Origin of the sequence: Rathayibacter sp. VKM Ac-2804, assembly GCF_009866655.1 — a bacterium.
In the GTDB taxonomy this organism is placed as follows: domain Bacteria; phylum Actinomycetota; class Actinomycetes; order Actinomycetales; family Microbacteriaceae; genus Rathayibacter.
In genome coordinates, this window is sequence record NZ_CP047420.1 from 2870437 (window position 1) to 2925182 (window position 54746).

Here is a 54746-nt window from a genome sequence, read left to right on the forward strand (position 1 = left end):
CCGCCGATCCGGGTGGGCAAGGCCGAGCTGCACGCGCTGCTCGAGCGCTGGCTCCCCCGCCTCGAGCCCGACGCGGAGTCCTGGCTCGTCGTGCAGCGCAACCTCGGCGCCGACTCGCTGCTCACGTGGCTGACCGAGACGTTCGAGGGCCGGCTCGACGTCGACCGGATCTCCTCGGCCAAGGGCTTCCGGGTCATCCGGACCACGCGCACGGCCTGACCGCCTGAGACTTCCCGTTCGCCGGACCGGGCCAGTGCCGCGCTGGTCGATCGGTCCCGCGCTAGTCGATCCGGATCGTGCCGGTGTAGACGAGATCGGCCGGGCCGGACAGGCCGACGTGCTCGCCCTCCTCGGTCGGGAACATCGTCACGCCCAGCGTCCCGCCGGGGACCTCGACGCGCCAGGACTGCGGTGCGCGCGCACCGGCCCAGTAGCGGACCGCGAGGGCCGCAGCGGCGGCGCCTGTGCCGCAGCTCAGCGTCTCACCGCTGCCGCGCTCGTGCACGCGCATCCGGATCCGGCCGATGCCGTCGTGCACCAGGGGCTCACCGGGCACGACGAACTCGACGTTCGCCCCGTCGGCCGGCTCAGGCTCGATCTGCGGGATGTAGCTGAGGTCGGCCTCGTCGAGCTCCTCGTCGTTGCTCAGCGCCACCACGATGTGCGGGTTGCCGAGGTCGAGGCCGAGACCGGGGCGCGGCACCTTCAGCTCCTTGGCGCGGACGAGCGGCTCGCCGCCCGCGAGCTCCCAGCGACCGAGATCGACCTGGAAGCCGGCGCCGCTGCGGGTCACGTCGCGGACCCCGGCGCGAGTGCCGATCGGGAGGGTGTCGCCCTGCTCGAGCGTCGCGAGACCGCCGGCGAGCAGGAACGCGGCGTAGACGCGGATGCCGTTGCCGCACATCTCGGCGATCGAGCCGTCGGCGTTGCGGTAGTCCATGAACCACTCGGCCTCCGGCTCCTGCTCGAGGGCGGCCGCGCCGTCGGCCAGGGAGCGCGAGCGGACCGCGCGGATGATGCCGTCGGCGCCGACGCCGAAGTGGCGGTCGCAGATCATCGCGATCTGCGCGGGCGACAGGTCGACCTCACCGTCCGGGTCGCTGAAGAGCACGAAGTCGTTGCCGGTGCCCTGGCCCTTGGTGAAGTGCAGCTCGATCGTCATGGCGGACAGCCTAGCGAGGCGCCGGAGCGCCGACCTGGGCGAGCGCGAGCGCCCGCTCGACGAGGTCCGGAGCGTCGAACGGCAGCCAGTGCGCCGCCTGATAGCGGCGGAACCAGCTGTTCTGCCGGCGCGCGTAGCGGCGGGTCAGCGCCTGGGTGGAGGCGATCGCCTGCTCCTGGGTCAGCTCGCCGGCGCGCTGCGCGAGGGCCTGGGCGTAGCCGATGGCGCGGCTCGCTGTGACGCCGCGCTCGATGCCCAGCGGCACGAGGCGCTCGACCTCGTCGAGCATGCCGCCCGCCCACATCCGCTCCACGCGGTGGTCGAGGCGCTCGACGAGGACCTCGCGCGGCGCGGACAGGGCGAGGACCGTGCTCGGCCGCCACGGCACAGGGGTGTCCGACATCAGTGCACTGTTCGGCGAGCCGGTGAGCTCGGTGATCTCGAGGGCGCGCACGATCCGGCGGACGTTGTGCGGGCCGATCCGCGCGGCGACCTCGGCGTCGACGGAGCGGAGGCGCTCGAAGAGCACGGCGCAGCCCTCGCGCTCGGCCGTCTCCTCCAGGGAGCGCCGGATCGCGGGGTCGGTGCCGGCGAAGGAGAACTCGAAGATCACGCTCGACACGTAGAGGCCGGAGCCGCCGACGAGGATCGGGGTCGCACCGCGCGCCAGGACGTCGTCGACGACGGCGCGCGCCTCGGCCTGGTAGCGGGCGACGGACGCGTCCTCGGTGACGTCGAGCACGTCGAGCAGGTGGTGCGGCACGTCCTGCCGCTCCTCCGGCGGGAGCTTCGCGGTCCCGATGTCCATGCCGCGATAGAGCTGCATGGCGTCGGCGTTGACGACCTCGGCGGCGCCGCCCGACGCGCGGATCGCGGCGGCGAGAGCGAGCGAGAGGTCCGACTTGCCGGTGCCCGTGGCGCCGACGACGGTGAGGAGGGCGGGCGCCGCCCGCTCAGCGCTCGCCATCGAGGGTGTCGTAGATCGGAGTGGTCAGCGTCTCCGGCGCAGCCGGCGTGATCGGGCGGAGCCGGAGCGAGGGCAGGCCGAGCGAGACCTTCGGCGCGCCGGTGGCACCCGGCGCGGAGGGGACGCCGCAGGACTCCGTCTGCGCTCGGTCCCAGGCGTCGCCGGCCCGGGTGCGGCGGACCTGCAGCGGTGCGCCGTCCACCGAGTCCGCGATCAGGTAGAAGGGCGCGGCGCGGGTGACCTCGACGCTGACGACGTCGCCGGGGCGCGGCTGCTCGGAGCCGGCCGGGACGTCGAAGTGGACGAGCCGGCTGTCCTCAGCACGCCCGCTGAGGCGGTGCGTCTCGCTGTCGCGGCGGCCCTCGCCCGTCGCGACGAGCACCTCGACCCGGCGCCCGACGACCGCGCGGTTCTCGCTCTCGCTGATCGAGTCCTGCAGGGCGGCCAGGCGCTCGAAGCGCTCCTGCACGACGGCCTTCGGGATCTGATCGGGCAGCGTCGCCGCGGGCGTCCCCGGGCGGATCGAGTACTGGAAGGTGAATGCGGAGGCGAAACGCGCCGCTTCGACCACGCGCACGGTGTCCTGGAAGTCGGCCTCGGTCTCACCGGGGAAGCCGACGATGATGTCGGTGCTGATCGCGGCGTGCGGGATGCGGTCGCGCACGCGGTCCAGGATGCCGAGGAAGCGCTCGGAGCGGTAGGAGCGGCGCATCGCCTTGAGGACGCGGTCGGAACCGGACTGCAGCGGCATGTGCAGCTGCGGCATGACGGCCGGCGTCTCGGCCATGGCGTCGATGACGTCGTCGGTGAACGCCGCCGGGTGCGGACTGGTGAAGCGGATCCGCTCCAGGCCCTCGATCGTGCCGGCGGCGCGGAGGAGCTTCGAGAAGGCCTGCCGGTCGCCGAACTCGACGCCGTAGGAGTTCACGTTCTGCCCGAGGAGGGTGACCTCGATCGCGCCGTCGTCGACGAGCGCCTGGATCTCGGCGAGCACGTCGCCCGGACGGCGGTCCTTCTCCTTGCCGCGCAGCGAGGGGACGATGCAGAACGTGCAGGTGTTGTTGCAGCCGACCGAGATCGACACCCAGCCGCTGTAGGTCGAGTCGCGCTTGGTCGGCAGCGTGGAGGGGAACACGTCGAGCGATTCGAGGATCTCGAGCTGGGCCTCGTCGTTGTGCCGCGCCCGCTCGAGCAGGCTCGGCAGAGCGCCCATGTTGTGCGTGCCGAAGACGACGTCGACCCACGGTGCCTTCTCGAGGATGACGTTCTTGTCCTTCTGCGCGAGGCAGCCGCCGACCGCGATCTGCATGCCCGCGTGCCGGCGCTTCACCGAGGCGAGATGGCCCAGGTTGCCGTAGAGCTTGTTGTCCGCGTTCTCGCGCACGGCGCAGGTGTTGATGACGACGATGTCGGCCTCGGCGCCGTCGGCCGAGACGTAGCCGGCCGCCTCGAGCGAGCCGCTGAGCCGCTCGGAGTCGTGGACGTTCATCTGGCAGCCGAAGGTGCGGACCTCGTAGGTCCTCGGCCGCGCATCGACGAGGGGGGAGGTGACCGGACCGAGCGTGCTCATGGTGTGCGATTCTACGCGCCGCTCCGGCCGCCTCTCGGCGACCGGGCGGCGGACCCGCTCAGCGGAAGCGGACGCTCGAGCCGGGCTTGCGCACCGTCTCGCGGACGACGCGCTGGACGAGCGCGCCGGCGTAGCCGCGACGTGCCAGGAAGCCCGTCAGGCGGCGCTCCGCCACCTCGTCGGACAGCGAGCGGAGGCTCGGCAGGCGCTTGCGCGCGAGCTCCATCGCCGTGCGGTACTCGTCGTCGCCGTCGAACTCGTCGAGCGCGGTCGCGATCGCGTCGGGGTCGAGCTTGCGAGCGCGCAGCTCCTGCATGATCGACGAGCGCCCGAGCTTCTTGCGCTCGCGCAGCTGGAGGACCAGCGACTCCGCCATCTTGTAGTCGTCGAGGTAGCCGAAGCGGGTGAAGCGCTCGAGGATGTCGAGAGCGTCCTTCTCGGCGACGCCCTCGGTGTAGAGACGGGCCTCGACCTCGGCGACCGAGAGGCTCTTGCGCGAGAGCCCGCGCACGATGCGGTCCGCGATCTGCTCGGGATCGGGCTCCTCGGGGACGTCGTCCGCGAAGGAGTCCTCCTCGGCCGACTCGTCCTCGAGCGGGTCAACCGCCGGCGCATCGGCGCCCCGACCGGTGCGCCCGGGCACCGGTGCCGGCGCGGCGTCCCGGCGCGCGACATGCGCCGACAGCTCGGCGATCGCGTCCACGGCCGTCTCGGCCTGCTCGGCGTCCGCGCCGTCGTCCTTCACCCAGGGGAGGAAGGCCACGGGCCGACCCTGTGCCCCCTCCGCGGCCTTCTCCCCCACGGGCTAGGCGCCCTTGCGGACGGGCGGCTTGGTCTCGCGGACCGGCTGCTTGGTCTCGATCGCGACCGGAGCGGCGTCGACCACCGCGTTCGGGTCGGCGACGACGCCGAGCTTGATCAGGATGCGCTTCTCGATCTCGGCCGCGATGTCGGGGTTGTCGATGAGGAACTGGCGCGCCTTCTCCTTGCCCTGGCCGAGCTGGTCGCCGTCGTAGGTGTACCAGGCGCCCGACTTGCGGACGATCTCGTGCTCGACACCGAAGTCGATCAGGCTGCCCTCGCGGGAGATGCCGATGCCGTAGAGGATGTCGAACTCGGCCTGCTTGAACGGCGGCGCCATCTTGTTCTTGACGACCTTGACGCGGGTGCGGTTCCCGACCGCGTCGGTGCCGTCCTTCAGCGTCTCGATGCGGCGGATGTCGAGGCGGACCGAGGCGTAGAACTTGAGCGCCTTGCCGCCCGCGGTGGTCTCGGGGCTGCCGAAGAAGACGCCGATCTTCTCGCGGAGCTGGTTGATGAAGATCATCGTGGTGTTCGTGGTGTTGAGGCCACCGGTCAGCTTGCGCAGCGCCTGCGACATCAGGCGCGCCTGGAGGCCGACGTGCGAGTCGCCCATCTCGCCCTCGATCTCGGCGCGCGGCACGAGGGCCGCCACGGAGTCGATGACGATGAGGTCGATGGAGCCGGAGCGCACGAGCATGTCGGCGATCTCGAGCGCCTGCTCACCCGTGTCGGGCTGGGAGACGAGCAGCGAGTCGATGTCGACGCCGAGCTTCTTCGCGTACTCGGGGTCGAGCGCGTGCTCCGCGTCGATGAAGGCCGCGATGCCGCCGTTGCGCTGGGCGTTGGCGATCGCGTGCAGGGTCAGCGTGGTCTTTCCCGAGGACTCGGGGCCGTAGATCTCGACGATGCGGCCGCGCGGGAGTCCGCCGATCCCGAGCGCGACGTCGAGCGCGATCGAACCGGTCTGGATCACCTCGACCGGGGCTCGGTCGTCGCTGCCGAGGCGCATGACGGCGCCCTTGCCGAACTGGCGGTCGATCTGGGCGAGTGCTGTCTCGAGGGACTTCTCGCGGTCTGAGGAACTGGGCATGGCCGTCTCGCTCTCGTGTCGTGGTGGTATCGCCTACAGGCTGTCGTGTCGTACCGGAACCGTTCGCGGGCGAGTGCCCCTGAATGCGGTCCCGGCCGGTTGCGACAAGGCGGTGAAGCAGTCCGAATGACTGATGTCGACGGTAGGCCCGACCACCGACATCGGTGGCGAGCCGGACCTCTTCCGTGGAGACGGAGGCGATCCTGCTTCTGGTGAGGAGCTTAGACCCGTTCGAACAGGGATTCGAGGGTGGCACGCCCGGCGTGTCGAACACGACTTCGGCCGTGCGGCGACGGCGCGGGTCAGCGCATGCTCAGCGCCGGCGCTTCGCCGGGTCGATCCCGTGCCAGCGGCCCTCGGGGACGTCGTTGGCACGGCAGAGCGCGATCCAGACCTCGCGGGGCTCCGCGCCGTCGCGGAGCGCCTTCTGCGCCGTCCGGCCGCCGAGCTCGGTCAGCACGAGATCGGACACGAGCACGCGCGCGTAGGCGGCGCCGAACTCGTCGTCGACCAGCTGCTGGAACTCGCTCAGGCGCATGCGTCCACGGTAACAAGCCGCGCCGGGGTGGGAGGCGAGCGAGCGGGAGCGGGCGGCCCCCGGGAACGACGAAGGGCGCCGGAGCCGGAGCTCGGGCGCCCTTCGCGAGGTGCGGGTGCGGTGGGTGGGAAGGGGACGGGCCCGCTACTGCGAGACGAGGTCCGCGTCGAATCCGGCGACCATGTCGGCCGGGATGGTGTCGGGGATCGTGTCGATCCCCTCGATGACCGCGAGACGGTCGCCGACCTCGCGCATGATCACCGAGATCGGGGTGTCGAGCGCATCGGCCACCGAGGCGAGGATCTCGGACGACGCCTCCTTCTGACCGCGCTCGACCTCGCTGAGGTAGCCGAGAGCGACACTCGCCTTGCTCGCCACCTGGCGCAGGGTGCGACCTTTCTGCAGGCGAAAGTCCCTGAGGACATCGCCGATCTCCTGACGAACTAGAACCACTGGACCCTCCTTCTCCACGTCAACCGCTTCTCGCGCACCGATTCGAGAGATGCGAGAGCATCGGATTCGAAGGGGATGTGTACGAGAGAGCCGGATAGCTGTTCACTACCCGGCTCGTGTGAGTCGACTCTAATACCGGATGACTGGACTTTGCGTGTGAGCGACGTCAGATGTAACCGGGCCGAAACCCTGTGCATTCCACGATTCCGCGCCGCTTCCTGGGCTTCCGCTGTCAGGGCGACGACGCGACGAGCTCCTGGGCCAGCGCGAGCGCCGCGGCGACGGACGCGGCGCGGATCCCGGCCCGTCCGCCGTCGAAGCGGTGCTCGCGCACCAGCTCGGCGTCGTCCAGGACGGCGGCGACGAACACGGTGCCGACGGCGGCCCCGCCCTGCGGCTCCGGGCCGGCGACCCCGGTCGTCGCGATCCCGACGGTCCGCGACCCCGCCTCCCCGAGCCGCCGGGCGGCGCCGCGCGCCATCTGCACGGCGACGACCGGGTGGACGGGTCCCTCCCGGTCGAGCAGCTCCGCGTCGACGCCGAGCAGGCGGTGCTTGAGGTCGGTCGCGTAGGACACCACTCCCCCGCGGTAGACGGCGGAGGCGCCGGGCACCTCGACGAGCGCGGAGCTCAGCGCCCCGCCGGTCAGCGACTCCGCGACCGCCAGCGCGAGACCGCGCCGCCGGAGCTCCGAGAGCAGCGCCTCGGCGGTCATCGCCGGCCGCGCGCGGCGCGGCTCTGGCGCGCCGCGTCGGCGAGGTAGTCGATGCCCGTGACGACGGTGAGGATCACCGCGGCCGTCATCGTGACCCCGTTCAGCCAGTGCACCCACTCGCCGAGGAAGGTCCAGAGCGGCAGGAGCGCGAGCGAGATCGCGACGGACTGCACGATCGTCTTCAGCTTGCCGCCGCGGGACGCCGGGATCACGCGGTCGGAGAGGACGGCCATCCGGAAGACCGTGATGCCGATCTCGCGGACCAGGATGACGATCGTGACCCACCAGGGCAGCTCGGCGAGGATCGAGAGCCCGACCAGCGCCGCTCCGGTGAGCACCTTGTCGGCGATCGGGTCGAGCAGCTTGCCGAGGTCGGTGACCAGCCCGCGGCTGCGCGCGATGTGGCCGTCGATCCCGTCGGTCGCGATCGCGACGATGAAGAGCAGCGCCGCGGCGATGCGCACGCCGCCGTCCTCGCCGCCGTCGGCCAGGAGGAGCCAGAAGAACACCGGGGCGAGCAGGATGCGCACCACGGTGATCGCGTTGGGCAGGTTCCAGTTGCTCGGGGCGGCGCCGGCCTGCGCGGTGGGGCTGGTCATCGGAGTCCGCCGTTCCTCGTGGTCGGTCGATTCGGCGGGACGCTCGTGCTCGTCGAGGTCATCGCTCAGTCCCGCCCGGTGAGCGCCCAGGCGTCGTCGTCGGAGCCCTCGTCGTCGTCGTGGTAGTCGGTCGCGACCGGGCCGGAGGGCTCGGCCAGCGGGTCGGCGTAGGCGTCGGGCGCGGTCGGCGACGGCGCGGCGGCGTGCTCGCCGGGCTCGTCGCCGCGCATCCGCGAGAGCACCCCCGGCAGCTGCTCGGCGGTCACCAGCACGTCGCGCGCCTTCGAGCCCTCGGAGGGGCCGACGACCTCGCGCGATTCGAGCAGGTCCATCAGGCGGCCGGCCTTGGCGAACCCGACGCGGAGCTTGCGCTGCAGCATCGAGGTCGAGCCGAACTGGGTGCTGACCACGAGCTCGGCCGCCGCCATCAGCAGCTCGAGGTCGTCGCCGATGTCGGAGTCGATCTCCTTCCGCTGCGCCTGCACCGTGATGTCCTGGCGGTACTCGGGCTGCGCCTGGCGGGTGACGTGCTCGACGACCTTGGCGATCTCCTCCTCGCGCACCCAGGCGCCCTGGACGCGCATCGGCTTGTTCGTGCCCATCGGCAGGAACAGGCCGTCGCCCTGGCCGATGAGCTTGTCGGCGCCCGGCTGGTCGAGGATGACGCGGGAGTCGGTGACGCTCGTCACGGCGAAGGCCAGGCGGCTGGGCACGTTCGCCTTGATCAGGCCGGTGACGACGTCGACGCTCGGGCGCTGGGTGGCGAGCACGAGATGGATGCCGGAGGCGCGGGCCAGCTGGGTGATGCGGACGATCGAGTCCTCGACGTCGCGCGGGGCGACCATCATCAGGTCGGCGAGCTCGTCCACGACGACCAGGAGGTAGGGGTAGGGCCGGAGGACGCGGTTGCTGCCCGCGGGGAGCTTGATCTCGCCGCTGCGCACCGCCGCGTTGAAGTCGTCGATGTGCCGGTAGCCGAACGACGCGAGGTCGTCGTAGCGCATGTCCATCTCCTTCACGACCCACTGGAGCGCCTCGGCGGCCTTCTTGGGGTTCGTGATGATGGGCGTGATCAGGTGCGGGACGCCGCCGTAGATCGTGAGCTCGACGCGCTTGGGGTCGATCAGCACCATCCGGACGTCCTGCGGGCTCGCGCGCATCAGCAGGCTCGTGATCATCGAGTTCACGAAGCTGGACTTGCCGGAGCCGGTCGAGCCGGCGACCAGGAGGTGCGGCATCTTGGCGAGGTTGGCCACCACGTAGCCGCCCTCGACGTCCTTGCCGACGCCGATCGTCATCGGGTGGGTGGACGTCGTCGAGGCGGCGGAGCGCAGGACGTCGCCGAGCGAGACGATCTCGCGGTCGGTGTTCGGGATCTCGACGCCGATCGCGCTCTTGCCCGGGATGGGCGAGAGGATCCGCACCTCGTTGCTGGCGACCGCGTAGGAGAGGTTCTTGCTCAGGGCCGTGACGCGCTCGACCTTGACGCCCGGGCCGAGCTCGATCTCGTAGCGGGTGACCGTCGGGCCGCGGGAGAAGCCGGTGACCGTCGCATCCACGTTGAACTGCTGCAGGACCTCGGTGAGCGCGCGCACCATCTCGTCGTTCGCGGCCGAGCGGGCCTTCGACGGCGTGCCGGTGGAGAGGGCGGACGCGGACGGCAGTCGGTACGGGGTGTCCTCCTCGAAGGAGGAGTCGAAGTCGGCGGTCGGGTCGGCGGCGACCGGGGCGATCGGGCCGGTCTCGATCACCGGCGGCAGCGGGACGGCGGGGGCGACGTCGAGGTCGTCGAGCGCGATCACGCCCGTCGCGTCGTCGTCCACCACGCCCAGCGGGATGCGGGTGGTCGCGCTCTGATCGTGGCGGGCCAGGGCGGCCTCTGCCGACTCGGCCTCGGAGATCACCTCGGTGGCGTAGGAGCGGGTGGGCGGGTCGGCCGGCTCGTCGCGGTCTGCGGTCGTCGGCTCCTCGAGCGCGGTGTCGAAGCCCTTCGCGCGGCCTCGGCCCTTCCGGCCCTTCGGCGCCTCGTCCTCGTCGCCGAGCGCATCGATCGGCAGCTCGGCCTGGACGGTCGGCTCGTCCTCGCGACCGGAGTCGGTGCGGCGCCACCAGGGCAGCTCGCCGCCGTCCTCCTGCTCGTCGTCGGCCTTCTCGCCCTCGGCCTTCGCGGCCGCCTTGCTCGCGGCCTTCTCGGCCTTCAGGCGCGCGCGCTCCTCGTCGTCGAGGACGGGGGCGCCGAAGAGGTAGCCGTAGAGCTCGCGCGAGCGGACCGCGATCCGGTTCGGCGGGGTCTTGGTGATGATGAAGAGCGAGAGCAGGACGACCAGGGAGAGCAGCACCGTGGCGCCGGGCACGGTCGCGAGCGCCACGAGAGGCGCTCCGACGAGCCAGCCGAGGACACCGCCGGCCGCGGCCATCTGCTCGATGCCCGACCCCGGCGCCGGAGCACCCAGGTGCGCGTGGCAGAGCCCGGCGGAGGAGATCAGCAGGACGGCGAGGCCCACGCCGATGCGCCCGTTGTCGTCGACGGAGCGCGGGTGCCGGAACAGCCAGAGCGAGAACAGCAGCAGCACGACCGGCAGGACGTAGGCGACGCGGCCGAACAGGCCGCCGAAGCTCCAGGCGTCGAGCACGAGGGCGACCGGATCGGTGGCGAGGAACCACTCCACCACCGCGCCGGCGACGGCGAGCAGCAGGAGCAGGAAGGGGACGCCGTCGCGGCGCTCCTCCTTCGCGAGGCGCTCGGGACCGAGGGCGCGCGCAGCGCCGCCGGCCAGGTGCGCGAGCGCCATCCAGACGGTGACGAGCGGGTTGGTGCGCGGAGCCGAGCTGAACGCGACCGTGCTCTTCTCGGACGATCCCCGCCCGGAGCCGCGGCCGGAGCGCGGAGTGCTCGAGCGCGCGGGGGCGCTCGCCTTCGCGCGGGAGGTCGTCTTCGGAGTCGTCGCCATAGGGCCACCGTACCCGCCGCCTCCGTCATCGCCGCGGACCCGCGCCGGGCGGGCTGAGGCCGTGACCGGCCCGTGCCCGGCCGCCGCCGGGTCCGCTCAGCGCAGGGTCGCGACCATCGTCTCCGCGTCGCCGCGGTCCTCGACCGCGCTGAAGCCCTCGCTCCGGTAGAGCCGGCGGGCGAAGTTGTCCGTCGAGACGTTCAGCGAGATCCGGGCGTAGCCCGCGGCCCGCGCCTGCCCCAGGGCGGCGCGCAGCAGGCCGCGGCCGATGCCCTGCGCACGCCAGACCGGGCGCACCCCGAGGGTCAGCTCGGGCACGCCGGGGGCGACGAAGCCGCGGCCCGGCGTGGTGGCGCTGAAGAGGCGGAACCAGCAGGCGCCGATCCGCTCGCCGTCGGCGGTCTCGGCGACGGAGCCGAGATCGCCCGGCCGGGGCCAGCCCGCGACGTACCGGCGGGTCGACTCCTCCTCGAGGACGTCGATGCGGGTGCGGGCGGTCGTCCAGTTCCAGTTCGCCGCCTCGACGAGCATGTCGGCGAGGAAGGGGGCGTCCTCGCGGCGGGCGGGGCGGATCGAGTGCTCCATGCGCGGTCTCCGTGGGGGCTCGGGTCTGGCATGAGGTGCGGACGGGGGCGCCCGCGAACGGGCGGTGGAGCGGGAGCGGGCCGGCGCGTCGGGGGTGCGCCGTCCGGCGGATCAGGCCTCGATGACGAGGGGCACGATCATCGGGCGGCGGCGGTAGGTCGTGTTCACCCAGCGGCCGACGACGCGGCGGATGCTCTGCGAGAGCGCGTGCTGATCGCTCACTCCGCTCTGCACCGCCTCCTCGAGGGCCTTCGCGATGCGCGGCTTCACATCGTCGAAGACGCGGTCGTCCTCCGCGAAGCCCTTGGCGTGGATCTCGGGACCGACCACGATCCGGCCGGTGCCGGCCTCCACCACCACGATGATGGAGATGAAGCCCTCCTCGCTGAGGATCCGGCGGTCCTTGAGGTCGGCGTCGGTGATCTCGCCGACGGACGAGCCGTCGACGTAGACGAAGCCGAGGTCGAGCTGACCGGCCACGGTCACCACGCCGTCGAGGAGGTCGAGGACCGTGCCGTCCTCGGCGATGATCGTGTTCTCCTCCGCGATGCCGGTGGCCTGGGCGAGCTTCGCGTTCGCGACCAGGTGGCGGTACTCGCCGTGCACCGGCAGCACGTTCAGCGGCTTGAGGATGTTGTAGCAGTAGATCAGCTCACCGGCGGCGGCGTGACCCGAGACGTGCACCTTCGCGTTGCCCTTGTGCACGACCGTCGCGCCCAGCTTCGTCAGCCCGTTGATCACGCGGTAGACGGCGTTCTCGTTCCCGGGGATGAGGCTCGACGCGAGGATGACGGTGTCGCCCTCGCCGGGCTGGATCTGGTGGTCGAGGTTCGCCATCCGGCTGAGCACCGCCATCGGCTCGCCCTGCGAGCCGGTCGACATGTAGACGATCCGGTCCTCGGGGATGTCGCCGGCCTTCTTGACGTCGATCAGGACGCCCTCCGGCACCCTGAGGTACCCCAGGGTGGCGGCGATGCCCATGTTGCGCACCATCGAGCGGCCGAGCAGCGCCACGCGGCGCCCGTTGGCGTGCGCGGCGTCGAGCACCTGCTGCACCCGGTGCACGTGGCTGGAGAAGCTCGCCACGATCACCCGGCGGGTCGCCTTCGCGATCACGCTCTCGATGACCGGGCCGATGTCGCGCTCGTTCGGCGTGAAGCCGGGCACGTCGGCGTTGGTGGAGTCGACCATGAACAGGTCGATGCCCTCCTCGCCGAGGCGGGCGAACGCGCGGAGGTCGGTGATGCGGCCGTCGAGCGGGAGCTGGTCCATCTTGAAGTCGCCGGTGTGCAGCACCGAGCCCGCGTCGGTGATGATCGCGACCGCGAGCGCGTCCGGGATGGAGTGGTTGACCGCCACGAACTCGAGCTCGAAAGGGCCGAGGTTCTCGACGTCGCCCTCCTTCACCGCGAGCGTGTACGGCTTGATCCGGTGCTCCTTCAGCTTCGCCTCGACCAGCGCGAGCGTCAGGGTCGAGCCGATCAGCGGGATGTCCCGCTTGAGCTTGAGGAGGTAGGGGACGGCGCCGATGTGGTCCTCGTGGCCGTGGGTCAGCACGACGCCGACGATGTCGTCGAGGCGGTCCTTGATCGGGGTGAAGTCGGGGAGGATCAGGTCGACGCCCGGCTGGTTCTCCTCCGGGAAGAGCACGCCGCAGTCGACCACGAGGATCTTGCCGTCGATCTCGAAGACCGTCATGTTGCGGCCGATCTCGCCGAGGCCGCCGAGCGGGATGATCCGCAGCGTGCCCGCCTCGAGCGCGGCAGGAGTGATCACGGGACTGGGCATGCGCCCTCCTCTTCCTCGGTCGGGAGTCGTCCGTGCCGCTCGTGCGGCGTCAGCGTGTGGTGCCGGCGACCTTCGGCAGCGCGCCGCCCGCGGCGGCGTTGCGGTCGGGCCGGAAGTTGCGGAAGTCGACGCCGGGGATGTCGCGGACGAGGCCGAGCTCGTCCTCGATCAGGGCGGCCTCCGACTCCTCGGGGCCGACGAGCGGCAGGCGAACGCGGGGCGAGGAGATGCGGCCGAGCCCGTGCAGGATGTACTTCGCCGCGACGGTGCCGGGGACGTGGGTCATCACGGCGCGCACGAGCGGCTCGAGCTGCTGGTGCGCGAGCGTGGCGGCCTTGAGGTCGCCGGAGTTCACGGCGTCCACGATGGTGCGGTAGGGCGAGGCGGCGATGTTGGCGGTGACGCCGATCAGGCCGGTGGCGCCGATCGCCAGCTCGGGCAGGACGTTGGCGTCGTCGCCGCAGAAGTACATCAGGTCGGTCTGGTTGAGGACGCGGCTGACCTCCGAGAGATCGCCCTTGGCGTCCTTCACGGCGAGGATGTTGGGGTGCTTGGCCGCGCGGAGGATCGTCTCGTAGCGGATGGGCACGCCGGTGCGGCCGGGGATGTCGTAGAGGATGACCGGGAGGTCGGTCGCGTCGGCGATCATCCGGAAGTGCGTGAGGATGCCGGCCTGGGTGGGCTTGTTGTAGTAGGGCGTGACGATCATGTTGCCGTCGGCGCCGGCCTTCTCGCTCTGCCGCGCGAGCTGCATCGCGTGCGCGGTCTCGTTGGAGCCGCCGCCGGTGATGATCTTCGCGCGGCCCGCGGCGACGGACTTGCCGACCTCGACGAGGCGGATCTTCTCCGGGTCGGTGAGGGTGCTGGTCTCGCCGGTGGTGCCGGTGACGACGATGCCGTCGGCGCCCTTCGAGATGCAGTCGTCGATGTGCTTCTCGACGCCGGGCCAGTCGACCTCGCCGTCGGCGGTGAACGGGGTGACCAGGGCGACCAGGACCTGGCCGAAAGGATTCTCCGGAGTTGACACGAGCCCAGGGTATCGGGTCGGCGGTCGCGGGCCGGAGCGGGCGCCGCCCTCCCCCGCTGATCGAGGAGCTCGGACCCGTCCTGGTGAGGACGGTGGGTCTCGATACGCCCCTCCGGGGCTGCTCGACCAGCATGAATCGCCGGCCCTTCGGGGCTACTCGACCAGCATGGATGCGGGGCTAGGGGGCGACGCGGCCGTTCGCGGTGAAGGCGGCGGCGGTGAGGGGCATCAGCTGCTCGAAGTGCTGCTCCATCTGCTCGGCGGCCATCTCGATCTCGCGCTGCGGGAAGGAGGGGAACGTCGAGTCCTCGCGCTTGGTGCGGAGGGAGAGGAAGTTCATCAGCGAGCGGGCGTTCAGCGTCACGTACATCGAGGAGTAGATGTTGAGCGGGAGGACGATGCGGGCGACCTCGCGGGCGACGCCCTCGCGCAGCATCCGCTGGTACGCCTCGAAGGCCTGGGTGCTGGCGCGACGGGTCTCGGCGACGACGAGCTCGGTCTGCTCCGGGGTGCCGGGCTCGAAGGAGTAGGCGCCGGGCTTGCCCACCTGGACGAGGTTGCGCTGGGGTCCGGGCACGTAGAAGACCGGGCGGAGCTCGCGGTAGCGGCCCGACTCCTCGTTGTAGGAGGCGATGCGGTGCCGCATGAACTCGCGGAAGACGAAGATCGGCGCCTGCACGTAGAAGGTCATCGAGTTGTGCTCGAAGGGCGAGCCGTGGCGGTCGCGCATCAGGTAGTTGATCAGTCCGCGGTCGCGCTTGCCTTGCAGCTCGGCGTCCGCCGACTCCTCGTCGAGGGCGGCCGAGAGGGTCTTCTCGCCCTGCGTCGAGACGCGGGCGGCGAAGAGCACGTCGGAGTCGTGGGCACTGGAGCGGACGAGCTCGACCACGACGTCGGAGCGGAAAACGGGGCTGTCGGGTTCGCTCTGCTCGGTCACGGCTTCGACGATAGAGCACGGTCCGTCGACGCAGAGCGCAATGAACGAGCGTGCAGGGCGTCCGGCGCCTAGCGTGATCGCGTGGACCCTCTCCAGATCGCGGCCGCTCTGCTGGGCCTCGTCGTGCTCGGGACCGCCCTCGGGCTGCTGCGCCGGCGCGCGGCCGGGCGTGTCCGCGCGCGGCCCGCCGCCTCCGCCGAGCGGATCGATCCGGCCGCGCTGGTCGACGGCGCGGTCCTCGGCCCGCGAGCGACGATCGTGCAGTTCTCCACCGAGTACTGCGCCCGCTGCCCGGCGGTGCACCGGATGCTCGCGGACGTCTCCGCCGGTCGCGAGGGCGTCGTGCACCTCGACGTCGACCTCACGCGCCGAGCGGACCTCGCCGATCGCTTCCGCATCCTGCAGACCCCGACCCTGCTCGTGCTCGACGCCGACGGGGTGGCCCGCAGCCGCATCGCCGGCGCTCCGGCCCGGGCCGTCGTCCTCGCCGAGCTCGACCGACTGGAGACAGCATGACCACCGCCCCGCCCGCCGGCTCCGTCGATCCGCGCGGACCGCGCTTCGCCGCCTCCGTCACCGCCGTGCTGCTGCTCGCTGCCGTGGGGCTCGGGCTCGCGGCGCCGGCGCCGGCGGACTCCGTCACCCGGCTCGTCCAGCCCGGCTTCCTGCTGCTGGCGGTCCTCGCGGCGCTGTTCGCCTGGTCGGCCTCCCGCGGTGTCGCCTCGGGGCCCTGGGCGGTCGTCTTCCGCCGCCTCATCCGGCCCCGCCTCGCTCCGCCGACGGAGTGGGAGGACGCCCGCCCGCCGCGCTTCGCCCAGCTGGTCGGGCTGCTCGTCACCGCCGCGGGAGTCGTCCTGCACCTCGCCGGAGTGCCGGGCGCGGTCCCCGTCACCGCCGCGATCGCCTTCCTCGCCGCCTTCCTCAACGCGGCGTTCGGCCTCTGCCTGGGCTGCGAGCTCTACCTGCTCCTGGTGCGCGCCGGGGTCCTCGGCCGCACGGCCGGCTCCCGGGCCTGAGGCCCTAGGCTGAATCCCGCTTCGCGGGCGGCCCGCGACGGGCCTCGGGAGGCACCATGAGCGATTCGACCGCACGGCACTCGGACCAGGACGGCACCGGCAGCTCCGGCGACTCCCCCCGGCGCTCCACCCGGACCGCGGCACCGCGATCGGCGGTCCGGCCCGGCGACGTGCCGAGCCCGGCCACCGCCCCGCGCACGCAGGAGGAGCCGCCTCGGGCCCTGCGGGTGCTGATCTCGGGTGCGAGCGGGATGATCGGCTCGGAGCTCGTGCGCCAGCTGCGCGCGGACGGGCACCAGATCTTCCGCCTCGTCCGCCACGCTCCGACCAGCCCGGACGAGTTCCACTGGGCACCCGCCTCGCACATGCTCGACTTCAGCGTGCTCGACCGCGTCGACGCCGTGATCAACCTCTCGGGCGCTTCGATCAGCCGGCTGCCGTGGACGTCCTCCTACAAGCGGGAGATCCTCGACTCGCGGGTGCAGGCCACCCAGACCATCACCGACGCGATGCGGATGGCCTCCACTCCCCCATCGATCCTGCTCAACGCCTCCGCGGTCGGCTACTACGGCGACCGGCCGGGCGAGGAGCTGACCGAGGAGTCCGCGCGCGGCGAGGGGTTCCTCGCCGACGTCGTCGAGCGCTGGGAGCAGGCGGCGCTGCTCGCTCCCGAGACCGCGCGCGTCGTGACGGTGCGCACCGGGCTCGTCCTCGGGAACGGCGGCGCTCTGAAGCCGCTGCTGCCGCTGACGAAGCTGGGGTTGAGCGGCCCGCTGGGCGGGGGCCGGCAGTACTGGCCGTGGATCAGCCACTACGACGAGGCCGCCGCCATCCGGCACCTGCTGACCTCGTCGCTGTCCGGCCCGGTCAACCTCGCGGGGCCCGAGGCCGCGACGGCGAACGAGGTCATGAGCACACTGGCCGAGCTGCTGCACCGGCCCTTCAAGCTGCCGGTGCCGGAGAAGATCATCGAGCTCGCGCTGCGCGACGCCGGACACGAGCTGCTGCTCTCGAGCCAGCGGCTGGTGCCCCAGCGGCTGCTCGACGACGGCTTCGTCTTCCGCCACCGCACGGTGGCCGAGGCGCTGCAGGCGGTGCTGGCGGACTGAGCGGCGCCGCTCAGGCGGGCTGCTCGTGCTCCAGGGCGATCGAGCGGCGGATCGCCCCGCGGGCCCGCTTGCGGTCGCCGCTGGCGTCGTAGGCGAGGCCGAGCCGGTACCAGGCGCGCCAGCTCTCGGGGTTCTCGTCGACGTCGGCCGCGTAGCGCGGGAAGAGCGCGTCGGCCTCCGCGCGATCGAGCCGGCCGGTGGCGCTGGACTCGAGCACCTCGGACGGCAGGGCGTCCTCCGCCTCGAGGCGACGGGCGAGCTTCTCGGCGCGGACGCCGAACGCGACCTCGCGCACGAGGCCCCAGACGCCGACTCCGCCGAGGATGAGCAGACCGACGCCCATGACGACGCCCGGCACGGTCCCCGCGGCGAAGGCGACGAACGAGTACTGCAGGCAGACGAAGAGGTACAGCGCGAGGAGGACGGCCATCAGGCCGACGCCGATGCGGGTCCTCACGGGGTGCTCGTCGCGGCCGCGGCCTGGCCGGACGGCGCGTCGTCGCTGATCGCCGGCTCCTCGCGGACCTGCTCGGCCAGGGGCGCGGCGTCGAAGGCCGCGCGGAGGTCGATCAGCGCATCGAGGCCGACGACGACGCCGGTGGTGCTGCGGACGGCGTCGAGGGCGCGGAGGATGCCCGCCTCGTAGGACGCGGACGACGTGGTGTCGTGCCGGATGGTGACCGTCTCGCCGGTGCCGCCGAAGACGACCTCCTGGCGGGCCTCGACGCCGGGCAGCCGGAGGCTGTGCACAGGGACGCTCGCCACCTGCTGGCCGCGGGCGCGCTGGTCGGTGTGCGGCGCCTGGACGGGGCCCAGCTCGGCGCGGGCGCGCAGCAGCAGCTCGGCGGTGCGCACGGCGGTGCCGGAGGGCGAGTCGACCTTGCGGGCGCCGTGGGTCTCGATGATCTCGACCGCGTCGAAGAAGCGCGCCGCCACCGTGGAGAGCGCGGTGGCGAGGACGGAGCCGAGCGAGAAGTTGGGGATGATCACGACGCCGGCGCCGGGCTGGGCGTCGACGCTGCGGCGGAGCGCCGCGATGCGGTCGCCGGTCCAGCCGGAGGTGCCGACGAGCACCTTCCTGCCGTTGGCGACGGCGAGATCGACGATCTGCTGGCTGACCGCGGGGAGCGTCATGTCGACGACGACGTCCGCCGCGAGCATCTCGCGCGGGTCGCTGCGCGAGCCGAGCCGGGCGACGAGGTCGAACTCCTCCGAGGCCTCGAGGAGCGAGCAGGTGAGGGAGCCGAGTTTGCCGGTTGCACCGACGACGGCGACGGAGGTGGTCACCGTGCCAGCCTAACGACCGCGGCTGAGGGGGTGGATCTCGATGCGCCCGCTGCGCGGGCTGCTCGATCAGCATCGAGAGGCCGACAGCTCCGATTCCATGCTGGTCGAGTAGCCCCGGAGGGGCGTATCGAGACCCACCGTCGCCAGCACGGCGGATCTGCAGTCTTCTGCTCTGACGCTGGTGGATCTCGAGACGCCCGCTGCGCGGGCGTCTCGATCAGCATGCAGGCGGCGTCAGTAGGACTGGGCCTCGGGGAGGCCGGTGCGCAGCTCCACGGGGAGGTGGGCGAGGTCGTTGTGCACGACGAGGACCGGGGGCTTGCGGGAGCGGACGCGGATGATCGTGAGGCCGCAGTTGGCCTGGTTGACGCCCAGCCAGCGCCAGTCGGGCGCGTCGAAGACGTGCCGGACGAACCAGCCGATGACGAAGTTGTGGGTGATCAGCAGGTCGTGGCGGTCCTCGCGGGAGGGGGCGAGGAACTCGGCCACCGCGTCCTGCATCTGCGCGTGCCCGGCGTCGATCTCGGCCGGGGTGACGCTGCCGAAGAACGGCTCGAAGGCGCGCGGCATGTCCGGGGTCGGGCCGGAGGGGATGCAGTCGAACAGCAGCGAGGACGGCTCGATCGACAGACCCGGCAGGACCGCCCGGAACCGCGCGGCGGTCTCCTCCGCCCGGCGCAGCGGCGAGTGCCAGGCGCCGGTGAAGGGGACGCCGCCGAGCCGCTCGGCGATGAGCCGGGCCTGGCGCTCGCCCCGGGCCGACAGCGGGCCGTCGGGCATGCCGTGCTCGGCGTCCTGCTGCTCGCCGTGGCGGACGAGGTAGATGTAGTGGGACACGGAGGTCCTCCCTGGTGCGGCGCGACGGTGCGCGGTCAGCGGGCGTTCGTGGAGCGGATCAGGCCGCGGGAGTGGTCTCGATCTCGGCGATGCCGGCGAAGGTCGACTCGTCGACAGCCCCGACGGCCGAGATCGACGACGGCCCCCTGGCCAAGTCTGCCGCGAGTGCCTGGACGTCCTCCGCGCCGACGAGGGCGAGTCGGCGCAGGCTCTCGTCGAGGTCGACGAACTCGCCGAAGGTCAGCTCGGAGCGCCCGAGGCGGGACATGCGGGTGTCCGAGTCCTCGAGGGCGAGGGCCGCCGCACCGGAGAGCTGGCCGCGGGCCCGGGCCAGCTCGTCGGCGGTGACGCCGTGCTCGGCGAGCCGGATGAACTCGGCCAGCAGCAGCTCGGCGACGGTGCCCGCCTTCGACGGCGTGCAGGCCGCGTAGAGGCCGAAGAGACCCGCATCGGAGTAGGACGGGGCGAAGGAGTAGACGGAGTAGGCGAGGCCGCGCTTCTCGCGCACCTCCTGGAAGAGGCGCGAGGACATTCCGCCGCCGAGGATCGAGTTCAGCACGCCCATCGTCATCCGGCGGTCGTCCGCGGCGGCCAGCCCCGGGAAGCCGATCAGCAGATTGGCCTGCTCGGTCGGGCGGTGCGTGATCGAGAGCGGGGTGCCGCGGCGGAAGGCCGCCGAGCCGCCGACGCGGCGCTCGACCGGCGCGGACGGGGTGCTCAGGTCCCAGCCGTCGGCGGCGAGGACGCGCTCGAGCTGGGCGACGAGCACCTCGTGGTCGACCGCTCCCGCGACCGTGACGACGAGGTCGCGCGGGCGGTAGGCGGCGCGGTAGTGCGCCCAGACGGCGTCTCGGGTGGCCTCGCCGATGATCGCGGGCGTCCCGCCGATCGGGCGCCCCAGCGGGTGGTCGCCGAAGACGGCCTCGAAGAGCCGCTCGCTGGCGACGTCGGCCGGGTCGTCGTCCGCCATCGCGAGCTCCTCGAGGATGACGCCCCGCTCGGTCTCGAACTCGGCCGGGTCGAGCAGGCTCGAGGTGACCATGTCGCCGATGACCTCGACCGCCATCGGCAGGTCGCGGTCCTGCACCTTGGCGTAGTAGCAGGTGTACTCCTTGGCGGTCAGCGCGTTGTGCTCGCCGCCGACCGAGTCGAAGGCCACGGCGATGTCGAGCGCCGACCGGGTGCCCGTGCCCTTGAAGAGCAGGTGCTCGAGGAAGTGCGTGGAGCCGAAGTTGGAGGGCACGGCGGGCCGGCCGTCGACCGCGGGCAGGGCCGGCGCCTCGTCGCGCGAGCCGGCCGCGACCCAGAAGCCGATCGTCGCGCTGCGCGCTCCGGGCATCGACTCGCTCAGGATGCGGACACCGCTGGAGAGGACCGACCGGCGGACCAGCGAGCCGCCGGCGGCTCCGATGGTCGTCTCCGGCTGTTCGAGAGGGAGTGCGACGCCGTGGTTCATCCGGCACAGCCTAGGCCACCCGCCCGGGGTGATCCCTGCGCAGCCCGTCAGCGGCGGGCGCGCTCCAGGGCCGCCAGGTGGCCGTCGTCGAGCTCGAGCGAGACGGCGCGGACGAGGGCGTCGACCTCGGCCGGGGAGCGCGGGGCGACGGCGGCCGCGGTCACTCCGGGCCGGGAGAGCAGCCAGGCCAGCGCGACGGCCGCGGGGGCGGCCGAGAGCTCGGCGCCGATGGCGTCGAGGGCGACCAGCACGCGCCTGCCCCGCCGACCGATGTGGGCGGCGGCGAGAGCGCCGTCGGGGAGCCTGCCGAGCTGCCTGCGGCCGCGCGCGACGCCGTCGAGGAAGCCGTGCGCCAGCGGCGCCGTGCAGAGGAGCGAGAGGCCCTGACCGGCCGCGACCAGACCGACGTCGCCGTCTGCGCGAGAGCTCTCGAGCAGGCTGTAGGGCAGCTCGACGCCGGCGAACCGGGGGTGGCCGTGACCGGCGAGCACGCGCGCCTCGAAGAGCTCCTCAGCCGCGAAGCCCGAGGCGACGGCGGTGCCGACGAGACCGCGGGCGAGCAGCACCTCGACCGCGCTGAGCAGCTCGTCGAGCCGGCCGGCGCCGTCGGAGCGGACGGCCAGGACGTCGAGGCGCTCGGCGCCGAGCCGTCGCAGCGACTCCTCGACCCGGGTCACCAGGGCGCGCGGGGTGGCGGCCTCGGCGGGGGGCGCGCCGAAGCGGCCGAGCAGCCGGAACCGGTCGCGGTCGCGGTGACCGGCCAGCCAGCCGCCGATCCGGTCCTCCGCGGCGGCGGGAGCGGCGGTGTCGGCGACGACGACCCCGTCGCCGCCCCAGGCCGCGAAGCGCTCGAGCAGCTCGGGCCCGCCGAGGTCGTGACGAGCGAGCACGACGGCGTCGAGGACGAGCGGGAACAGGGTCTCGGCGGTGCCGCCGAGAGTGCGCTTGAGCGAGGCGGGAGCCACGACGGGACGGGTGTCCGCCAGTGGCGGACGGAGAGCGGTGCCGCGCGGACTCCGCGCGGCCGACACGGCCTTCACCCTCGCCACTCGCCCACTCCCCCGCGGCGGTCCGGGTCCGCCAGCACCGAGAGTATCCGAGCGCGGTCGGCGCCCCGCGGGGCGCTCGGGAACGCTTAACCCGATCGTTACACGGTGTTCCCCGGCGGGCTCCCGGGGGTCGCTCGCGCCGGTGCGGCGACCGCGTCCGAGTCGGTGGCGGCGGCTAGATTCGGGCCATGGAGCCCCTCACCCCGACCCCCGCGACGCCCTGGTGGACGAGCGCGGTCGTCTACCAGATCTACCCCCGCTCGTTCGCCGATTCGAACGGCGACGGGATCGGCGACCTCGGCGGCATCCGCGCGCACCTCGACCACCTCGCCGACCTCGGCGTGGACGTCGTCTGGCTGTCGCCGGTCTACCCGTCGCCGCAGCACGACAACGGCTACGACATCTCGGACTACCAGGACATCGATCCCCTGTTCGGCTCGCTCGAGGAGTTCGACCTGCTGCTCGCCGAGGCGCACGAGCGCGGGATCAAGCTGGTGATGGACCTCGTGGTGAACCACACCAGCGACGAGCACGCCTGGTTCGTGCAGTCGCGCTCCTCGCAGGAGGACGCGAAGCGCGACTGGTACTGGTGGCGCCGCGGGCGGGAGACGGCCGGGCAGGAGTCCGCGCCGATCGAGCCGGACGCCGAGCTCGAGGCGACCGCGGACGCGGGCCTCGACGTCGCCGAGCCCAACGGCTGGCGCTCCTACTTCTCCGGGCCGGCCTGGACGCTCGACCCGGCGACGGACGAGTACTTCCTGCACCTCTTCGCGGTGCAGCAGCCCGACCTCAACTGGGAGAACCCGGAGGTCCGGCACGCGGTGCACGCGATGATGAACTGGTGGCTCGACCGCGGGGTCGACGGCTTCCGGATGGACGTCATCAACCTCGTCTCGAAGGACGTCGACCAGATCGACGGCGAGGGCGGCGGCTCCGGGATCGTCGGCGGGGTCGGTCCCCGGCTGCACGAGTACCTCCGCGAGATGAACGAGGCGGTGTTCGCCGGGCGCGACGCCGCGCTGATGACGGTCGGCGAGATGCCGGGCGTCACCCTCGAGGAGGCGGTGCTCGTCACCGACCCGGAGCGGCGCGAGCTCGACATGGTCTTCCAGTTCGAGCACGTCGGGATCGACCACGGCGTCGACAAGTTCCACCCGGTTCCGCTCGATCTCGTCGCGCTGAAGGCGAATCTCGCCCGCTGGCAGGACGGGCTCGCGGAACGCGGCTGGAACAGCCTCTACCTCGGGAACCACGACCAGCCCCGGCTCGTCTCGCGCTTCGGCGACGACGGCGCCCGGCGCTACGAGTCGGCCACGCTCTGGGCGACGCTCCTGCACCTGCAGCGCGGCACGCCGTACATCTACCAGGGCGATGAGATCGGCATGACCAACGTGCCGTTCGCCGGCATCGAGGACTTCCGCGACGTCGAGTCGCTGAACTACTACGCCGAGGCGGTCGAGGAGCGCGGCGAGGACGCGGAGCAGGTGCTCGCGGGGCTCCGCGCGCAGAGCCGCGACAACGCGCGGACGCCGGTGCAGTGGGACGGCGGACCGCAGGCCGGCTTCACGACCGGCGAGCCGTGGATCCCGGTGAACCCGAACCACGTCGAGGTGAACGTGGCGGCCGACCGCGCCGCGGAGCGCTCGGTCTTCGAGTACTACCGGGCGCTGATCGCGCTGCGGCACGAGGACGAGACGGTGCGGCTCGGCCGCTTCGCCCTGCTCGAGCCGGAGCACCCGACGCTGTTCGCGTACACCCGCACCGGGGCGAGCGAGCTGCTCGTGGTCGGCAACGTGTCGGGCGAGCCGCTCGAGGTCGCGCTGCTCGAGGAGTGGGCCGGCGCCGAGACGGTGCTCGGCAACGTCGCCGGGGCGTCGGGGTCGACGCTCGGGCCGTGGGAGGCGCGGATCCTGCGTCGCTGACGCTCGGCCCGGCCGCGCCCCAGCTCTCGCGGGGCACGGCCGGGCCGTCCTTCGGCGCCGGTCAGGCGGAGGCGCGGTCGAGCTGGGCGATCTCGCTGCGGGTGATCGGCAGCGTCGCGGCGCCGAAGATCGACGCGAGCTCCTCGGCGCCGCGGGCGCGCACGATGACGGCCGAGACCTCCTGGTGCGCGAGCACCCAGGCGAGCGCGGCGGTGCCGGGGTTGCTGCCGTGCGCCTCCGCGACCTCGTCGAGCGCCGCGAGCACCTTGTTGCCGTGCCGGCCGACGTAGTCGAGCGCGGCCTCGAACATGACCGACTCGGGCTCGTCCGAGCGGTGGCGCAGCCTGCCGGTGAGGTAGCCGCTCGCGAGCGGCAGGCGCGCGAGGGTGCCGAGACCCTGGCGGAGCACCTCGGGGGCGACGTCGGCCTCGTACTGCTTGCGCTCCATCAGGTTGTACTCGGCGATCACCGCGGTGAAGGCGGGTAGGCCGAGCTCGCGGGCCGCCTCCTCCGCCTCCGCCAGGGCGGCGCCGCTGAAGTGCGCCGCGCCGAGGGCGCCGACCGAGCCGTCCGCGATGAACGGGGCGACGGCCGCGAGGCTCTCCGCGATCGGGACCTCCGGGTCCTCGCTGTCGAAGGAGAGCAGATCGATCCGGGTGCCGAGCCGCTCGAGGCTGCCCTCGATCGCGATCCGCACGTCCTCGGCGGCGAGACCGGGCGCGTCGGGGTGCCGGCCGACCTTCGTGGCGACGAGCAGCTCGTCCCGCCGGCCGCTCTGCTCGAGCCAGCGGCCGATCATGTACTCGCTGCGTCCGGTGGCGTAGTGGTCGGCGGTGGAGATCAGGGTGCCGCCGAGCTGCGCGAACGCGTCGAGCACCTCGGTGGTCTCGTCGATGCTCGCGGCCCAGCCGAAGACGGAGCCGTCGAGGGCGACCGGGTGCACGGGCAGACCGGTGGCTCCGAGGAGGCGGGGCGGAAGGGGCGTCTCCGGCGCGAGGGCCGGGGGCGTCGAGTCGGTCACGGGGTCCTCCGGTCGGGGCGGTGCGACGGCACGGTCCCGCCACCGTACCCCACGGACGACAGGCGGCCGGCCCACCGGAGGTGCGGCCGGACCCCGGGAACGACGGACGCCCGCCCCACGCGAGTGGGACGGGCGTCGGTCGCGCGGGAGGGATCAGCTCTCGGCGGGGACCTCGACGGGCGCCTCGGCGTCCTCGGCCACGACGGGCGCGAGGGACAGCTTGCCGCGGTCGTCGATCTTGGTGATCGAGACGAGCAGCTTCTGGCCAACTCCGAGGACGTCCTCGACGTTCTCGACGCGCTTGCCACCGGCGAGCTTGCGGACCTCGCTGATGTGCAGCAGGCCGTCCTTGCCGGGGAGGAGCGAGACGAACGCGCCGAAGGTCGCGATCTTGACGACGGTTCCGAGGAACTGCTCGCCGACCTCGGGGTTGGTCGGGTTCGCGATGGCGTTGACCTGGGCGCGAGCGGCCTCGGCCGACGGTCCGTCGACGGCGCCGATGTAGACGGTGCCGTCCTCCTCGATGGAGATGTCGGCGCCGGTCTCGTCCTGGATCGCGTTGATCGTCTTGCCCTTGGGGCCGATCAGCTCGCCGATCTTGTCGACGGGGATCTGGACCGAGATCACGCGGGGCGCGGTCGGGGCCATCTCGTCGGGCTGGTCGATGGCCGCCGTGAGCACCGCGAGGATCGTGGTGCGGGCGTCCTTGGCCTGCTTGAGCGCGGCGTCGAGGACCGACGACGGGATGCCGTCGAGCTTCGTGTCGAGCTGGATGGCCGTGACGTACTCGGAGGTGCCGGCGACCTTGAAGTCCATGTCGCCGAGCGCGTCCTCGGCGCCCAGGATGTCGGTCAGCGCCGCGTAGCGGGTGTGACCGTCGACCACGTCGGAGACGAGGCCCATCGCGATGCCCGCGACCGGGGCGCGCAGCGGCACACCGGCGTTGAGGAGCGACAGGGTCGACGCGCAGACGGAGCCCATCGAGGTGGAGCCGTTGGAGCTGAGCGCCTCGGACACCTGGCGGATCGCGTAGGGGAACTCCTCGCGGCTCGGCAGCACCGGCACGAGGGCGCGCTCGGCGAGGAAGCCGTGCCCGATCTCGCGACGCTTCGGCGACCCGACGCGGCCGGTCTCACCGGTCGAGTAGGGCGGGAAGTTGTAGTGGTGCAGGTAGCGCTTCTTGGTGACGGGCGACAGCGAGTCGATCTGCTGCTCCATCTTGAGCATGTTCAGCGTGGTGACGCCCAGGATCTGGGTCTCGCCGCGCTGGAAGATCGCCGAGCCGTGGACGCGCGGGATGACCTGCACCTCGGCGTCGAGCGGACGGATGTCGGCCAGGCCGCGGCCGTCGATGCGGACGCCGTCGCGGAGGATGCGGCCGCGGACGACCACCTTCGTGACGGACTTGTACGCGGCGCCGACCTGCGAGTAGGCCTCGGCGGAGAGCTGACCGGACGCGATGCGCTCGGCGATCTGCTCCTTGACCCGGGCCTTGAGCGCGTCGTCGGCGTCCTGACGCTCGACCTTGTCGGCGATCTGGTAGACGCGGACGAGCTCGTCGTAGCTGAGCTCGGCGACGTTGTCGTAGGTCTCCTGCGCGTAGGGCAGGAAGACCGGGTAGTCCTTGACCGGCTTCGCGGTCTCGGCGGCCAGCTTCGACTGCGCCTCGACGAGCGCGCGGAGGAAGGGCTTGGCGGCCTCGAGGCCCTGGGCGACGACGGCCTCGTCGGGCTTGGTGGCGCCCGCCTTGATGAGGTTCCACGAGACGTCGGTGGCCTCGGCCTCGACCATCATGATGGCGACGTCCGAGGAGCCGTCCTCGTTGGTGACGACGCGGCCCGCGACGGTGAGGTCGAAGACAGCGTTCTCGAGCTGCGAGGCCTTGGGGAAGGCGACCCACTGGTCGTTGCCGGAGCCGTCGGACATGAGCGCGAGGCGCACACCGGCGACGGGGCCCGAGAAGGGCAGGCCGGAGATCTGGGTCGAGGCGCTCGCGGCGTTGATCGCGAGGGCGTCGTAGAACTCGTCGGGCGCGATGCTGAGGACCGTGATGACGATCTGGACCTCGTTGCGCAGGCCCTCGACGAACGAGGGGCGCAGCGGCCGGTCGATCAGACGGCAGACCAGGATCGCCTCGGTGGAGGGGCGGCCCTCGCGGCGGAAGAACGAGCCGGGGATCTTGCCGGCGGCGTAGGAGCGCTCCTCGACGTCGACGGTCAGCGGGAAGAAGTCGAAGTTGTCCTTAGGGTTCTTCGACGCCGAGGTGGCCGAGAGGAGCATGGTGTCCTCGTCGAGGTACGCGGCGACCGCGCCCTGAGCCTGCTGCGCGAGGCGGCCGGTCTCGAAGCGGACGGTGCGGGTGCCGTACGAGCCGTTGTCGAGAACGGCTTCGGCGAATGTGATTTCAGGACCTTCCAAGAGGTCTGTCTCCTTAACGTCTGCAACGGCACCCCTCTGGGCGCCGGCGTTCGTCGGAGCGGCATGACGGTCAGGAATCGCACGCGATCCCACGGCAGGGCTTCGCGCCGTGCCGTCGTGTGGAGGGCGTTCGTGCTGGCCACCAGTAGAAGGGCTCCGGGTCTGCCCGACATCGTCCACTGCGCTGCAGCAGTGCGTGATGTCGCGAACCGGGACTCCACCACCGAGGACCAGCTTCCTGCCGGCCTGCTCCGTGGTTCGAACCCGATGACGACCGGCGGTCGCTCCCGGATTCGGAACCGGTTCATGCTATCAGTGCGGGCACCGATCGACCAGGAACCGCGGATCCGCCGCGCGGCTCCGGGCCGGGACCGCGGCCGCGCGACTACCAGATCGTGCCGGCCCCGACGGTGATCGCCGCGAGCATCAGCGCGCCGAGCACGAGGCCGACGACGGCCCGGGTGACGCCCGCGCCCCGCCGCGCGCCGCCCTTGACGAGGCCGACGACACCGAGGACGACGGCGAGCACGTCGAGCGGACCGCCGAGCAGGAGACCGATGAACAGCGGGATCGGAGTGAGGAGCACGCCGAGGATCCCGAGCACGAGCGACGCGGTCGCGGCGGCGTTGCCGACGGCGGGTGCCGCGGGCGCCAGTGGTGCGAGGTGGCCGGTCCAGGCCCGGCCGTCCCAGTAGCGCTGCGTGTTCACCTGACCGGGGTCCGGATACCAGCCGGGCGGCGGACCGGCGGGGGCGGGGCTGCCCCAGAACTCCGCCGGGGACGACGATCCCTGCGGCCGCGCGTCGTCAGCCACGGGTCTCGTGCATCAGCAGTTGAACGCGCAGGCCGCCCTTGCCCTTCACGATCCGGGCGGGGATGCGCGGCTGCTTGCCCGCCTCGGTGAGCCGGGCCAGGGCCGCCTCGACGACGTTCTCGAGACCGCGGGGCACGTAGCCGACCAGATCGCTCGGCCGGTGGTTCGCGAAGAGGCGGACCGGCATCGGCGCGTCGGTGCGCTCCTCCTCGATCGTGCGGCGCGGGATGACCGCCGTGATCTCCTCCTCGCCGAGGGCGTGCACGCGGGCCAGCTCGTCCTGGTGCGGGAGCGAGTCGGCGATGCCGAGGAGGGTGTCACCGCGCTTGGACTTGGGGCGCAGCTCGTAGTCGTAGTCGTCGAGCTTGCCCGAGCCGCGGTCGCCGGCGGGCAGGGGGTCGGAGTCGGAGCGGCCGAACGAGAAGAGCTTCATGACTCCATCATGGAGCGCCGGGGCCGCCCGTGTCGCGGCGCGCGCCCCTGCCCGGTCGCCGCAGCCCGGCCGCCGCGCTCAGGCCGCCGAGCGCAGCATCCGCGCGATCGCCACCAGCACCAGCGCGAGCACGATCGCCACGAAGCCGACGAGCACCGGGACCGCCGGGAGGACGGAGAGCGCCGCTCCGATCAGGAGCACCGGGACCGCGAGCCCGACGTAGGAGGCGAGGAACATCCCGGCGAGGACCTCGCCGCGGGTCTCGTCGGAGGCGAGCGAGCCGGCGACCCCGAGGGCCAGGCGGAAGATCAGGCCGACGCCGGCCCCGGCGATCACGCCGCCGCCGATGAAGGCGGGCAGCACGACGGCGACGGCGCCCCAGGCGACGAGGGCGAGCCCGACGGCGAGGGCCGCGGCGGAGAGGAGCAGCGCGCGGCGGACGGGCAGACGGGCGGCGGTCAGCTGGGCGACGGCGCCGGCCGCGAAGACGCCGAACGAGACGACGCCCGCGACGAGGTGCGAGGTCTCGCCGAAGCGGCCGGCCAGGAAGGTCGGCGCGAGCGAGGTGAACAGGCCGAAGACCGCGAAGCCGGCGAACGCACCCACGGCGGCCGAGAGGAAGGTGCCGCGCGAGGCGGCGGGCACGGCGAGCCGCTGCGGCCGGTAGGCGGGCAGCTCCTCCCGGCGCTCGACGGTCTCGGGGACGAGGGCGACCGCGATCCCGAGCACGACCAGCAGCACGAGGAAGACCTCGTAGGGCACGACCAGCGGGCGGTCGACGGTCACGGCGAGGACGCCGCCGATCAGCGGGCCGAGGGCGAGACCGCCGACGTTGACGAGGGTCGAGACGGCGCGCGAGGCGCCGGGGCCCTCCTCCGGCCGGGCGATCGCGCGGAGCTCGGAGAGGTGCGCGGTCGCGGTCGCCGTCAGCGCGCCGACGCCGATGCCGGTGAGCAGCCGCGCCACGATCAGCCCGGGCACGTCGGGCCAGAGCAGGAAGACGATGCTCGCCAGCACCTCGACGAGGATCGCGGCGAGCAGGATGCGGCGCCGGCCGAGCCAGTCGCTCACGTGACCCGCCAGGAACAGGCTGGCGACCACTCCCACGGCGTAGGCCGCGAAGATCACCGTCACGACGAAGGCGGGGAAGCCGTCGCGCTGCTGGTAGATCGCGTAGAGCGGGGTCGGCACGGTGGAGAAGGCCATCACCGAGAGGAAGGCGACCGCGATCACCCAGAAGCCGAGGTGGTGCCCCAGCTCGGGGCGGCGCGAGGAGGACGAGGTGCGGGCGGCGGTGCGCTCGGCGGGGATTCCGGTGGTCGGCATGCGCCCAGAGTGCTCCTGTCGATCGTCCACGTCCAACGGAGGATCCTGGACGCATTGATCGCCGAAGCCGCACAATGAGGCATGGACGACCGCCAGCTCGCCGCCTTCGTCGCCGTCGCGGAGGAGCTCAGCTTCACCCGCGCGGCGGCCCGTCTCTACGTCGTGCAGTCCACCCTGTCGGCGACGATCCGCGCGCTGGAGCAGGACCTCGGGGCGCCGCTGTTCACCCGGTCGACGCGGCGCGTCGCGCTCACCGCCGTCGGCGAGGCGCTGCTGCCGTCGGCGCGCGCGGCGATCGACAGCGTCGACCGGATGCGCTCGCTCGCCGCGGAGGACGCGGCGGGGCTGCGCGGCCGGGTCCGGGTCGGCACCTTCTCCGCGCTCGACATCCTCGATCTGCCGGGCGCCCTCGGTGCGTTCCGGCGCCGGCATCCGCTCGTCGACCTGCTGCTGCGCACCTCGCCGAGCGGATCGACGGGGCTGGCGGAGGACCTCCGCCGCGGCCGGCTCGACGTGGCGCTGCTCGCCCTGCCGGTGGCCGAGCTGGAGGACCTCGCCGTGACGACCGTCGTCCGGGACGGCTACGTGCTGCTGATCGACAGCGCCGATCCGCTGGCGCGGCTGGCGCGGCCCTCCCCCGCGGACCTCGACGGCGCCGCGTTCATCGACACCCCGGCCGGCTTCGGCAACCGCGTCAGCGTCGACCGGGCCTTCCGCGCGGCCGGAGCGACGCGGCGGGTCGCCACCGAGGTCGCCGACCTGCCCGCGATCCCGCGCTTCGTCCAGGCCGGTCTCGGGCCGGCGGTGGTCCCGCGCTCGGGCATCGCACCGCTGGCCGGGGTGACCGCGATCGAGCTGGACTGGCCCGGACTGGTGTGGGAGGTCTCGGTCTGCAGTCCGCCGCACGCGTCCGCGGCCGTGCAGGCGCTCGTCGCCCTGCTGGCCGAGCGGGCCGAGCCGGTCTGAGCACGGCGCGCTCGAGCCGTCCGCTCGCGCGCGGCGCTCAGTCGCCCGCCTGCGGTCCGCTCTCCCGCAGCGGTCCGCGGACGATCGAGTCGCCGGAGTGCTGCGGGTCGCCGTCGTCGGGCTCCTGGGAGATGTCGACGAGCGAGTACTCGGCGAGGTCGATGTCGGCCGGCACCGTGAAGCGGCCGTCCGCGCCGTCCAGCACCCCGAGTCCGACGAGTCCGGTGGCGTCCGCCGCGATCAGCCAGACCTCGCGGTAGGAGTCGGCCGCGCCCTCCGCGTCGAGGTGCACGACGAGCTGCCGCTCGCCGTCGGCGTCCTCGAGCTCGGCGCTGCCGCTGGCGCCCTGCCAGTCGGGGAAGGCCGCGAGATCGGCGCGCGCGACGACGACCGCTTCGGTGCTCCGCGACGCCTGCAGCCAGACGCCGCCGACGACGCCGACGGCGAGAGCCGCGAGCGCGGCGAGCGCCGCGGGGAGGAGCCGGCGGGAGCGCGGTCGGCGTCGCGACGGCGTGTGGCGGCCGACCGGAAGCGCGGTCACCGGAGCGATCGGGGCCTCCGCAGTCGTCCCCAGCGCCAGCTCCCCGCGGATGCGGTCCCAGACCTCGGCCGGCGGGCTCTCGAGCACCAGCGAGCGGCTCTGCCGGCCGAGACCGGCGGCGTGGCCGAGCTCGACCAGCTGCTGGGCGCACTCGGGGCACGCCTCGAGGTGGGCGGCGGCGTCGGCGGAGGAGTCCTCGCCGAGGGCGAGGAGGGCGAGCTCGTCGGGATCGAGATGCGTCATGGGCTGCTCACCTCCAATCGGGAGCGGAGTCTGTCGAGACTGCGGCGGATGTGGCTCTTGACGGTGCCGAGCGGCAGGCCTGTCCGCTCGGCGATCTCGGTGTGGGTCAGATCGTCGTAGAAGGCGAGGCTCATCACCCGCCGCGGGACGGGGTCGAGGCGGGCGAGCTCGTCGGCGACCAGGACCCGCTCCTCGAGATCGACCGCCGGTTCGCCCTCGTCGACCGGGGCGACCGCGACCAGCGCGGCGGTGAGCCGGCGCTCGCGCGAGCGGTTCTCGTGGGCGTCCGCGATGCGCTTGCGCGAGATCCCGACCAGCCAGGCGCCGAGCACCGCTCGGCCCGGGTCGAAGCTGCCGCGCCCGGTCCATGCGGAGACGAACACGCGCTGGACCACGTCCTCCGCGTCGCCGCGGTCGCCTAGCGAGCGCAGCGCGAGAGTGAAGACGAGCGGGGACCACCGGGAGTAGGCCTCGGCGAGCGCGGACTCCTCCCCCGCCGCGAACCGGAGCCCGAGGCGCTGGACGAGGGCGCGCTCGTCGGCGGCCTCGTCGTCGGGCTCGCGCGTCTGGGCGTCGATCTGGGGGGTCCTCCTGGAGTGGGGGCGGCACCGGGGCGGAGGAGCCGGTGGCTCGACGGCGCGGGGTGCTGCGGCGATGCTCATGCTACGGCGCGCTCTCACTCGGAGCACAGGGGTGGTCGAGCACGGTCATCGTCGGGCGGTCAGGTCGCGGGGGTCGCGGTGACGACCACGTTGCTGAGGTAGTGCCGGGTGTCGTAGTCGAAATCGCCGCCGCAGGTGATCAGGACGAGCCGCGCGGGGCCGTCCTGGACGAAGACGGTGGAGAGGTCGACGGTGGTCTTCTCGGTCGTCTCGACCGTGTCCACGGTGTAGACGCGCTGGACGCCGTCCTCCCCCATCAGGCCGATCCGCTGGCCGGGCTGCGCCTGCTTCAGCTCGGCGAACGGGCCGAGCCCGTAGGTGAGCGAGTCGACGTGGGCGGCGATCACGGTCGTGCCCTCGCCGGCGTCGAGCCCGCGGCCGAAGCGGTACCAGCCGGCGACATCGGTGTCGGGCACCAGCTCCATGGTGCCGTCGTCCGCGACCCCCACCGGCTGCACCGGCATGTCGATCGGCAGGCCGTCGACGACCAGGCGGGTCGGCGCGAGCACGACCGGCGCGGGAGTGGCGCCGAGCCGCGCGTCGGCGACGGGGACGTCGGGCACCGCCGCGGCGGGCGGAGTGGGAGTGCTGGAGGGGATCGCGGCCGGCGTCGACGTCAGGACCGGCGCACTCGCGTCAGGGGCGGGCACGACCCCGACCGCCTGTGCCGAGCAGCCGCCGAGGCCGAGGCCGACCGCGATCGAGCCGACCACGAGGAGAGCACGCGGCAGACGGGGGGTCCTGCTCATCGTGTCCTCCTCTCCTCGTGGTCGGCGGCCGGCCCGGGTGCGGGGCACGCCGGGCCGGCGGTCTTCAGTGCCGGTCAGCGACCGGCGGTCGTGCGCATCGGTCAGCGACCGGCGACGGCCTTGCGGCGGCCGATCAGCGCGGCGCCGATCAGCGCGAGCGAGGCGAGCGCGGCAGCGCCCCACCAGCCGGCGGCGGCGTCGGTGCGGTTGTCGGCCGCGAGGCCGGCCTCACCCGCGGGCACACCCGACGGCGAGGAGTGCAGACCGCCGATGGTCTGCGTCGCGAGGGCGAGGTTGCCCTTCTCCAGGCTGCCCCAGGCGTAGACGATCGTGTTGACGCCCTCCTGGACCTGGACGTCGGCCGGGCCGATGACCGGAGCGGTGGTCCCGGTCGCGGCGACCACGGTCGAGATCGTGGCCGGAGCGAGGTTGAGGATCCCCTCGTTCGGGTTGGTCACGTTCGTCAGCACGGGCGAGCCGCCGGCGAGGATGTCCACGGCGGGCGCCGCGGCGATGTGGCGGACCGTGAGGCGACCCTCTCCGGCCGCGGTGGCCGAGATGTCGTTCGGGAACAGCGTCGCGGTGGGGGTGTTGTCGGGCTTCAGGTGCGCGGCGACGGTGTAGCTCTTGCCTGCCTCGAGGGCGAGGTCGACCGGGCCGATGACCGGGGCGCTCGCGTCCGCGGCGTCGGCGGCGGTGATCGCCACGGTGTAGGTGCCGGTGGGGAGATCGAGCGGGCCGGCCAGGGCACCGGGCGCGAAGTCGTCGAGCGTCAGTGCTCCGTTGACGTACACGTCGACCGGGGTGTCGGGGACCGCGTGCAGCACGTAGAGGTCGGCCGAGTCGGCGTCGGCGGCGCTCGCAGGAGCGGCGGCGAGACCGGCGACGGCGAGGGTGCCGAGGCACGCTCCGGCGAGCAGGCGGTGGGTGAGGCGGGAGGTGGTCACGGTGTTCCTCTTTCACGATGGGACCCGCGGACGGGTCGGTGGGTTCTCGAGAAGGGCCTTCACCACTACTTCCGGCCGAGGGGCCTCCGCGGATGCACCTCTCCGGAGATTTCTCGAGGGAATTCCGGCGGCGGGTCCGCGCGCCTCGCTCCGCCCCTGGTCAGAGCCCGGTTCCGGGTCTAGCCTCCGAGCAGAGGGAGTCCCGCATGGTGCGTCGAGGCACGGTGGCGTCCGCGCTCGATCGGGTGCGGCGGGGTGGAGTGCGGCCGGATCGCTCCGTCGCCGCCGGGCGCCGGCGCGACTCCCCCGGTCGGCTCCTCGGCGCGACCGTCGCCTCCGCCGCGGCGATCGCGGTGCTCGCGCTCGCCCTCGCCGTTCTCGCTCCGCTCGCCGGGCTGCCCTCCGCGGCCGGCGGGACGACCGGGCCGTGCGACGAGCCGCGCGAGCTGCTCGCCGCCTCCTCCGTGCTCGACCGCGAGGGCGAGGCGCTGGCCGGGCACCTGCTGGCCTGCGCCGACGCCGACCACCGGAGTCTGACGATCCACAACGACACCCCCGTCGTCTGGGTGCTGAGCGATCCCGGGGTGCGCGGGGTGGTCGGTCAGAACGATCCGCGCCGCGACGCCGGGGTCACCGGTCTGCTGAGCGCGTACTCCGCTCGGATCGGCCGCGGCCTGGTGCTCCCTCCGGGAGCGTCCGCCGCGATCTCGGCCGGTCCGGGCCGGCTGGCGCCACGACCGGACGAGGCGGCGACCCGGCTCTTCCTCGCGCTGACGGCGATCGTCGGCGCCCAGGATCAGGTGCGCGCCACCGAGCCGGCGCGAGCGCCGCGGAGCGTGGTCCGGACGGCGGCGCTGACCTGCGCGCTCGCGCTCGTGCGGGACGGCGCCGCCATTGGCGCCGCGTCGATCACGCGGGCGGCCGGCGAGCCCGCCTGCTCGGACGCGTGGCAGCGAGCGCAGGCGAAGGCCCTCGACGATCGGTGGAGTCTCCCCGGGCTCGCCGATGCCCTGGCGCTGCCCGGACGGCCCGAGGCGGACGCCGCGCTCGCCCGGTCGGCGGCCGACTGGTTCGCGGCGGCGGACGGCTTCTCCTGGGGCGGGGTGGACCGCCCGGAGCGCCTGGACTGAGCACGCCGCCGGGGCGGGCAGTGCCGGGGCGCACGGTGCCCGGGAACGCGGTGCCCGGGAACGCGGAACGGGCCGCCCTCCCGGAGGAGAGCGGCCCGTTCAGAAGAAGATCGCGGTGTCATCGAGACTCCGCGCTCGACCCGGTGAGGGGAGGAGCGGAGAGGACTATCGACGGAGGCCGAGACGCTCGATCAGCGAGCGGTAGCGGCTGATGTCCACGTCCGACAGGTAGCCGAGGAGTCGACGGCGCTGACCCACGAGCAGCAGCAGACCACGACGCGAGTGGTGGTCGTGCTTGTGCTCCTTGAGGTGCTCGGTGAGGTCCTTGATCCGCTTGGTCAGGACGGCCACCTGCACCTCGGGGGATCCGGTGTCACCGGGGTGGGTCGCGTACTCTTCGATGATCGCCTTCTTGACGTCTGCTTCGAGTGCCATGAATGGGATCCCCTCTCTCTCGTTGCGCGGTGCCCAGCGCCTGATGCGTGGGCTCTCTTGATCCGCGGCCGTTGGACGGCAACCTCAGGAGCTTACCAGAGCGCGGGGGCGACGGGCGAGAGGGGCGTCGGGCGGATCAGGACGGTCGGATCAGGCGCCGACGGCCCGGTTCCAGAGCTCGACGAGCCACGGCGAGACGAGCAGCTCCCAGCCGAGGAGGACGAGGACGTTGAGCACCACCCCGATCCAGCCGGCGATCGGCGGCCGACCCTCGCGGCGCCGCGCGCGGATCGAGGAGACGCCGAGCAGCACTCCGACGAGCAGGAGCGCGTGGATGATCGCGGTGTAGAGGACGCCGACGAGCAGATCGCTGACGGCCTGGTCGCCGGGGTAGGCGCCGAGCGAGATGATCGCGTACCAGACGAAGAACGCGATCGGAACGACGACGAGCGCGAGGAGGATGGACGCCGTCGCGGCGCCGTAGCGGCGGCGGAAGGCGGCGAAGCGGCCCCCGGAGGCGGCGGCGCTCGCGCTCGCGGGACGGGTCCGGGGCGCGGCGCGGGGGCGGCGGCGCGGCGCGCGGGGGCGGCTCCGGCGACGCGCGACGCGGTGCTGCGCGGGCGTCGGGGCGCGCCGTCGGATGACGTGCTCATCCCCCTACCCTAGGGTCTCCGCCTCCGCGGCTCCGTGCGCGCGCGTCCGGTGCGGGACGAGCGCGGAGGGGCGAGAATGGAGCGAGTGAGCCAGCCCTCCTCCGCGCCGCGGCGCAGCCACGTCGTCGACCTCTCCCCTCTCCGCGAGTCCCCCGCCTTCGCGCGCCTCTGGGCGGGCAACGTGATCTCCGGCATCGGCGGGCAGATGACGATCGTCGCCGTGGGTCTGCACATCTACGCGCTGACCGGGTCGACGCTCGCCGTCGCGATGGTCGGCGTGGTGGCGCTGGTGCCCACCGTGATCGCCGGGCTCTACGGCGGGATGCTCGCCGACGCCTTCGACCGGCGGCTGGTGCTGCTGCTCTCGGCGATCGTCGCCTGGGGCTCGACCGCCGTCATCGCGGCGCTCGCCTGGCTCGGCGCCGAGACGCCGCTGACCCTCTACGCGCTGACGGCGGTCAACGCCGTGGCGACGACCATCATCGGTGCGACCCGGATGACCGTCGCGCCGCGCCTGCTCCGGCTCGAGCTGGTGCCGGCCGCGGCGGCGCTCGGCGGCATCGCGGGCGGCGTGGAGGTGACCGTGGGGCCGGCGCTCGCGGGCGTGCTGGTCGCCTCCTCCGGCTTCGCGGTCACCTACACGATCGACGTCGTGCTCTTCCTCGCGGCGTTCCTCGGCATCGCCGGGCTGCCCGCGCTGGTGCCCGAGGGCGAGCGGCAGCGGCCGGGCCTGGAGTCGCTGCGCTACGGACTGCGCTTCCTCCGCGGGGCGCCGAACACCCGACTGTCGTTCCTCGTCGACATCGTGGCGATGACGTTCGGGCAGCCGCGGGTGGTCTTCCCGGCGGCGGCCGCGCTGCTGCTGGGCGGCGGAGCGGTGACGGTCGGCTTCCTCACCGCGGCGTACGCGGTCGGCGCACTGCTCAGCAGCGTCTTCTCGGGGCGGCTGACCGGCGTGCGGAGCCAGGGGCTCGCGATGGGCCGGTCGATCCAGGCGTACGGGGTGCTGATCGTCGGCTTCGGCGCGGTGCTGCTGGTGGCGGAGCTGACGGCGCACGACGCGTCGGAGCCGAACCTCGGCCTGATCGCGGCCGCCTCGGTCGCACTCGCCGGGGCGGGTGCGGCCGACAACGTCAGCTCGATCTTCCGGCAGACGATGCTGCAGACGGCGGTGCCGGACAACATGCGCGGGCGGCTGCAGGGCGTCTTCATCGTGGTCGTCACGGGCGGGCCGCGGGTCGGCGACCTCTACACGGGGCTGCTGGCCTCGCTCGCGCTGCTCTGGCTGCCGCCGCTGGCCGGCGGGCTGGCGATCGTCCTGATCCTGGCGGCGGTGCTGAGGCTCAGCCCGGGCTTCCGGCGCTACGACGCGCTGCACCCGGTGGCCTGAAGCACGTGGCGGAGTGACCGCGCCGCCGCCCGCTGGGGGCGAGCGGCGCGGTCGAGAGGTCACTCCCCGGCGTAGGCGCCGGCGGCGTTGCCGTCGGTGAGGTCGTCCGAGACCTCGCCGCTGTCGTCGTCGCGTCCCTCGACGCGGACGGGGCGGTAGACGTGGAAGCCGTCGATCTCGCCGTCGAGCTCCCAGACCACCTCGACCTCCTCGCCGTCGATGTCGGCGACGCGGGTGAGGGAGCGCTGCGGGGAGCCGTCGATGAGTTCGAGGCGGATGCTCTCCTGCTCCGCGCCGCTGTCGAGCATGGCCGTGTACGTGGTGGTGTCCATGCCTCGACGCTAGACAGGCCGCGCGCGCGCTCGCCACCCCTTGCGGCGTCCGCGCTTCCGCGTAGCGTCGGGGCCATGACCGACACCTCCATCACCCCCGCCACGGACGACGACCGCGCTCAGATCACCGAGATCGTGAAGAGCGCGAAGATCGGACTCCTCACCACCGTCAACGGGACCGGGCAGCTCGTCAGCCGGCCGCTCGCCGCGCAGGACGTCGACTTCGACGGCGAGCTCTGGTTCTTCACCCAGGATCCGTCGGCGAAGGTCGACGACATCCGCGCCAACCCGAGCGTGAACGTCGCGTTCGAGTCGAAGAAGGGCTACCTCTCGGTGGCCGGCTCCGCCACAGTCGTGCACGACCCGGCCAAGGTGGACGAGCTGTGGTCGCCCTCGGTCTCGGCCTGGTTCCCCGACGGCAAGGACGACCCGAGCGTCGCGCTGCTGCGCGTCTCGGCCGAGACCGTCGAGCTCTGGGTGACCGACTCCCCCGCGCCCGTCGTGCTCTTCAAGGTCGCCAAGGCGGCCGTCACCGGCGGCCAGCCCGACATCGGCGAGAACCGCACCGTCTCCTTCGAGTAGCCGCGCGCCCCTCCCCTCCCGCGAGATGCCAGTTGTGCACGCCTTTCACGGCGTGTCGCGCTCATAAGTGGCATCTCGCGGAGGGAGGCAGAGCTCAGGGGCCGCCGAAGCGCTCGGTGCGGATGCGGGCGGGGTCGTGGCCCTGGGCGACCAGGGCCGTCGCGACGGCCTCGACGAAGGCGGTGGGACCGCAGACGTAGACCGTCGGCTCCTCGGAGGCGGCAATCGTCGTCGCGGCGAGCAGGTCGGGGGTGAGCCGGCCCGCGGGCCGAGCGGCGCCGGGCGGGGCGACGCGGGTGTAGACGAGCTCGGTCTCGACGCCGCCGCGGTCGCGGGGCAGCTCGCCGAGCATCCGGAGGTCGTCGCGGTAGTAGGCGAAGACGCTCGAGCGGACCGAGTAGAGCAGGCGCATCGGGGCGCCGCTGCCGACGCGGCCGTGCTCGCGGGCCATCGTCATCAGCGGGACCAGCCCGCTGCCGCCCGCGATCAGCTGCACCGGCTCGGTCTGCTCGGGCTGCCAGACGAACCAGCCGCCGATCGGGCCGCGCACCTCGAGCCGGTCGCCGGCTTCCAGGCCCTCGACCAGGTACGGCGAGACCTCGCCGTCGTCGAGGCGCTCGACGGCCAGCTCGACGCGGTCGCCGTCGGAGGGCGCGCCGATCGAGTAGGAGCGGCTCGCCTGGTAGCCGTCGGGCGCGGTGAGCCGAACGTCGAGGTGCTGCCCGGCGAGGTGCCCGGGCCAGCCCGGGACGCGGAGCGCGATCAGGCGCGAGGTCGGAGTGAGCGGCAGGACCGACTCGGTCACCGCCTCCGTCCAGATCACCAGTAGCGCTCCTCCTTCCAGGGATCGCCGTGCATGTGATAGCCGTTCTGCTCCCAGAAGCCGGGCTCGTCGCCCGGCATGAGGCGGAGGCTGCGCACCCACTTCGCGCTCTTCCAGAGGTAGAGGTGCGGCACGAGCAGCCGCGCCGGGCCGCCGTGCTCGGCCGCGAGCGGCGCACCCTCGAACTCGGTCGCGATCCAGGCCTTGCCGCCGCGGATCTCCGAGAGCGGCAGGTTGGTCGTATAGCCGCCGTAGCTCTGCGCCATCACGAAGCCGGCGTCGCTCTCGATGCCCTCGAGCAGGAGGTCGACCGAGACACCGCGCCAGTTCGTGCCGAGCTTCGACCAGCGCGTGACGCAGTGGATGTCCGTGTGGATGTCCTCGCGGGGCAGCGCGGCGAACTCGTCGGCCGTCCAGCGGCGCACTCCCGCCGGGCCCGCGTCGATCGAGAAGGCCCATTCGTGGATGTTCGGGGTCGGCCCGATGGAGAGGACGGGGAAGCCCTTCTCCAGGTACTGCCCCGGCGGGACGTCCGGGTTCTGCTCGCGCTTCCCGAAGAAGCCCCGCGTGATGATGCCCATGTCCGCCTCGAGTCCTCGGGTGCGCCCCGGTCCGTGGATGCCGCTCGTCGCTCGCCAGGCTAGCGCGCGGGGCCCCGCTACCGCATCGGAGGGCGAGCGGCGAGCCCGCGACCGTGTCGGAGGTGGATGCGAGGATCGGGCCATGAGCAGAACAGTCGTGCCGCCGTATCTCCTCGTCCGCATCGCCCGACTCGACGACCCGGCCTTCGCCCGGGCCGCGCGGGCGGCCAGCCGCTCGCTCGAGCAGGACGTTCCCTTCCGTCGCGTCCGGCCGGGAGAGCCCTCCCCCGGTCGCTCGACCGCCACCGCGTCGCCGGTCCCCCGCGCGGAGCGGGTCGCCGCCCTCCAGCGAACCATCTCGGACGCGCAGTCGACCGAGACCCTGCCCGGCACCGTCGTGCGCACCGAGGGCGCTCCCGCCACCGGCGACGCCGCGGCGGACGAGGCCTACGACGGGCTCGGCGCGATGTCCGAGTTCCTCCAGCAGGCCTTCGGCCGCGACTCGATCGACGACGCCTGGCTGCCGCTGGACGCGACGGTGCACTTCGGCGAGGACTACGACAACGCCTTCTGGGACGGCTCGCGGATGGTCTTCGGCGACGGCGACGGCCAGGTCTTCCGCCGCTTCACGGTCTCGCAGAGCGTGATCGGCCACGAGCTGGCGCACGGGATCACCGAGTACACCGCGAACCTCGTCTACCGCGGGCAGTCGGGCGCGCTCAACGAGTCGATCTCCGACGTCTTCGGCGCGATGCTCGAGCAGTTCGGCGCCGGGCAGAGCGCGGAGGACGCGAGCTGGCTCATCGGCGAGGGCCTCTTCACGGACGAGGTGCAGGGCACCGCGCTGCGCTCGATGATCGCGCCGGGCACGGCCTACGACGACGACGTGCTCGGGAAGGACCCGCAGCCCGGCTCGATGGCCGACTACGTCGACACCGAGGACGACAACGGCGGGGTGCACATCAACTCCGGCATCCCCAACCGCGCGTTCGCGGTCGCGGCGATCGAGCTGGGCGGGCCCTCCTGGGAGCGCGCGGGGCCGGTCTGGTACGACGTGCTGACCGGCGGCGTGCTCACGGCGACGGCGGACTTCGAGGGCTTCGCGGCGCTGACCGTCGCCGCGGCGGCCGAGCGCTTCGGCGCGGGCTCCGAGGTCGAGGCGGCGGTCCGCACCGGCTGGACGACGGTGGGGGTCGAGCTGCCGGCGGCCTGAGGACGGCGTCGGGTGGTCTCGATACGCCACTCCGGGGCTACTCGACCAGCATGCTGCGGTTGCTCCGCGAGCCCACTCGACAAGCATGATGCGGCTGCCCCACGAGGCCACTCGACCAGCAGGCTGCCCCTTCTCTTGCTGATCGAGTAGGCCGCGCAGCGGGCGTATCGAGATCGCCCACCGTCTGCACCGTGGGTCTCGATGCACCCCTGCAGGAGTACTCGACCAGCACGGTCGGCCGCTCCCGCGGGGCTGCTCGATCAGCGTGATCGAGGGCGGTCCTTCGGAGGGGGCGCGTACGATCGCGGCCATGGATGTGATCGTGTCGCGCAGTGGCGGCTTCGCCGGGCTCCGCCGGGTCTGGCGGATCGATGTCGACGAGCAGCCGGACGAGCGCGCGTGGCACGACCTGCTCGGCTCGCTCGACTGGGACGACCGGCCGCGCGCCGCGACGCCGACCGCCGGGCGGCCGGACCGCTTCGTCTACGAGATCCGAGTGCAGACGCACACGGTGCGGCTCGGCGAGACGGAGCTCGACGGGGCCTGGCGAGAGCTCGTGGAGCGGGTGAAGCGCGCGCAGCCGCGCTGAGTCGCTCGGCCGTGCAACGACGAAGGCGCAGCCCCGGTGATCGGGTGCTGCGCCTTCGTCGTGCGGGTCTCGATACGCCCCTGCGGGGCTCCTCGACCGGCATGGTGGGGCTCTCCGGGGCTACTCCACCAGCATGGTGGCTCGACGGCCGCGAAGCGGAGGACGGGCTACTTCGTGCCGAGGAGGTCGATCACGAAGATCAGGGTCTTGCCGGAGAGGGGGTGGCCTCCGCCGGCGGGGCCGTAGGCGAGGGCGGGCGGGCAGATCAGCTTGCGACGGCCGCCGACCTTCATGCCGGGGATGCCCTGCTGCCAGGCGCGGATGAGGTTGTTGAGGGGGAAGTTGATCGACTGGTTGCGGCTCCAGGAGGAGTCGAACTCCTCGCCGGTGTCGTACTCGACGCCGAGGTAGTGCACGTCGACTGTGGAGCCGGGCTGGGCCTCGGCGCCGTCGCCGATGACGAGGTCCTCGACGACGAGGGAATCGGGGGCCGGGCCGTCGGGGGCGTCGAGCTCGGGCTTGGTCAGGTTCTCGCTGCTCATGCTCTCCATCCTAGGAGGGCCGCCCGGAGCACTCGATCAGGCCGATCCCCCGCCCGGCTCACTCGACCAGCGTGAGGCGCTGCGTCGGCCGGGTCATCGCGACGTAGAGCGAGGCCGCGCCGCGCTCCTCCGCCGCGATCAGCCGCGGCCGGGCGATCAGGACGGAGTCGAACTCGAGCCCCTTCGCGTCGGCCGTCGAGAGCACGGCGACCGGGCGGTCGAGACCGCGGGAGCCGCGCCCGACCTCGCGGCCGAGCTCCTGCTCCAGCCGCGCGGTGATCGCGTCGAGCTCGTCGTCCGGGGCGATCACGGCGAGGGTGCCGTCCCCGATGGCCCGGTCCTCCAGGACGACGGCGAGCACCCGGTCGGCGAGCACGGCGTCGCCGCGGTCGCGCACGGTGCGGACCGGCCACTCCGTGGAGCGCACCGCCTCGCCGGGGGTGATCTCGAGTCCGTTGTCGCGCGCCGTGCGCTCGGCGTAGGCGACGATCTGCGCAGGCGTGCGGTAGTTGACGGTCAGCTCCTCGAGGCGCCACGGCGCGGCCTCGCCGTCGCGGCCCTGGCGGCCGAAGGTGTCCCGGAGGGCGGCGTCCCAGCTGGAGGCGGCCGAGGCTCCGGACGCCTGGGCGACGTCGCCGACGATGGTGAAGGAGCGCATCGGGCAGCGCCGCAGCAGCACCCGCCACTGCATCGGCGAGAGCTCCTGCGCCTCGTCGACCACGACGTGGCCGTAGGTCCAGGAGCGGTCGGCCGCCGCGCGCTCGGCGGTGGTGCCGACACTGGTGCGCTCGGCGAATCCCGCCGCGAGGTCCTTGGCGTTGACGAGCCCGTCGACGCCCATGTTGCGGATCGCGGCCTCGGCGTTCTCGACGTCGCGGCGGCGCTGCTCCTTCTCGGCCTTCTTCTGCGCGTCGGCGTGGTCGTCGTAGGCGCCGAGGAGCTCGGCCGCCTCGTCGAGCAGCGGCACGTCCGAGACGGTGAAGGCGGCGTCGCGGTCGCGGCGGAGCAGGGCGCGCTGCTCCGGGGTCCAGCGGGGGGTGAGCGAGGCGAACCAGTTCGGCCGGGCGTAGAGGTCCTGCAGCAGCTTCTCCGGGGTGAGCGGGATCCACGCGGTGTTGAGCGCGACGCGGACGTCGTAGGCGGTCCGGACGTCCTCGCGCAGGACCGCCTCGTCGGCCTCGTCGACCGTGTTGCCGTGGCTGCGCAGCTGGTCGGCCAGCTGCCTCGTGAGCTGGGTGATCATCGCCTTCACGAAGGTGACGCGGGCCTCGTTGTGCGGCTTGCGGGAGTCGCGGGCGCGGGTGATCGCCCGCTCCACCTCGTGCGGCTCGAGCCGCAGCTTCTCGCCGTTGACGTCGAGGACCAGCGTCTCGGCCGGCACGGCCTGGCGCGAGCGGACGGCGCGCTTGAGCAGCTCGGCCATCCGCGCGGAGCCCTTGACCCGGGCGACCGCGGGGCGGTCCTCCTCGATCAGGTCGAGGCCCGGGTAGAGCTGGCCGAGGGTGGAGAGCACGACGCCGGTCTCGCCGAGCGAGGGCAGCACCGCCTCGATGTACCGCAGGAACGAGCGCGACGGCCCGACGACGAGGACACCCGAGGACGCGATGCGGTCGCGGTGCGAGTAGAGGAGGTAGGCGGCGCGGTGCAGCGCCACCGCGGTCTTGCCGGTGCCGGGGCCGCCCTGCACGACGAGCACGCCGCGCAGCTCGGAGCGGATGATGCGGTCCTGCTCGCCTTGGATGGTCGCCACGATGTCGTGCATCCGCCCGGTGCGCTGCGCGCCGAGGGCCGCCATCAGGGCGCCCTCGCCCTGGAGCGCCGTGCCCTCGCGCAGCAGCTCCTCGTCGAAGACCTCGTCCTCGAAGCGGATCACCTCGCGGCCGCGGAGGGTGAGGTGCCGGCGGGCGCGGGTGCCCATCGGGCGGGCGGCGGTGGCCTGGTAGAAGGCGGCCGACTGGGGGGCGCGCCAGTCGAGCAGCAGGGTGTCCTGCTCGTCGTCGCGGAGCCCGATGCGGCCGATGTAGCGGTGCTCCGTCTCGGCGTCGGCGAGGGTGAGCCGGCCGAAGGCGAGGCGGTCGTCGGCACCGGAGAGCGAGCGGATGCGGTCCTCGTAGAGGCGCGCGAACGCGTCGCGCTCGGACCGGCTCTGGTGGTTGCCGCCGACGCTCTCGATCCGGACGGAGTCGAGCGCCTCCCTGGACTGCGCGATCAGCTCGTCGAGGCGGGCGTAGAGCCCCGCCACGTACGCGCGCTCGCGCGAGAGCTCGGACTCGAGGATCGTGTCGCTGTCCGTCATCGTGCGCCCTTCCCTGCCGGTTCCGCGGTCTCGGGCGGGAGGCGGATGCGCTCCGGGGACCGTCGAAAACAGGCGGTCCAGTCTAACGACCGCGCGGGCGCCGACCGGCGCGACGGGGCTTCTCGCGACTCGCCGTGGGCGAACGGCGCCGCCCTCTTGCGGACGGCCGCCGAGAGGCGCATGCTGTCGGTCAAGAAGAGCTCGACGCCCCGTCAGAGCAGCCGGCCCTGCCGCTGCCGCAGGGCGTCGAGGTCTTTAACGGGCAGGTTCGCGCGGCCCCGTCCCCGCTCCTCCTGAGAAGCTTCTCAGTGATCCGTGCGAGCTGCTGCGATGATGAGTGCGGGAACCTCAGGGCTCTCGACCGCCTGCCCGCGCACGGCCACGCCCTCGGGAGCCCGCATGACTCCGACACCCGCGCCCGCCCCGGTGCGCCGCCTGCGCTCCGTCCGGGTGCGGATCCTCGCGGCGATCCTGGTCGTCACCGCGCTCGGCCTGCTGGTCTCGGGGGGCGCGTCGTTCCTGCTGCAGCGCGACCGGATCCTCGCCTCGATCGACGAGGAGCTGCGCCAGCAGGTCGAGAGCGTGCGCACGATCGTGGAGTCGCCCGCCGAGGCGACTCGGATCGAGCCGGACGAGTCGCCGCTCACCGCGGCTCCCACGGACGGCTCCGGGTTCACCGACATCGACGCCCTGCTGCGGACCGTCCTCGGGCAGGTGCTGCCGCGGCTGGACGGGAGCACCGTGGGCCTGGTCGACGGAATCGCCCGCTGGGAGCCGCAGCCCTACGCCCTCAGCTTCCTGCTCGACGACGACCCCGACTTCCTCGCCCGCGTGTCGGGAGAGACGGCGGCGGGAGCGACGGTGCTCGGCTGGGGCGAGACGGAGGACGGGACGCTCCGCTACGCCGCCGTGCCCCTGCGCGTCGAGGGCTCGGACGCGGCCGGGGTTTACGTGACGGCGGTCGACACCGATGCTCGGCTCTCCGACCTCGCGGACGTGTCGCGGAGCTACGCCGTGATCGCCGCGCTGGCGCTCGCGGCGACGGGACTCGTGGGCTGGTTCGTCGCGGGTCGCCTGCTCTCCCCGATCCGCGAGCTGCGGCGCACCGCGTCCCGGATCACCGCGACCGATCTCGGCGAGCGGATCCCGGTCGGCGGAGACGACGACGTCTCCGACCTGACCCGCACCGTGAACGACATGATCGGGCGGCTCGAGGGCTCGTTCGACGCACAGCGGCGGCTGCTGGCGGACGTGCGCCACGAGCTGGGCACGCCGATCACGATCGTCCGGGGCCACCTCGAGCTCGTCGACGCCCGCGACCCCTGCGACGTCGAGGCCACTCGCGCCATAGCGCTCGACGAGCTGGACCGGATGGGGCACCTGCTGGAGGACATCGCCGAGCTGTCGGAGGCCGAGCGCGAGGACCGCGTCCCGCTGCAGCCGGTCGACGTCGGCGAGCTCACCCGGCGGGTGCTGGCGAAGGTCGCGGTGATCCCCGGACGCGACTGGCGGGCAGGGCCCGTGGCCGAGGTGCAGGTGGACGCGGATCCGGCGCGGCTCACCCAGGCCTGGCTGCAGCTGGCCGACAACGCCGCGAAGTACAGCCCGGAGGGCTCGGCGGTCGTGCTCGGCAGCGAGCGGCGCGCCGACCGGGTCGAGCTGTTCGTCACCGACGAGGGACCCGGGATCCCGGCCGCGGCGCGCGAGCGGATCTTCGAGCGCTTCGGCCGCGTCGACGACGGTCGCGGCATCCGCGGCTCCGGGCTCGGCCTCGCGATCGTCTCCGCGATCGCCCGCGCGCACGGCGGCCGGGTCGAGCTCGACTCCGTCCCCGGCCGCGGCACCCGCTTCGCGCTCTCGCTCCCCCTCGAGCGGCGCTCCCCCGCCGACGACGAATCGACCGACGTTCCCCCGAGAGGACGAGCACAGTGAGCACCATCCTCATCGCCGAGGACGAGGAGCGCATCGCCGCCTTCGTCGAGAAGGGCCTGCGCTCGGCCGGCTACACGACGACCCGGGCGGCGCGCGGCGACGACGCGCTCGCGTATCTGCGCAGCGGCGGGTTCGACCTCGTGCTGCTGGACGTCGGCCTGCCCGGCATGGACGGCTTCGCCGTGCTGCGCACGCTGCGGGCGGAGGGGGCGACTTTACCGGTGATCATGCTGACGGCGCGCAGCTCCGTCGGCGACACGGTCGAGGGGCTCGACCTCGGCGCGAACGACTACCTCGCCAAGCCGTTCCGCTTCGACGAGCTGCTCGCGCGGATCCGGGTGCGGCTGCGCGACGCAGCGGCGGGCTCCGGTCCGGCCGAGGACGACGGCCTGCTCGTGCACGGCGGGGTGACCCTCGATCTGCGCTCGCGCCGGGCGACGGTCGAGGGCAGCACGCTCGACCTCTCGGCGCGGGAGTTCGCGCTGGCGGAGGAGTTCCTCCGCCACCCGGAGCAGGTGCTCAGCCGGGAGCAGCTGCTGAGCCGGGTCTGGGGGTTCGACTTCGATCCGGGCTCGAACGTCGTCGACGTCTACGTGCGGTATCTGCGCGGCAAGATCGGGGCCGAGCGGATCGAGACGGTGCGCGGCATGGGCTACCGGATGGTGGGCTGAGGCGGAGCGGTCCTTCACCGGCGCCGAGCGGTACCGGGACGGGCACCGTCGTCAGTCGTCCGTGTCGTCGTCGATGTCGTCGTCCGGGTCGTCGGTGTCCTCGTCGTCGCCGTCGTCGTCCCCGTCGGCCGGCGCGGGGGCCGGGACCGGCACGACCGGGACGGGGGCGGTGCCGCCGCCCTGCTCGGCGGCCGGGCTCTGCGGGGCCGGTGCGGCCGGTGCCGCAGGCGCGGTCGTGGCGGCGGGGTCCACGGCGGCGGGATCGGTCGCGGCGGGATCGGCGCCGGCCGGGTCTGTGCTCGACGGGTCGGCGCCCGGGGTCTCGCCGGCACCGGGGGCGCGGCTCGGTCCGACGACGGGCGTCGAGCCGATCTCGGTGACCTGCGGGGGCTGCTGCAGCGCGCTCGCGACAGTGACGACTCCCCCCGCGATCGCGGCCAGGCAGAGGGCCGCCGCGGCGGCGAGCAGAACGGGCCCGCGACGGGGCATCGGCGTCTCCTGACCGGTCGTGTCGGGATCGGGGCGGCGGAACGGGTTTCCTGATGATCTTCTCATGGAGCGATGATCCTTCCAGCGAGGCGAGTGAGCGAGTGGGCGGCCGACGAGCGCCAGGCCGGGCGGAAGAGGTAGAGGCAGGCGAGGCGGAACCGGGTCGCGGTCTCGCAGGCCGCGAGGCGCTCGGGCGAGGCGCCTGCGTGCTCGGCCGCCCGGTCCACGACGGCGGCGGCCCGGGTGGCGAGATCCGCGGGCAGCAGGCCCTGCGCGGTGCGCAGCCGCAGGTGGGCCCGCAGGTTGCCGAGGTCGAGCGCCGCCTCGGCCCGTGCGGCGGTGTCGAGGTCGAGCAGGGCGAGCCCGCTCTCCGCGACCAGCAGCTGCTTGTCGTGCAGGTCGCGATGGGAGAGCACGAGCGGCTCGACGGGCCCCGCGAGGAGTGACTCCGCCACCCGCTCGGCGGCCGCGAGCACCTCGGCGCGCAGCCCGGGGAGGAGCAGTGGCGCGGCGAGGGCCGCCCAGCGCGTGACGACGGCGGCCTCCGCCTCCGGGCCGTGCTCGGGCAGCTCGGCCGGCGCCGCGGGCAGGAGCGCCCAGCCCTCGGCCCAGCGCCCCCAGAGCGCACGCCACTGGACGGCGGTGGTCCGCGGGTCGGAGCCGACCTCGAGGACGGTGCGTCCGGGCAGCGCCGAGAAGCGGACGAGTCCCTCCGGGTCGTCCGGGCGGTGCAGCAGCCGCGGCAGGTCGAAGCCCGCGGCGAACGCCTCGGCGCTCCGGTGGGCCGCGACCACCGCGGGGGCGGCCTGCGGGCGGAGGACCTTGAGGAAGCTGCTGCCGTCTGCGGCGCGCACCACGGCACGGCGGCCGGGCCGGTGCACGATCACGGCGCCCTCACGGCGGGCGTGCTCGAGCGCCGGGAGGCGGCGGTCGGTGCCGACCGGGAGCAGCCGGACACCTCGCTCGGCGGTCCAGCGGCCGGCGCGCACCTCGGGCGAGCCGGCGGTGCGGGCCTCGAGATCCGCTCCGTCGCGGGACGGCCAGGCGCGTGAGACGGTCCACCTCACGCCGTCCTCGACGACCTCGGCGGGAACGGCGGGCGCCGCGCTCAGCGCACTCGGCAAGCTCAGCAGGTCCGGGGCGGTCGTCATCCGAGCACCTCCTCGGCGCGGGCGACGGCGACGTCGAGGCGCTCGCGCCAGTCCGGCAGCGCGGTGCGGAAGGGCTCGACCGCGCGCAGCAGCACGCTCGAGGCCGTGCGACGGCGCAGCGCCGCCTCGTCGGGGACTCCCCCGGCTGCCCGGTAGGCGTCGAGCAGCGCCTCCGCGAGGGCGGAGCCGGGGGCCTCGGCCGCGACCAGCCCGCCGAGATCGCGCTCGGGCTCGTCGCGACGGACGCGGTCGAAGTCGATCAGGCGGACGCCGTCGCCGACGAGGACCTGGTCGGCGGAGAAGTCGCCGTGCACGACGACCGAGCGGGCGGGAGCCTCGACGGCCAGGGCCGCGCCGAGTCGCTCGAGCCGCGGAGCGAGGCCCGGCGCGAGGTCGACGAGCGCGCGGACCGCCGTCGCGACCTCGTCGCGGGAGCCGCCGGGCACGCGCACTCCGCGCACCTCGTGCAGCCGGGCGAGTGCCGCGCCGGCGGCCTCGGCGCCGCCGGCCGAAGGGTGCTCGGCGAGATCGCCCTCGCCCCACCACGGAGTCGACGCCGCTCCGGAGCCGAGCACCGTCGGCACGAGCACCGGCACGCCCTGCGCGGCCAGCTCCGCCTGCACGCGCGCGACCTCGGCGACCGAGGCGGCGGCTCCGCGCGGCACGATCTTGACGACGCGCGACCCGTCCGCCAGGACCAGCCGGCGGTGCGGATTGTGCCGGAGCACCTGCGAGCGCTCGAGGAGTCCCGGCTCGGCGAGCGCGAGACGCCGCAGGGTCGGCGAGAGCTCGCGATCGGCGCGCACCGGTCCGCTCACGGCCGCGAGCCTCGGGTGCTCGCGCAGCTCGACGCCCACGCGGGCGGCGCGCTCGCGCGTCTTGTCGAGCTTGGCCGGGTCGGCGTAGGAGGCGATCCAGCCCGGGCCGTCGGCCGAGTCGAAGGCGACCACGACGTCCGCGGAGCGCTTCCAGCGGCGGCGGGTGACCCGCACGGGACGGCCCAGGGCCTCGGCGAGGCGCCGGGGGTCGAGGAGCTCGGCGAGCGCGGGCAGCGCCGGGTCGCGGCGGGCGAGGTCGGCGACGGCCGCCTCCGTGACGGTGGTCGTGACGGCGGTCGTGACGGCGGTCGTGACGGCGGTCGTGACGGCGGACCTGTCGGCGCCGGTGCGGGCGCTCATGCGCGCACCTCCGCTCCGGGCTCGGTCGCCGCGGCGCGATGGAACCAGGCGGCGACGCGGGAGTCGCGGCCGAGCAGCTCCTCGGGTGTCCCGTCCTCGACGATGCGGCCGTCCTCGAGCCAGAGCAGGCGGTCGGCGCCCGCGATCGCGGCGGGGTCGTGGGTGATCGAGATCGTGGTGCGGCCGCGGGTGAGCTCGGCGAGCGACTGCGCGACCTGGGCGCGCGCCTCCGGATCAAGCCCGGTCGTCGCCTCGTCGAGGACGACCACCGGCGCGTCGCGCAACAGCGCACGGGCGATGGCGATCCGCTGACGCTGCCCGCCGGAGAGGGTCCCGCCGCGCTCGCCGAGCACGGTCTCGAAGCCGTGCGGCAGCGCCAGCACGAAGTCGAGCGCGTTCGCGCGGCGGGCGGCCTCCTCCACGTCGGCGTCGCTCGCGTCGAGGCGTCCGTAGCGGATGTTCTCGCGGACCGTCGCGGCGAAGAGGACCGAGTCCTGCAGCAGCAGCGAGATGCTCGAGCGCAGGCTCGCGAGCGTCGCGTCGCGCAGATCCGTCCCGTCGATCGCGATGCGGCCGCGGCGCGGGTCGGAGGCGCGCACGAGCAGGCTCACGAGCGTCGACTTGCCGGCACCCGAGGCACCGAGCAGGCAGACGCTCTCGCCGCCGCGCAGCTGCAGCGACAGGTCGGTGAAGAGCGCGCGGCCGTAGCCGTCGTCGACGCCGATCGCCTCGAACGAGACGGCACCCGCCGTCGTGACCAGCGCTCGCGCGCCCGGGCGGTCGTGCACCTCGATCTCCTCGTCGAGGAGGTCGGCGACCCGCTCGCCCGAGGCGGCGGCGCGCGCGATCCGGCCGGTGTACTTCGCGAGGTCCTTCAGCGGGCGCATAGCGATCTTGAGGTACATCGTGAAGACCACGAGATCGCCCGGAGTCATCTGCCCCTCGAGCACCCGCCAGCCGCCGCCGGCCAGCACGAGGGCGGTCGCGGCGCCGACGATCACATCGGTCCGGCGCTCGAGCGCGGCGGCGAGCCGCCGGGCCTTCACTCCCTGGTGCAGCGCCGTCGCGTTGCCGCGGTCGAACGCGCCGCCCACCTCCTTCTCCAGCCCGTAGGCCTGGACGACGCGGATCGCGCCGAGGGTCTGCGCGGCGGTGTCGGCCAGCGCGCCCTCGCCCTTGCGGGTGGAGCGCGAGGCGCTGGTGATCGAGCTCGAGCTGCGGCGGGAGGAGACGAGATAGACGATTGCCGCGCCGATCACGACCAGGGTGAGCAGCGGATCCAGCCAGAGCATCACGACGGTCAGGACGACCAGCGTGATCACGTTGCCGACCAGCGGGAGCCCGGCGGTGACCGCGACCTCCTGCAGCCGGCCGATGTCGCCGACCAGCCGCTGCACCGTGTCACCGGCCGAGGAGACCGTGTGGTACCGCAGCGAGAGGGCCTGCACGTGCGCGAAGACGCGAGCGCGGAGCGCGGTCGCGACCCGCGAGCCGACCAGCGCGAAGGCGATCGTGGAGAGGTAGGCGGTGATCGCGCGCAGGCCCACCAGGCCGAGCAGGATCGCGCCGCAGGCGACGAGGAGGCCGATGGTGGCGGGCGGGGTGCCGGCGTTGGCGCCGGCCGTGGCGCCCAGGCTCGCGCTGACGCTGTCGATCACGATCTTCAGCGGCCACGGCTCGAGGACCCGGAGGATCACCTCGGCCAGCAGCGCGACGAGGCCGCCGAGCATCAGAAAGCGGTGCTCGCGCAGGTGCGGGCGGACGATGCCGAGGCTGCGGCGGAGGGCGCCGGGGTCGGGGGTGCTGCGGCTCGTGCGGCTCATGCGGCGGCCTCCTCGGTGCTGTCGGTGCTGGTGCCGGTGCCGGTGCGCACGTCGTCGATGCGCCTGCCCGCGGGACGATCCGAGGGGACGGCGGCGAGGATCCGCTCGAGCACCCGCGACCAATCGTGCTCGGCGACCGCGTCGGCTCGGGCGGCGGCGCCCATCGCGCGGCGGCGGGCGGGGTCGGCGGCGAGGTCCGCGACGGCCGCGGCGAGCGCCTCCGGCCGCCCCGGCTCGACGACGAAGCTGGTGACCCCGTGCCGGAGGATCGCGGGGATCTGCCCGACTGCGGTGGCGATCACGGGCAGACCGGCGGCCAGGTACTCGTAGACCTTGAGCGGCGAGAAGTAGTCCTGGCCCTCGCGGGCCGGGTAGGGCGCGACGCCGACGTCGAGGCGGGCGAGCTGCGCGGGCATGTCCGCGGGGGCGACGGCGCCGGTGAACTCGACGTCGAGGCCGAGGCGACCGGCCTGCTCGCGCAGGGCCGGTCCCTCCGGGCCGGCGCCGATCACCAGGAGGCGGACGCGCTCGGGGTCGAGCAGCGCGACGGCGTCGAGCAGGCCGCCGACGCCGTGCCACGGCTTGAGGGTGCCGACGAAGCCGACGACGAGCGGGCCGCCGGAGCGCGCGGGGCCGGGCTGGATGCGGCGGGTGTTCACGCCGTTGGGCGCGACCAGCGGTGCGGCGGCGCCGTGCTCGGCGGCCCAGCGGGCGACGGGCTCGGAGACGCAGGCGACGACCGCGGCCGAGGACAGCACCGCCCGGGTCGCCTGCTCCGCCCGCGCCTCGTCGACGAGGACGCGGTGCTCGCGCTGCTCGTCGATCAGCGGCGCGTTCACCTCGAGCACCGCGGGGACGCCCAGGGCACGCGAGACCAGGGCGGAGGCGCGGCTGAAGAGGGAGTAGCGCTCGTGCACGAGGTCGCAGCCGTCGAGCACGACCGCCTCGGCGAGGTGGGCGGCGGCCTCCTCCACGGCACGCTCGCGCGCGGCCGGGTCCTGCACGCGGGTGCGGTGCTCCAGCACCTCGACGTCCTGCAGGTCGGCGGGGACGCTGTCGCCGGCCCGGGCGCAGTAGACGCGGACCTCGTCGCCGCGCGCGCGGTAGGCCCGGAGGATCTCCTGGGCGTGGACCGAGGAGCCCTTGCTGCCGAAGACCGGCACGCCGGGGTCGGCGCAGACGAACGCGACGCGCATCAGGCCGCCTCCGCCGCAGGCTGGGCGGGCGCGGGCGCCGCGAGGGTCAGCGCGGCGAGCGTGCGCGCCTGCCCTCGGGAGTCGAACTCGCGCTCCACCAGCGCGCGGGCGCGGGCGGCGATCCCGGCGGTGTCGAAGTCGGGATCCACCACCCGTTGCAGCGCGCGGGCGAGGTCGTCCGCGCGGCCCGGACGGCAGAGGACTCCGGTGTCGCCGTCGCGGATCACCTCGGGGATCCCGGTGACCGCGGTCGAGATGCAGGGCACCCCGGTCGCCATCGCCTCCAGCAGCACGGTCGGCAGACCGTCGGCGTTGCCGTCGGCGCCGACCACGCAGGGAGCGACGAAGACGTCGGCGCGGCGCAGCAGCTCCGCGACCTCGTTCTGCGGCACCGGGCCGAGTAGCCGGACGCTCCCGTCGAGGCCGGCGGCGCGGATCCGCTCGGCGAGCGCGTCGTGCAGCTCGCCTCCGCCCGCGATCTCGACCTGGACGGCGGTCCCGCCGAGGGCGAGCATCGCGACGGCGTCGACGAGCACCGAGAAGCCCTTCTTCTCGACCAGCCGGCCGACCGCGGCGACCCGGAGCACGCCGGTCCGCTCGGGCCGCGGCGAGAAGGCGAAGCGCTCGAGCTCGAGCCCGTTGTAGACCCGGTGCACCCGGGCGCTCGCGGCCGGGAAGCGCGCGGCCAGGTGCAGCACGTTGTAGTCGCTGACCGTGACGGCGAACCGGGCGCCGGCGAGCTTGCGCTCCAGGTCCGCGGCGTCGACGGACTCGTGGAAGAGGTCCTTGGCGTGCGCCGTGAAGGAGTAGGGCACTCCGGTGAGCAGCGAGGCGAGCCGGGTGACCGTGGTGGCGCTCGAGGCGAAGTGCGCGTGCAGGTGCGTCACGCCCTCGCGCTGGACGGCGGCGGCGAGCTGCACGGCCTGCGCCGCGTCCTCCGGGCTCGCGCGCAGCAGCTCCGGCAGCAGCCGGCCGACGGCGGCCAGCAGCTCGGGCGACTGCTCGGCGGCCCGCAGGCCCTGCCAGAGCGCGGACGCCTTGACCGGCTTGTCGAGGTAGCGCACCGGAGCGCTCACCCGGGCGAGCTCGGGGTGGAAGCGCGGGTCGTCGGGCGCGCGCAGCGAGAAGATCACCAGGTCCTCCCCCGCGGCCTCTCGGGCCAGGATCTCGGAGACGACGAAGGTCTCGGAGAAGCGCGGGTAGACCTTGAGGACGTAGGCGGTGCGGGGCATCGGGGCTCCTCCGGGGGCGGTGGCAGACGGGACAGGGGCGGCGGGCGGGGTGGGGGCCGGAGCGTCAGACGGCACGGTCCGCCTCCTCGGCCGCGGTGCCGCGGGCGGCGGTGACGAGACGGGCGGCGAGCGGACCGACGGCGGCGAGACCGTCGAGGTCGATCCCCGTGCGCTTCACCTCGGTGCCGACCCTCGCCGCGAACCAGGCGCCGAGCCGCTCGGCGCTGACCTCGGCGGGCGCGAGGACCTCGACGGCGCCGCGGGCCTCGAGCGCCTCCGCCCGCAACCGCTGCTCCTGGCGGCGGTGCGAGCGCGGCACGATCAGGGCCGGCACCGTGGTGCTCATCACCTCGCAGACGGTGTTGTAGCCGCCCATGCTCACCACGGCGGAGGCCCGGCGCAGCAGCGCGAGCGCGTCCCGGACCGAGCGGACCACCGTGGTCGCGGGGCCGGCGGCGGCGCGGATCGCCCGCCGGTGCTCGGCCGGCATCTGCGGTCCGGTGACGACGACGTGTCGGTAGCCGAC

At 73.6% G+C, this 54746-nt stretch carries 55 protein-coding genes (2 of these 55 only partly in view); 13 read left to right on the forward strand and 42 right to left on the reverse strand.

What is annotated here, in order from left to right; translation table 11 throughout:
- A protein-coding gene (locus tag GTU73_RS13485; protein WP_160090251.1) for a methyltransferase crosses the window boundary here: on the forward strand, positions 1-219 show its 3' end. 393 nt of this gene lie to the left of the window's left edge; only the last 219 of its 612 coding nucleotides appear in the window; its start codon lies beyond the left edge, outside the window; it ends in the stop codon at positions 217-219.
- Between the two features lie 61 nt (positions 220-280).
- Here the strand turns inward: GTU73_RS13485 and dapF are convergent, their stop codons facing one another.
- The 14 genes from dapF to thyX form a co-directional block, all read right to left on the reverse strand.
- Positions 281-1162, reverse strand: a complete 882-nt coding sequence (dapF, locus tag GTU73_RS13490; protein ID WP_123737183.1) for a diaminopimelate epimerase — start codon at positions 1160-1162, stop codon at positions 281-283.
- Positions 1163-1172: 10 nt separating this feature from the next.
- Positions 1173-2129, reverse strand: a complete 957-nt coding sequence (gene miaA, locus GTU73_RS13495) for a tRNA (adenosine(37)-N6)-dimethylallyltransferase MiaA (protein WP_160090253.1) — start codon at positions 2127-2129, stop codon at positions 1173-1175.
- Entirely contained in the window at positions 2116-3699 is a 1584-nt protein-coding gene (miaB, locus tag GTU73_RS13500; RefSeq protein ID WP_160090255.1) for a tRNA (N6-isopentenyl adenosine(37)-C2)-methylthiotransferase MiaB, read from the reverse strand. Before miaB ends, miaA begins: the two co-directional genes overlap by 14 nt.
- A 58-nt stretch (positions 3700-3757) precedes the next feature.
- A complete protein-coding gene (locus tag GTU73_RS13505) occupies positions 3758-4462 on the reverse strand; it encodes a regulatory protein RecX (protein WP_160090257.1) in 705 nt (234 codons plus the stop codon).
- Positions 4463-4504: 42 nt separating this feature from the next.
- Positions 4505-5593: a recombinase RecA gene (gene recA / locus GTU73_RS13510; RefSeq protein ID WP_123444530.1), complete on the reverse strand. Its 1089-nt coding sequence runs from the start codon at positions 5591-5593 to the stop codon at positions 4505-4507.
- Positions 5594-5906: 313 nt separating this feature from the next.
- On the reverse strand, positions 5907-6131 hold the full coding sequence (locus tag GTU73_RS13515) for a DUF3046 domain-containing protein (protein ID WP_160090259.1): 225 nt from the start codon (positions 6129-6131) through the stop codon (positions 5907-5909).
- Between the two features lie 144 nt (positions 6132-6275).
- Entirely contained in the window at positions 6276-6584 is a 309-nt protein-coding gene (locus GTU73_RS13520; RefSeq protein WP_123704950.1) for a helix-turn-helix transcriptional regulator, read from the reverse strand.
- A 232-nt stretch (positions 6585-6816) separates the two neighbouring features.
- Positions 6817-7299 carry a CinA family protein gene (locus tag GTU73_RS13525; RefSeq protein ID WP_160090262.1) on the reverse strand — a complete coding sequence of 161 codons (483 nt, stop codon included), beginning with the start codon at positions 7297-7299 and terminating at the stop codon, positions 6817-6819.
- Positions 7296-7898 carry a CDP-diacylglycerol--glycerol-3-phosphate 3-phosphatidyltransferase gene (gene pgsA, locus GTU73_RS13530; RefSeq protein ID WP_160090263.1) on the reverse strand — a complete coding sequence of 201 codons (603 nt, stop codon included), beginning with the start codon at positions 7896-7898 and terminating at the stop codon, positions 7296-7298. Before pgsA ends, GTU73_RS13525 begins: the two co-directional genes overlap by 4 nt.
- A gap of 65 nt (positions 7899-7963) precedes the next feature.
- On the reverse strand, positions 7964-10849 hold the full coding sequence (locus GTU73_RS13535; protein ID WP_160090264.1) for a DNA translocase FtsK: 2886 nt from the start codon (positions 10847-10849) through the stop codon (positions 7964-7966).
- Positions 10850-10945: 96 nt separating this feature from the next.
- Positions 10946-11434 (reverse strand): GNAT family N-acetyltransferase, encoded by a 489-nt coding sequence (locus tag GTU73_RS13540; RefSeq protein WP_160090265.1) that lies wholly within the window; start codon positions 11432-11434, stop codon positions 10946-10948.
- Between the two features lie 111 nt (positions 11435-11545).
- Positions 11546-13222 carry a ribonuclease J gene (locus GTU73_RS13545; RefSeq protein WP_160090266.1) on the reverse strand — a complete coding sequence of 559 codons (1677 nt, stop codon included), beginning with the start codon at positions 13220-13222 and terminating at the stop codon, positions 11546-11548.
- Between the two features lie 49 nt (positions 13223-13271).
- Positions 13272-14249 (reverse strand): 4-hydroxy-tetrahydrodipicolinate synthase, encoded by a 978-nt coding sequence (gene dapA / locus GTU73_RS13550; RefSeq protein WP_160090267.1) that lies wholly within the window; start codon positions 14247-14249, stop codon positions 13272-13274.
- A 178-nt stretch (positions 14250-14427) separates the two neighbouring features.
- A complete protein-coding gene (thyX, locus tag GTU73_RS13555; protein ID WP_160090268.1) occupies positions 14428-15186 on the reverse strand; it encodes an FAD-dependent thymidylate synthase in 759 nt (252 codons plus the stop codon).
- 81 nt (positions 15187-15267) lie between these two features.
- Here thyX and GTU73_RS13560 point away from each other — a divergent pair, with 81 nt between their 5' ends.
- Genes GTU73_RS13560 through GTU73_RS13570 form a run of 3 tightly spaced genes read left to right on the forward strand, consistent with a single transcriptional unit; the run spans position 15268 to position 17311 of the window.
- Positions 15268-15702, forward strand: coding sequence for a thioredoxin family protein (locus GTU73_RS13560; protein WP_160090269.1), 435 nt, complete (start codon positions 15268-15270; stop codon positions 15700-15702).
- Positions 15699-16202 carry a DUF4395 domain-containing protein gene (locus tag GTU73_RS13565; RefSeq protein WP_160090270.1) on the forward strand — a complete coding sequence of 168 codons (504 nt, stop codon included), beginning with the start codon at positions 15699-15701 and terminating at the stop codon, positions 16200-16202. The genes GTU73_RS13560 and GTU73_RS13565 overlap by 4 nt, the downstream gene beginning before the upstream one ends.
- Positions 16203-16258: 56 nt before the next feature.
- Positions 16259-17311 carry a TIGR01777 family oxidoreductase gene (locus GTU73_RS13570; RefSeq protein ID WP_160090271.1) on the forward strand — a complete coding sequence of 351 codons (1053 nt, stop codon included), beginning with the start codon at positions 16259-16261 and terminating at the stop codon, positions 17309-17311.
- A gap of 10 nt (positions 17312-17321) precedes the next feature.
- Here the strand turns inward: GTU73_RS13570 and GTU73_RS13575 are convergent, their stop codons facing one another.
- The 5 genes from GTU73_RS13575 to GTU73_RS13595 form a co-directional block, all read right to left on the reverse strand.
- Positions 17322-17768 (reverse strand): hypothetical protein, encoded by a 447-nt coding sequence (locus tag GTU73_RS13575; protein WP_160090272.1) that lies wholly within the window; start codon positions 17766-17768, stop codon positions 17322-17324.
- On the reverse strand, positions 17765-18598 hold the full coding sequence (gene dapB / locus GTU73_RS13580) for a 4-hydroxy-tetrahydrodipicolinate reductase (protein ID WP_160090273.1): 834 nt from the start codon (positions 18596-18598) through the stop codon (positions 17765-17767). The genes GTU73_RS13575 and dapB overlap by 4 nt, the downstream gene beginning before the upstream one ends.
- 234 nt (positions 18599-18832) lie before the next feature.
- Positions 18833-19435, reverse strand: coding sequence for a histidine phosphatase family protein (locus GTU73_RS13585; RefSeq protein WP_160090274.1), 603 nt, complete (start codon positions 19433-19435; stop codon positions 18833-18835).
- 58 nt (positions 19436-19493) lie between these two features.
- Positions 19494-20891, reverse strand: a complete 1398-nt coding sequence (locus GTU73_RS13590) for a pitrilysin family protein (RefSeq protein WP_160090275.1) — start codon at positions 20889-20891, stop codon at positions 19494-19496.
- Positions 20892-20938: 47 nt separating this feature from the next.
- On the reverse strand, positions 20939-21856 hold the full coding sequence (locus GTU73_RS13595; RefSeq protein ID WP_160090276.1) for an aldo/keto reductase: 918 nt from the start codon (positions 21854-21856) through the stop codon (positions 20939-20941).
- Between the two features lie 272 nt (positions 21857-22128).
- Between GTU73_RS13595 and GTU73_RS13600 the strand changes: the two genes are divergently transcribed.
- Entirely contained in the window at positions 22129-23862 is a 1734-nt protein-coding gene (locus GTU73_RS13600) for an alpha-glucosidase (protein WP_160090277.1), read from the forward strand.
- Positions 23863-23923: 61 nt separating this feature from the next.
- On the opposite strand, the gene GTU73_RS13605 is transcribed toward GTU73_RS13600, so the two are convergent.
- From GTU73_RS13605 to GTU73_RS13625, 5 genes are all read right to left on the reverse strand, one after another.
- Entirely contained in the window at positions 23924-24883 is a 960-nt protein-coding gene (locus tag GTU73_RS13605; protein WP_160090278.1) for an aldo/keto reductase, read from the reverse strand.
- A gap of 153 nt (positions 24884-25036) precedes the next feature.
- A complete protein-coding gene (locus GTU73_RS13610) occupies positions 25037-27301 on the reverse strand; it encodes a polyribonucleotide nucleotidyltransferase (protein ID WP_160090279.1) in 2265 nt (754 codons plus the stop codon).
- A gap of 385 nt (positions 27302-27686) precedes the next feature.
- The gene (locus GTU73_RS19100) at positions 27687-28115 is read right to left on the reverse strand and encodes a DUF2510 domain-containing protein (RefSeq protein ID WP_208543668.1); all 429 of its coding nucleotides are present in this window, start codon (positions 28113-28115) and stop codon (positions 27687-27689) included.
- Entirely contained in the window at positions 28108-28548 is a 441-nt protein-coding gene (locus GTU73_RS13620; RefSeq protein WP_160090280.1) for a hypothetical protein, read from the reverse strand. The genes GTU73_RS19100 and GTU73_RS13620 overlap by 8 nt, the downstream gene beginning before the upstream one ends.
- 78 nt (positions 28549-28626) lie before the next feature.
- Positions 28627-29874, reverse strand: coding sequence for an MFS transporter (locus tag GTU73_RS13625; RefSeq protein WP_160090281.1), 1248 nt, complete (start codon positions 29872-29874; stop codon positions 28627-28629).
- Positions 29875-29955: 81 nt separating this feature from the next.
- On the opposite strand from GTU73_RS13625, the gene GTU73_RS13630 reads away from it, so the two are divergent.
- Positions 29956-30840, forward strand: a complete 885-nt coding sequence (locus tag GTU73_RS13630; RefSeq protein WP_160090282.1) for a LysR family transcriptional regulator — start codon at positions 29956-29958, stop codon at positions 30838-30840.
- 37 nt (positions 30841-30877) lie between these two features.
- Here the strand turns inward: GTU73_RS13630 and GTU73_RS13635 are convergent, their stop codons facing one another.
- The 4 genes from GTU73_RS13635 to GTU73_RS13650 form a co-directional block, all read right to left on the reverse strand.
- Positions 30878-31624, reverse strand: coding sequence for an anti-sigma factor (locus GTU73_RS13635; protein WP_160090283.1), 747 nt, complete (start codon positions 31622-31624; stop codon positions 30878-30880).
- Complete coding sequence (locus tag GTU73_RS13640) at positions 31621-32286, reverse strand: sigma-70 family RNA polymerase sigma factor (protein ID WP_160090284.1); 666 nt, start codon at positions 32284-32286, stop codon at positions 31621-31623. Before GTU73_RS13640 ends, GTU73_RS13635 begins: the two co-directional genes overlap by 4 nt.
- A 59-nt stretch (positions 32287-32345) precedes the next feature.
- Positions 32346-33035 carry a class F sortase gene (locus GTU73_RS13645; RefSeq protein ID WP_160090285.1) on the reverse strand — a complete coding sequence of 230 codons (690 nt, stop codon included), beginning with the start codon at positions 33033-33035 and terminating at the stop codon, positions 32346-32348.
- 101 nt (positions 33036-33136) lie between these two features.
- The gene (locus GTU73_RS13650) at positions 33137-33982 is read right to left on the reverse strand and encodes a DUF4397 domain-containing protein (RefSeq protein WP_160090286.1); all 846 of its coding nucleotides are present in this window, start codon (positions 33980-33982) and stop codon (positions 33137-33139) included.
- A 206-nt stretch (positions 33983-34188) separates the two neighbouring features.
- Between GTU73_RS13650 and GTU73_RS13655 the strand changes: the two genes are divergently transcribed.
- The gene (locus GTU73_RS13655; protein ID WP_160090287.1) at positions 34189-35112 is read left to right on the forward strand and encodes a hypothetical protein; all 924 of its coding nucleotides are present in this window, start codon (positions 34189-34191) and stop codon (positions 35110-35112) included.
- A 165-nt stretch (positions 35113-35277) separates the two neighbouring features.
- On the opposite strand, the gene rpsO is transcribed toward GTU73_RS13655, so the two are convergent.
- Together rpsO and GTU73_RS13665 are read right to left on the reverse strand one after the other, a co-directional pair.
- Positions 35278-35547: a 30S ribosomal protein S15 gene (gene rpsO, locus GTU73_RS13660; RefSeq protein ID WP_123447896.1), complete on the reverse strand. Its 270-nt coding sequence runs from the start codon at positions 35545-35547 to the stop codon at positions 35278-35280.
- A gap of 150 nt (positions 35548-35697) precedes the next feature.
- The gene (locus tag GTU73_RS13665) at positions 35698-35859 is read right to left on the reverse strand and encodes a hypothetical protein (protein ID WP_160090288.1); all 162 of its coding nucleotides are present in this window, start codon (positions 35857-35859) and stop codon (positions 35698-35700) included.
- 426 nt (positions 35860-36285) lie between these two features.
- Between GTU73_RS13665 and GTU73_RS13670 the strand changes: the two genes are divergently transcribed.
- On the forward strand, positions 36286-37590 hold the full coding sequence (locus tag GTU73_RS13670) for an MFS transporter (protein ID WP_244231638.1): 1305 nt from the start codon (positions 36286-36288) through the stop codon (positions 37588-37590).
- A 59-nt stretch (positions 37591-37649) separates the two neighbouring features.
- Here the strand turns inward: GTU73_RS13670 and GTU73_RS13675 are convergent, their stop codons facing one another.
- Positions 37650-37922: a hypothetical protein gene (locus GTU73_RS13675; RefSeq protein ID WP_123704987.1), complete on the reverse strand. Its 273-nt coding sequence runs from the start codon at positions 37920-37922 to the stop codon at positions 37650-37652.
- Positions 37923-37997: 75 nt separating this feature from the next.
- Here GTU73_RS13675 and GTU73_RS13680 point away from each other — a divergent pair, with 75 nt between their 5' ends.
- Positions 37998-38504 carry a pyridoxamine 5'-phosphate oxidase family protein gene (locus GTU73_RS13680; RefSeq protein WP_160090290.1) on the forward strand — a complete coding sequence of 169 codons (507 nt, stop codon included), beginning with the start codon at positions 37998-38000 and terminating at the stop codon, positions 38502-38504.
- A 94-nt stretch (positions 38505-38598) separates the two neighbouring features.
- Here the strand turns inward: GTU73_RS13680 and GTU73_RS19105 are convergent, their stop codons facing one another.
- Together GTU73_RS19105 and GTU73_RS19110 are read right to left on the reverse strand one after the other, a co-directional pair.
- On the reverse strand, positions 38599-39327 hold the full coding sequence (locus GTU73_RS19105) for a ferredoxin reductase (RefSeq protein ID WP_244231639.1): 729 nt from the start codon (positions 39325-39327) through the stop codon (positions 38599-38601).
- Entirely contained in the window at positions 39324-39908 is a 585-nt protein-coding gene (locus tag GTU73_RS19110) for a molybdopterin-dependent oxidoreductase (protein WP_173251909.1), read from the reverse strand. Before GTU73_RS19110 ends, GTU73_RS19105 begins: the two co-directional genes overlap by 4 nt.
- A gap of 142 nt (positions 39909-40050) precedes the next feature.
- Here GTU73_RS19110 and GTU73_RS13690 point away from each other — a divergent pair, with 142 nt between their 5' ends.
- Both GTU73_RS13690 and GTU73_RS13695 read left to right on the forward strand, forming a co-directional pair.
- A complete protein-coding gene (locus GTU73_RS13690; RefSeq protein WP_160090292.1) occupies positions 40051-41121 on the forward strand; it encodes a M4 family metallopeptidase in 1071 nt (356 codons plus the stop codon).
- A 310-nt stretch (positions 41122-41431) separates the two neighbouring features.
- On the forward strand, positions 41432-41710 hold the full coding sequence (locus tag GTU73_RS13695) for a protealysin inhibitor emfourin (protein WP_160090293.1): 279 nt from the start codon (positions 41432-41434) through the stop codon (positions 41708-41710).
- Between the two features lie 167 nt (positions 41711-41877).
- Here the strand turns inward: GTU73_RS13695 and GTU73_RS13700 are convergent, their stop codons facing one another.
- Both GTU73_RS13700 and GTU73_RS13705 read right to left on the reverse strand, forming a co-directional pair.
- Positions 41878-42252 (reverse strand): FKBP-type peptidyl-prolyl cis-trans isomerase, encoded by a 375-nt coding sequence (locus tag GTU73_RS13700; protein ID WP_160090294.1) that lies wholly within the window; start codon positions 42250-42252, stop codon positions 41878-41880.
- 58 nt (positions 42253-42310) lie between these two features.
- On the reverse strand, positions 42311-44548 hold the full coding sequence (locus GTU73_RS13705; protein WP_160090295.1) for a UvrD-helicase domain-containing protein: 2238 nt from the start codon (positions 44546-44548) through the stop codon (positions 42311-42313).
- A 399-nt stretch (positions 44549-44947) separates the two neighbouring features.
- Here GTU73_RS13705 and GTU73_RS13710 point away from each other — a divergent pair, with 399 nt between their 5' ends.
- Complete coding sequence (locus GTU73_RS13710) at positions 44948-46480, forward strand: HAMP domain-containing sensor histidine kinase (RefSeq protein ID WP_160090296.1); 1533 nt, start codon at positions 44948-44950, stop codon at positions 46478-46480.
- The gene (locus tag GTU73_RS13715; protein WP_160090297.1) at positions 46477-47151 is read left to right on the forward strand and encodes a response regulator transcription factor; all 675 of its coding nucleotides are present in this window, start codon (positions 46477-46479) and stop codon (positions 47149-47151) included. The genes GTU73_RS13710 and GTU73_RS13715 overlap by 4 nt, the downstream gene beginning before the upstream one ends.
- Positions 47152-47202: 51 nt before the next feature.
- Here GTU73_RS13715 and GTU73_RS13720 read toward each other — a convergent pair whose 3' ends face one another.
- From GTU73_RS13720 to GTU73_RS13750, 7 genes are all read right to left on the reverse strand, one after another.
- Positions 47203-47706 carry a hypothetical protein gene (locus GTU73_RS13720; protein WP_160090298.1) on the reverse strand — a complete coding sequence of 168 codons (504 nt, stop codon included), beginning with the start codon at positions 47704-47706 and terminating at the stop codon, positions 47203-47205.
- On the reverse strand, positions 47703-48791 hold the full coding sequence (locus GTU73_RS13725) for a hypothetical protein (protein WP_127887084.1): 1089 nt from the start codon (positions 48789-48791) through the stop codon (positions 47703-47705). The genes GTU73_RS13720 and GTU73_RS13725 overlap by 4 nt, the downstream gene beginning before the upstream one ends.
- Positions 48788-49969 carry a hypothetical protein gene (locus GTU73_RS13730; protein ID WP_160090299.1) on the reverse strand — a complete coding sequence of 394 codons (1182 nt, stop codon included), beginning with the start codon at positions 49967-49969 and terminating at the stop codon, positions 48788-48790. Before GTU73_RS13730 ends, GTU73_RS13725 begins: the two co-directional genes overlap by 4 nt.
- Positions 49966-51792 carry an ABC transporter ATP-binding protein gene (locus GTU73_RS13735; protein WP_160090300.1) on the reverse strand — a complete coding sequence of 609 codons (1827 nt, stop codon included), beginning with the start codon at positions 51790-51792 and terminating at the stop codon, positions 49966-49968. Before GTU73_RS13735 ends, GTU73_RS13730 begins: the two co-directional genes overlap by 4 nt.
- Complete coding sequence (locus tag GTU73_RS13740; protein ID WP_160090301.1) at positions 51789-52988, reverse strand: glycosyltransferase family 4 protein; 1200 nt, start codon at positions 52986-52988, stop codon at positions 51789-51791. Before GTU73_RS13740 ends, GTU73_RS13735 begins: the two co-directional genes overlap by 4 nt.
- Entirely contained in the window at positions 52988-54220 is a 1233-nt protein-coding gene (locus GTU73_RS13745; protein WP_160090302.1) for a glycosyltransferase, read from the reverse strand. The genes GTU73_RS13740 and GTU73_RS13745 overlap by 1 nt, the downstream gene beginning before the upstream one ends.
- Before the next feature lie 64 nt (positions 54221-54284).
- Positions 54285-54746, reverse strand: partial view of a glycosyltransferase gene (locus tag GTU73_RS13750; protein ID WP_160090303.1) — the 3' portion only. 723 nt of this gene lie beyond the right edge of the window; the window shows 462 of its 1185 coding nt (coding positions 724-1185); the start codon falls outside the window, past its right edge; it ends in the stop codon at positions 54285-54287.

What these genes read in the sequence shown, in the direction of transcription:
- dapF (WP_123737183.1), bottom strand. Translation starts at nt 1,162, where the DNA reads ATGACGATCGAGCTGCACTTCACCAAGGGCCAGGGCACCGGCAACGAC.
- miaA (WP_160090253.1), bottom strand. Translation starts at nt 2,129, where the DNA reads ATGGCGAGCGCTGAGCGGGCGGCGCCCGCCCTCCTCACCGTCGTCGGC.
- miaB (WP_160090255.1), bottom strand. Translation starts at nt 3,699, where the DNA reads ATGAGCACGCTCGGTCCGGTCACCTCCCCCCTCGTCGATGCGCGGCCG.
- recA (WP_123444530.1), bottom strand. Translation starts at nt 5,593, where the DNA reads ATGCCCAGTTCCTCAGACCGCGAGAAGTCCCTCGAGACAGCACTCGCC.
- GTU73_RS13515 (WP_160090259.1), bottom strand. Translation starts at nt 6,131, where the DNA reads ATGCGCCTGAGCGAGTTCCAGCAGCTGGTCGACGACGAGTTCGGCGCC.
- GTU73_RS13525 (WP_160090262.1), bottom strand. Translation starts at nt 7,299, where the DNA reads ATGACCGCCGAGGCGCTGCTCTCGGAGCTCCGGCGGCGCGGTCTCGCG.
- pgsA (WP_160090263.1), bottom strand. Translation starts at nt 7,898, where the DNA reads ATGACCAGCCCCACCGCGCAGGCCGGCGCCGCCCCGAGCAACTGGAAC.
- GTU73_RS13535 (WP_160090264.1), bottom strand. Translation starts at nt 10,849, where the DNA reads ATGGCGACGACTCCGAAGACGACCTCCCGCGCGAAGGCGAGCGCCCCC.
- GTU73_RS13540 (WP_160090265.1), bottom strand. Translation starts at nt 11,434, where the DNA reads ATGGAGCACTCGATCCGCCCCGCCCGCCGCGAGGACGCCCCCTTCCTC.
- GTU73_RS13545 (WP_160090266.1), bottom strand. Translation starts at nt 13,222, where the DNA reads ATGCCCAGTCCCGTGATCACTCCTGCCGCGCTCGAGGCGGGCACGCTG.
- GTU73_RS13565 (WP_160090270.1), top strand. Translation starts at nt 15,699, where the DNA reads ATGACCACCGCCCCGCCCGCCGGCTCCGTCGATCCGCGCGGACCGCGC.
- GTU73_RS13570 (WP_160090271.1), top strand. Translation starts at nt 16,259, where the DNA reads ATGAGCGATTCGACCGCACGGCACTCGGACCAGGACGGCACCGGCAGC.
- GTU73_RS13590 (WP_160090275.1), bottom strand. Translation starts at nt 20,891, where the DNA reads ATGAACCACGGCGTCGCACTCCCTCTCGAACAGCCGGAGACGACCATC.
- GTU73_RS13600 (WP_160090277.1), top strand. Translation starts at nt 22,129, where the DNA reads ATGGAGCCCCTCACCCCGACCCCCGCGACGCCCTGGTGGACGAGCGCG.
- GTU73_RS13620 (WP_160090280.1), bottom strand. Translation starts at nt 28,548, where the DNA reads ATGAAGCTCTTCTCGTTCGGCCGCTCCGACTCCGACCCCCTGCCCGCC.
- GTU73_RS13625 (WP_160090281.1), bottom strand. Translation starts at nt 29,874, where the DNA reads ATGCCGACCACCGGAATCCCCGCCGAGCGCACCGCCGCCCGCACCTCG.
- GTU73_RS13630 (WP_160090282.1), top strand. Translation starts at nt 29,956, where the DNA reads ATGGACGACCGCCAGCTCGCCGCCTTCGTCGCCGTCGCGGAGGAGCTC.
- GTU73_RS13635 (WP_160090283.1), bottom strand. Translation starts at nt 31,624, where the DNA reads ATGACGCATCTCGATCCCGACGAGCTCGCCCTCCTCGCCCTCGGCGAG.
- GTU73_RS13640 (WP_160090284.1), bottom strand. Translation starts at nt 32,286, where the DNA reads ATGAGCATCGCCGCAGCACCCCGCGCCGTCGAGCCACCGGCTCCTCCG.
- GTU73_RS13645 (WP_160090285.1), bottom strand. Translation starts at nt 33,035, where the DNA reads ATGAGCAGGACCCCCCGTCTGCCGCGTGCTCTCCTCGTGGTCGGCTCG.
- GTU73_RS13655 (WP_160090287.1), top strand. Translation starts at nt 34,189, where the DNA reads ATGGTGCGTCGAGGCACGGTGGCGTCCGCGCTCGATCGGGTGCGGCGG.
- rpsO (WP_123447896.1), bottom strand. Translation starts at nt 35,547, where the DNA reads ATGGCACTCGAAGCAGACGTCAAGAAGGCGATCATCGAAGAGTACGCG.
- GTU73_RS13675 (WP_123704987.1), bottom strand. Translation starts at nt 37,922, where the DNA reads ATGGACACCACCACGTACACGGCCATGCTCGACAGCGGCGCGGAGCAG.
- GTU73_RS13680 (WP_160090290.1), top strand. Translation starts at nt 37,998, where the DNA reads ATGACCGACACCTCCATCACCCCCGCCACGGACGACGACCGCGCTCAG.
- GTU73_RS19110 (WP_173251909.1), bottom strand. Translation starts at nt 39,908, where the DNA reads ATGGGCATCATCACGCGGGGCTTCTTCGGGAAGCGCGAGCAGAACCCG.
- GTU73_RS13690 (WP_160090292.1), top strand. Translation starts at nt 40,051, where the DNA reads ATGAGCAGAACAGTCGTGCCGCCGTATCTCCTCGTCCGCATCGCCCGA.
- GTU73_RS13695 (WP_160090293.1), top strand. Translation starts at nt 41,432, where the DNA reads ATGGATGTGATCGTGTCGCGCAGTGGCGGCTTCGCCGGGCTCCGCCGG.
- GTU73_RS13700 (WP_160090294.1), bottom strand. Translation starts at nt 42,252, where the DNA reads ATGAGCAGCGAGAACCTGACCAAGCCCGAGCTCGACGCCCCCGACGGC.
- GTU73_RS13705 (WP_160090295.1), bottom strand. Translation starts at nt 44,548, where the DNA reads ATGACGGACAGCGACACGATCCTCGAGTCCGAGCTCTCGCGCGAGCGC.
- GTU73_RS13710 (WP_160090296.1), top strand. Translation starts at nt 44,948, where the DNA reads ATGACTCCGACACCCGCGCCCGCCCCGGTGCGCCGCCTGCGCTCCGTC.
- GTU73_RS13720 (WP_160090298.1), bottom strand. Translation starts at nt 47,706, where the DNA reads ATGAGAAGATCATCAGGAAACCCGTTCCGCCGCCCCGATCCCGACACG.
- GTU73_RS13725 (WP_127887084.1), bottom strand. Translation starts at nt 48,791, where the DNA reads ATGACGACCGCCCCGGACCTGCTGAGCTTGCCGAGTGCGCTGAGCGCG.
- GTU73_RS13730 (WP_160090299.1), bottom strand. Translation starts at nt 49,969, where the DNA reads ATGAGCGCCCGCACCGGCGCCGACAGGTCCGCCGTCACGACCGCCGTC.
- GTU73_RS13735 (WP_160090300.1), bottom strand. Translation starts at nt 51,792, where the DNA reads ATGAGCCGCACGAGCCGCAGCACCCCCGACCCCGGCGCCCTCCGCCGC.
- GTU73_RS13740 (WP_160090301.1), bottom strand. Translation starts at nt 52,988, where the DNA reads ATGCGCGTCGCGTTCGTCTGCGCCGACCCCGGCGTGCCGGTCTTCGGC.
- GTU73_RS13745 (WP_160090302.1), bottom strand. Translation starts at nt 54,220, where the DNA reads ATGCCCCGCACCGCCTACGTCCTCAAGGTCTACCCGCGCTTCTCCGAG.